Below are 56525 nucleotides of genomic sequence, written 5' to 3' on the forward strand. Positions count from 1 at the left end.
GTTAACCCCGGCCCAGATGGCCAACAGCAACGCCGTCAGAAGGGCAGCATGACAATAACAGGGTATAGCTTATTCATCCCCAAAAGCTGTCCGAAAAACGGGGCCACCTCTGATATTCAAACTTAAAAACTTTTTGTTTATTCCACTCTCAAGCGCAACAGACAAAGCTGGAATCCCCGAGGAATTTCTTTCTTGATATTTTATCAATTACCACTAAATACTATTAATATATAATTATCGGCTCATCAAAGAAATTCGCATAGCCCATATGTTGACGCCTGCCATGATCGAAGCGGATACGTCGGTTTCACGAATGGAAGCCTGGCCCATCCACATCGTCAGAGAAGCCAATACCTTAGCGGCGGTCTGGCGTCCGAAATTCGCCTGTGTGCTCTGAAGACAACACTATTAGAATGCCTCCCGAAACATTTCGGACAGGGTTTGACCATGGACATCCAGACGATCGACCAAGCCTACAACCAACTGCAGTCGCAGGCCCAGCAATCCGCCCAGGCGCTTCAGACGCTGGGCAGCAAGCTGCAGGCCGCCATGAACGGCGGCGATTCCCAGGCGCGCGAATGGATGCTGGACCTGCGGGAGGTCGCCCTGTCGTTCCAGGCCGAGCAACAGCAGGTCACAGCCCTGCTCCAGGCGCTGCACGCCGCCGTGGCGAACGAAGCCGCACCGCCGCCCCAGCCGCAGGCGGCCCCCCAGCCCCAGCAATCGGGCGGCTTCCTCGGCAACCTGCTGGGTTCCGGCTTCGGACAGGCCATGGCAGCCGGTGCCGGGTTCGGAATCGGCGATGACCTGATCAAGGACATCTTCTGACCGGCAAGCGTCTGGCCATCGGTCACGCCGATGGCCACGCCCTCAGAATCCGCAGGACACCCGCCCACCGATGAAACGCGGCGAGCCGGGAATATAGAGATAGGTCGTCGTCGCCTGCCCGCCGGAGGTGAAATACTGCCGGTTCAGGATGTTCGACGCATAGACCGTGACCTGCCAGCGGTCCGACGCGGGCCGGAACGTGACATGCGCGCCCAGCAGGAAATAAGGCGGCAGGCGATAGAATCCCGTCCCGCCCGGCGTCATGGCCTGCGCACCGCGATAGACCCAGTTGGGCCCGAACTCGACCGCATAATGGGGGCTGACCGCCTGCCGCCAGTCGAGCTGCCCGTTCAGCGTCAGTTTCGGCTGCCCGTTATCCACGCCCGAGAAATTGTCGGTGATCGCCTTCCACACGCCATTCTGCGCGTAATAGGCGTTCGTCTTCGCGCGGTTGACGGTCGGGAAATTCTGGAAAATGCCGCGCTGCCAGCCGAAATTCTGGGTGAGGAACAGATGGCGGAACGGGTGCAGGTCGATCGTGCCCTCGAACCCCCAGCTTTCGGATTTCGGCACATTGGTCAGCTGGCTCAGCGGCCCGTAATTCGGGATCAGGATCGTGCCGAGAATCTGCTGGTTGTGAAAATCATTGTAGAATGCGGCAGCATTGATCCGCAGCACGTTGGGGATCGGGTCGCTCTTCAGCCCCAGCTCGTAGGTCAGCACGGTTTCGGGCTGGAAGGGATCGAGCTGCGCCTGGACCTGCGTATTGTTGGCGGTAAACCCGCCGGGTTTGAACCCCTTGCTCATCTTGTAATAGAGCAGGACATTGCGCGTCGCCTGCCACGACACGCCCACCTGCCCCGCGAACTGCGCCGCCGCCGTGCTCTCGCCGTGAAAATTCAGCGTGCGCCCACCATAGATCCGCGACGTCAGCCCGGTGATCGCCCGGTCGTCGATCTCATGCAGCAGCCCCACGAACAGTGTCACATTGCGCGGCAGGCGATAGCTGACATGGCCGAACTGCGACGTGGCCTCCTGATTCAGGCCGAAGGTGGAGACCTGCATATAGCCACGGGCCGGCAGGTAATCCGTATAGTCGAACGGAAAGGCCTGATTCATGCGCGAGCGCTGGTAGTACGCGCCGACCACCCATTGTAGCCTGTCTTCGGCGTGCGTGTTGGCCAGCCGCACCTCCTGCGTAAAACTGTTGGCCGCCACGGTGCGATAGGCATCCGCCTGGGCCGCGGCCGTCGCGTCCTGATCGGTGAATTCGGCCTCGCGCTCGGTCTCGAAGGCGCTGATCGCGGTCAGGGCAACGGGGCCGAAATCATGGGCAATATGCAGGTCCGCACCCCAGAACCAGTTATTCTCGCTGGGCTTCAACCCGTTCTGGCGCCCGATCACGTTGGTAAACGCGTCCTTCGCCGACCATTCCGTCTGCGTCCAGCCCAGATGCGGGATCGGCGCCGAGCCGATCAGGCGCGCAATGGGCACGCCCCCCACCACCTCGCTCTGGTCGCGCACCACATGGCCCGACAGCATCACCGTCGTCCGCTCGTCCGGCGTCCATTTCAGCTTCGCCCGCAGCGCCCAGCTATCGGCATCGCCCAAATGGGCGCCATTCAGCGGATTGCTCTGCCAGCCGCCCCCCTGCCGCACCTGCCCGGCAAGGCGGAAGCTCAGCCCATGGGCGATCGGCCCCGAGACATAGGCATCGCTGCGGCTGCGCGCGTAGGAGGCAATATCCTCGCTGGCGCCATAATGGAAACTGTCGGTCGGGTCGTTCGTCCGCAGCATTACCTCGCCGCCGGTGGCCGACTGGCCATGCTGGGTGCCGACCGGGCCGGGGGTAACGGTCACGTCCGCCATGTCGAACATCAGCCCGGAGGCCATGGTCGAATAGGGATAGGCCACGTCGTCCACATAGGTCACGACCGGCCCCATATTGTTCTGGGTAAAATCGTTGAAGCCCAGGCCGCGCAGATAGAAATTGGTCGAGGCAGTACCGTTGATCGTCTGTACCGTCAGGTTCGGCGCCACATATTCCAACCCGCGCAGATCCACGACGTCCCGTTCGGTCAAACGTTCGGCCGTCACGCGCGTATCGGCATCGGGCAGATGCTGGGCGGCTTCATGGGTAAAGGCACGACGGATACCGCTGACCTCGACCGTCTCGGGTGCCGGGCTGGCCGGATGCGGCACCGACTTCACAGCCGCCGGCCGGCGCGGCGCGGCCTGCGCCGCCTGACCCGTCGATTCAGCCCGCGCAGGGCCGGCCGCCAACAGGGCCACACTCATGCAAACCCCGGCGGAACCGGCCGCCATCAGCCGCGTGCCCGTGTTCCGCTGTGTCTTACGGTCCATGGTCATGCGGCCTTCCATCGGGCGTCGTTCACGATTGTTCATAGCGGCAGGGCTATGACGCATCACGCACGCGAGAGCAACACGCTTCGATCGCCTTCCGTATCTTCTCCGAATATCGGCTGCTGAACACACGCAGCGGGTCTCCCACGCAACGGGGTCTTTCGCCTCCAAATCGCTCCGACAACTCTCAACGCAGGCCACGCCGGAAAAAGACGACCCGTTCGGTTTCACAAAATCCGAATGCCTCGGGCATCGCGTGGCTGTCCATATTACCGGCATCAGCATCAGACGCCCCAACCGGCCATTCCGTCCGGAGGCCGATCGGCATGGTCGCCGCACATAATGTTATTGATAGTTATTCGCATCAAGACTAAAGGAGGCCCATCAACGCCGACGGTGGACCATGCCCCCTTCCCTTCCCCACGCCAGACAGCCCCTTTTTCTCGCCTCCGCCCTGCTGCTGTTCGTGGGTTCCACTGCCTCCGCATCCACCATCGCTGACCCACCCGCCCCTCACGACAAGCCGCGCCATCACCCTCATGACGCGAAGCCCGCCCCCCATGGCAGGCATGACGCGACGACCGAGGAAATCGAGGTCTCCGGCGCACGCCGCGCGCTGCTGGCCCGCAACGGAACCGCCGCCACCAAGACCGCAACGCCCATCGAGCAGACCCCCCAGAACATCACGGTCATCACCCAGGAACGCATGGCCGTGCTGAATTCCCGCTCGGTCTCCGAAGCCGTGCGCTATGCGGCGGGCGTTTCCGATTACGGTTCGAAGGACGATCCGCGCGGCTATTTCGGCACCATCCGCGGTTTCGCGCCCGACATCTATCTCGACGGCACCCGCACGCCGGATGCCGCATCCTCCCAATCCTTCAGCATCGAGCCCTGGGGGCTGGAGGAAATGGACCTGCTGCGCGGCGCGACCTCGGCCCTGTACGGCTCCGGACAGCTCGGCGGCATCATCAACGCCGTCAGCAAACGGCCACGCGCAGACCAGAAGGACGAAATCGCTTTCCAGACCGGTTCCTACGGCCGCGTGCAGGGCGCGGCCGACCTGGGCGGCGCGCTCAACGCATCGAAAACATTGCTCTGGCGCTTCAACGGGCTGATCCGCAAATCCGATACCTACGCGAAGAACATCAAGAACAACGAAATCTATGTCGCCCCGTCACTGGGCTGGAAACCCGACAACAGGACCGACCTCACGCTGCTGGCCAGTTTCGAACAGCTCGACGCGGGCTCGACGGCACAGTTCCTGCCCGCCGCAGGCACCCTCACCGCCACGCAATATGGCCGCATCGCCCGCGATTTCCTCAGCAGCGATGCCGATTACGACGTCTATTCCAAACGGCAGGCGGCCATCGGCTACAGCTTCACGCGCCACCTCACACCCAACTGGACCATCACACAGAACATGCGCTACGCGCATCTCGATCTGGCCTATCGGTTCGTGACCACCTCGGTCCTGCAAAGCGACCAGCGCACCATCACGCGACAGGCGTTGCTACAATCGGCCAACTACAACAATGTCACCCTCGACACCCGATCCGACCTGAAATTCCGGACAGGAGCAATCACGCACGAACTGCTCACCGGCATCGATTTCCGCAGCGATTTCCTGGCCAATCGCCGGGGGCAACGCGCCGCCCCCTCGCTGGATCTCTACGCCCCCGTCTACCGCGCCATCACTTGGCCGACCTATGCCACAACCACGAACACCAACGAGACGGAAAGCCAGACCGGCCTCTACGCGCAGGAACAGGCCAACTGGCACGATTTCCACCTGACCCTGTCCGGACGCGGCGACTTCACGGAAAGCCTGACCGTCGACAATCTGACGAAGCTGCACACCCCGCAGGCGAACAACGCCTTCACCGGCCGCGCCGGGCTGCTCTACTCTTCCCCGATCGGCCTCGCGCCCTACGCCGCCTACTCCACCTCATTCCAGCCGCAGGTCGGCACGACACGGCTCAACACACCGTTCCTGCCGACACGCGGGCGGCAGGTCGAAGCCGGCCTGAAATACAAGCCGCCCCACGGCACACCATGGGGCGAGGATTTCATGCTGACGGCCGATTTCTTCGATCTGGTCGAAACCAATATCCTCACCACCGATCCGCTCGATTCAACCTACCAGATCCAGGCCGGCGAACAGCGCACCAGGGGGTTCGAGGCCGAAGGCGTCGGCCGCCTGCCGGGCAAGATCGATTTCCTCGCCTCCTTCACCTACCAGGACCCGAGAATCACCAAATCGACCACGACCGCGCAGGTCGGGCAGCGCCCCGTCGCCGTGCCGTCGCACATGGCCTCGCTGTTCCTGAAGCGCGATTTCCACCTCACCACCGACCTCGTCACCGGCATCGGCGGCGGCGTGCGCTATACCGGCAACACGGCCGGCGCCTTGCCCGAGACCTTCGCGGTGCCAAGCCAGGTGGTCTGGGACCTCGTCGCCCATGTCGATTACCGGCGCACGTCCATCCAGTTCAACGGCACCAACATCGCCGATCGTCATTATGTCGCGATCTGCACCCGCTCCGTCGCCTGCTCCTGGGCCCCCGGCCGCGCGGTGTTCGTCACACTCGCCTATCGCTGGTAGAGGCACGCAAAAGCCATTCGTTGATCCATTGCAGCAGACAGCGTACAGATGTTCGTAATGATTGAACGCTTCGCGAACACCCGGCTCAGGGCCCTGCAGCAGACGGGAAAATCGAGGACCGACGCACGGTTTCATGATCGCTGCCCGATGCATACGGCAGATTTGTTGCGCAAAGAAATCATTCATACCGCAAAACGAACAAGGGCCGATCGCGCCCGGATCTTTGAAATCCCCATCCAGTAGGAGAAAAGCCCCTTGTCGAAAGCCGATGGTTCGTCCGGTCTTGCGCTGTTGTCCCTGGCCTGCGGGGCTTTCGCAATCGGGGTGACCGAATTCACCCCCATGGGGCTGCTGCCCGTCCTGGCGGACGGGGTCCATGTCAGCGTGCCCAAGGCAGGCAGCCTGATCAGCGCCTATGCCTTCGGCGTGATGGGTGGCGCGCCGTTCGTCACCCTGTTTCTGGCGCGCTATCCCCGCAAATATGCGCTGATCGGGCTGATGATCCTGTATGCGATCGGCAACCTGACCTCCTCCATCAGCGGCGACTACATGCAATTGCTGCTGTCGCGCGTCCTGACCAGCATGGCACACGGGGCGTTCTTCGGGCTGGGGGCGGTGGAGGCGGCAAGCCTGGTTGCGGCCAACCGCCGGGCCAGTGCGGTCGCCAGCATGTTCATGGGCCTGACCGTCGCCAATATCTTCGGCGTGCCGGCGGCAACCTGGCTGGGTGACACGCTGGGCTGGCGCAGCGCATTCGCCGCCATTTCAGTGTTGGGGTTAGTCGCGGCGGCGGCGCTGTCCCTCGCCCTGCCATTGGCCGAGGCCGGGCCCAGGCCGGACGCGGCGGCCGAGATGAAGGCCATCATGCGCCCGAACGTGCTGATGGCGCTGGGCGTCACGGTGATCGGCGCCGGGGCGATGTTCGAGCTCTATACCTATATCGTGCCGATGCTGGAGCATATCACCCGGGCGGGGCCGACCCTGACGACGATCGCCCTGATGCTGATCGGCGTCGGCTTCAGTATCGGCAATGCCATCGGCGGCCGGGCGGCAGACCGGTCGCTGGCCGGCACGCTGCTGGTGTTCTTCCCGATCCTCGGCCTGATCATGCTGGCCTTTCCCTTCGCGGCGCAGACGCCGGCCGGCGCGCTGGTCGGGGTCCTGCTGTGGGGCGTCGCCAGTTTCTCCCTGATGCCGGCCTTGCAGATGCGCACCATGCAGGCCGCGCACGATGCGCCGGGCCTGGCCTCGTCGGTCAATATCGGCGCCTTCAATCTGGGCAACGCCCTGGGCGCGGCCCTGGGCGGGGCCGTCCTGTCCCTGGGGTTCGGATATCCGATGGTCTCCGCCGCGGGCCTGGGAATCAGCCTGCTGGGCGTGGTGCTGGTCCTGCTGTCCCGTACGGGGCGCCTGTCACCGCAGGCCGAGTGACGCGCTTCCCGCCCCTCTACTCCCACAGATCGGCCAGCGTCTCCTCGGCGATGCCGAACGAGGTGCTGGCCCCCGTGCCGCTGCTGACGATCACCAGCCGCACACTGTCCGATATCCGCTCCATCAGCATGGTTTCGGGACCACTGGCATAGGTGCCGGTCCAGCGCGACACCACGGGCGGGGTCGCCCGATGGACGGAAGCATGCTCGGACAGGATCAGATCATCGACCCGTTCGTCCGAAAACGGGTCCGGCTGGTCGGCATAGACATGGGAATCCCCCACGATCTGGCTGCCATCGGCGGCCCGCACCGCAATCAGGTGAATCCCCGCCGCCAGATAATCCGGCTGCTCCGCCTCCAGCCGCGCCATCAACGCCGCATGGCCCGCCAGATGGTGGTAGCCGCGATACCGCCCCACGCCGAGGTCGGACATCACCGCCGGCTGCGCGGCATCGATGCCGCCGGGCGCCAGGCGCATCATCTGCAGCTTGCAGCGGGTCAGGCCGTGGGGCCGGATACGGTCGGGGAACAGCGTGTGGAAATCGTCGCCGGGGCAGACAATGGCCGCATCGGCATGGATCGTGCCCCGACTGGTCTCCAGGCGCGGAGGCGCCACGGAAAAGACGCTTGCCCCGCGCAGGAACGTCACCCCGTGCCGTTCCTGCAGCCAGCGCGCCAGACGCGGAATGGCCTCATGCGATTCCACCCGCAATTCATGGGGTGAATAGAGGGCGCCCAGCATGGCCTCGCCGCGCAGCCCCGGCCATGCCGACAGCGCCTCGCGGCTCAGCAGCGTACAGCCCGCGCCCATCTCGTCCTGACGAAAGGCTTCCAGCACCGCCATGGTCTCCGGCCGGCGCCCCAGCACCAGCAAGCCCCGCTGATGCACCGCAATTCCGGCATCGGGCGCGATCTCGGCCCAGATGTCGCGGCTGCGCCGCGCATGCCCCCAGGAACGGCCGCGTTCCTGCCCGGTGACGGTAATAAACCCGAAATTACGGATCGAGGCCCCATTGGCGGCCAGGTCCCGATCAATGACGATCACGCGCCGCCCCCGGCGGGCGGCAATCAGCGCATGGGCCAGGCCGCAAATGCCGGCACCGACAATGGCAAGGTCGTATCCGGCGGTCATGGAAAGGTCCGCAACTCGGTATCGGGCCGCTCGCCGGCCGCCAACCGCGCATCCAGCCGCTCCACCACGGCGGGCAGGCCGGCCACGCTGTCGATCACCTCATGCGCCCCGGCTTCCAGCAACACGGCGCGGGCGCGCTCGCGCCGGACGGCGAATTCATCGGGCGACATGGCCGCGATCTGCGCCTCGGTGCAGCCGAACACATTGCCCGAGACCGCAACCCCGACGCTCCACGCCCCGGCATTCCGCCCTTCGGCAACACCGACGATCGTGTCATCAACCTTCACCGCCCGCCAGGCCGGCCAGACATTCAGCGCGATCATGTTCCTCCACAGCATCAACGGGCCCGGACGGCCGGTTTGCGTCTCACCGGCACAGACCAGACAATCCACCTCAACCCCCTGACTGCGGGTGACGGGCAGGATTTCCTCCATGATCTCGCGCGTGTAGCCGGTGGTCGATCCGATCCGCAGCCCGCGCCGGCGCAGTTCCGCGACACACTCCGCGGCACCGGGGATCAGCACCGCGTGGCGCGCCGCCACCGCGATGTTGCGGGGGACAAACGCCTCGTAAACCCGATCGATCACCACATCGCCCGGCGCATGGCCATACATCTCCGCCCAGGCAGCGGCGATGCGCGGCTGGTTGAGCAGGGCTGCGACATGCGGGCGCTTGGCCAGCCCCATCGGGCGCCGTGCTTCCTCGATGTCGATCAAAAGACCGAATCCGGCAAAGGTTTCGACAAACGCCGCCATGGGCGCGAACGATCCGAAATCGACCAGCGTTCCAGCCCAGTCGAAGATAACCGCCTCGATGGAAAAATGCCCCGCCATGCGCCCTGCTCCGCATTCGACACAGGCACCATAACGCGCTGGCGAGGCTGCAATAAAATCGATAATAACGATCATCCTATCGATTGAATTTATGGATCAGCGACATGCAATACGTGCAGTTGCGGGCGGTGCAGGCGGTCGCGACCCATGGCGGCTTCTCCGCCGCCGCCTCGGCGCTGGGGCTGACCCAGCCCGCGATCTCCGATCAGGTCCGCCGCCTGGAACAGGATTATGGCTGCGTGCTGTTCCACCGGCGCGGACGAACGGTCGAACCGACTGAATTCGGCCGCCGGCTGCTGGCCGTCATCCAGCCGATCTTCGAGGCCGAGCGCCAGGCGGCAGCCCTGCTGTCCCAGGCGGCGGCACTGGAATTCGGCACCCTGTCCATGGTGTCCGACGCGCCGGACCTGGCGGTGTCCCTGATCGCCGCCTTTCGCGCACGCCACCCCAATGTCCGCATCACCCTGGCCATCGCCAACGCCGATACCTGCCTCGAACGGCTGCATACGGCTTCGGTCGATGTCGCGGTCACGGCGGCGGCGGCGGTCGATGCGCGGCTGCACGCGCAGACCCTACGCGCGGACACGCTGATCGCGCTGGTCCACAAACAGTCCGACCTTGCCGCCCGCAAGAGCGTATCGTTTTCGATTCTAGCCGAACGCGGTATGATCTTTCGTGAACCCCGCTCCGCCACCCAACGCCTGCTGGCCGGCGAGCTGCAACGCCACGCGATCAGTTGCACCCCCACCCTGACGGTGGACGGGCGCGAGGCGATGGTGGAAGCCGTCGCGGCCGGGCTGGGCGTGGGCGTGATCGCGGCCAGCGAATATGGCGGGCGGCGCGGCGTGCGCGTGCTGCCGATCAGCGACTGCAGCGTGCGCATGGTCATCTCCCTGCTCGCCCCGCGCGAACAGGCAGCCTCGCGCCTGATCGGCGAACTGTTCACCGTCGCGCGGACACTGGAGCGGGCTCGCGCGGCCGCTTCAGCCCCCAAGGGCGCGGGATAGTTCCTCCGGGTCCATGCCGCTGCTCTGCGCCGCGGTGGGAAAGGCGCCGGACCGCACATCGCCCACATAGGCCCGCAACGCCTCCTCGATCGCCGCGCCGATATCGGCATAACGCTTGGCATGGCGCGGCGACTTGCCGGGAAACAGGCCCAGCAGATCGTGCCAGACCTGCACCTGCCCGTCGCACCCCGCCCCGGCGCCGATGCCGATCACCGGAATGCGCAGCCGCTGCGTCACCGCCGCCGCCAGCGGCCCCGGCACCAGTTCCAGCACCAGGGCAAAGACCCCGGCATCCTGCAACGCCAGCGCGTCCTCCACCAGCCGCCGGGCCGCCTCCGCCTGCCGCGCCTGCACCCGCAGGCCCAGTGTGTGCTGCGCCTGGGGCGTCAGGCCCAGATGGCCCATCACCGGCACGCCCAGTTCGGTCAGACGCCGCACCGTCGCCGCGACGGAAATGCCGCCTTCCAGCTTCAGCGCCTGCACCCCGGCCTCCTGCATCACCCGCCGGGCCGAGGCGATGGCATCGCCCTCCGTCGCATAGGTCAGGAACGGCAGGTCGGCCACCACCAGCGCCCGGCTGCTGCCGCGCACCACGGCCCGCGCATGGCGGATCATGTCGTCCAGCGTAACCGGCAGGGTGGTATCGGCCCCATGGACCACCATCCCCAGCGAATCCCCGACCAACAGCATCGGCACTTCCGCCCGCTCGGCCAGCGCGGCAGACGGATGGTCGTAGGCCGTCAGCATGGCGATCCGCTGCCCGGATTCCTTCATGGCCTGAATGTCGAAAACGGTAATGCGCATGATACGATCCATGAAATGGCCTGGTTGATGAACAGATAATCAGGAAACGGAAGAAACCGGCCGCCGCATGGCGCACCGCCGCGCCGCCGGCAGGCCATGCGCAACCTCGGCGGTCAGCACGCCCGCAGGCGCGGCGTCAAGGCCGCATCAGGCAGGATCGCGAAACCGGCCCGCGCATAGAACGGCGCATTCCACGCCACGTCGCGAAACGTCGTCAGGGTCACGGCCACCATGGCCTCCTTTGCGGCATAGGCAGCCGCATGTTCCAGAAACGCCCGGCCCTGCCCCCTGCCCTGATAGTCCGGCGCCACCGACATCTCCCACACATGCAGCACCGCCCGGCCGGCATCGGTGCCGTCGCCATCCTCCGTCGCCGCACGGGCGGTCAGGAAACCGGCAATATCCGCCCCATCGGCGGCCACCCAGCAGGTTCCGGCTTCAATGGCCGCCAGATGCGCGTCCGCCGGCATCACGCCGTCATCCGCAATCCAGGCCAGATCGGGAATGGTGCGAAACAGCGCGCCCGACGCCTCTTCCACCGCCGACAACAAAGCGGCCTCATCCCGCCGGGCCAGCCGGATCTGCCAGTCACCACCCATCGTCCATTCTCCCGGTTCCGGCATCGTCCTTTTCATGACGCCGTGCATGAAACGGACCCGCCACGCGGTCAATCCACCCAGGACCGGCACAGTCTCACGGCACCACCATGTGATAGGGCACCACCCCCCGCTCCTCGCTGCCCGCGTCGATGCCAAAGCCCGTGGCAGGAATCGCCCGATGCCGGCAATCGGTGCGGATGCAGGCGCGACACCCCGGCCCGATCGGGATCACCATCCGGTCGTCCCGCAGGTCCAGCCCGGCCGAATAGACCAGTTCCGGCGCATGCGACACCGCACAGCCCAGCACGATCGCCACCAGGCGCGGCCGGTCGAAATAAGAAACCGGCGAATGCCCCACCGTCCGCGCAACGCTGATATAGACCGCATCGTCGGTAGTGCGCGACATCTGGACATGCAGCTTGCCGGGCGCCGAAAAACATTCGAACACATTCCATTGCGCGCACAACCCGCCGAACCGCGCACGGCTGAAACGGGTGGCGCTGTAGCTCTTCAGCACATTGCCGGCGATATCGGTCTTGATGAAATAGAACGGAATCCCCTCCGCCCCCGGCCGCTGCATGGTGGACAGCCGATGGCATACCTGTTCGAAACTCACGCCGAACTGCCGCTGCAACAGGTCCAGATCATGCCGCGTCTGCCGCGCCGCCCGCCGGAAACGCTCGTACGGCAACAGCAGCGCCCCGGCGAAATAATTGCTCATCCCCACCGTGGCCAATGCGCGCGCGTCCGCGCTGCCCAGCCCCGACCGGCGCACCGGCCGGGCCAGAACCTGCCCATAATCCAACCGCCCGATCACCTGCGCCAGCCAGAAGGCCGTACTCTCCGGCGGCACGCCCCCGGTGACCGCCAGCCGCCGCGCCCGCCGGTCTAACCGCCACATCACGCCCTGACTATCCAACGCGGCATCGGTCACGATCCGGATATCATGCCGATCGCGCAGATAGCGCCCCAACATTTCGGCCGGCCCGCCCTCATCCAGTCGCGTGGATTCGTACAACCCCTCCGCTGCCCGATCGATTTCGTCGAAATAGTTCCGCTCGGCCTGCACCCAATCGCCCACCGCATCATACGATCCGGTGCCGGGCTGTGGCGCCGGCGTAGCGGCTCCGGCCTGCCCTCTTTCCTCCTGCAACGCCCGAAAGGCGCGATAGAGCGCCACGAACTGATCGCACAGCCACGGCGCGCCCCGCACCGCCTCCTGCACCTGCCGAGGCGAGGGCATGGCGCTGAACAGCGGGTCCCCCAGGATCTCACGCAACACCTGCATGCGCTGGATATCGCCGCTATCGCTGAACCAGGTCGGCTCGACTCCGAATAGCGTGCAAAGTTTTAACAGAATCCCCGGCGTCAACGGCCGCTGATCGTTCTCGATCTGGTTGAGATAACTCGCCGAAAGCCCCAGAGCCGTCGCCAAACCCTGCTGCGATTGGCCATTTCTCGCGCGCAGATCACGAATTCTCGACCCCGCGAAGATCTTCTCGCCCGCCGTCGCCATCTTCGCATCCTTCGCAAAACCGGTGCCGGACCGTGGCACCATTTTGCCCGGATCGCCATTCCCGAATGCGCGAGAATGACAATACTCCGCAGCAAGGCCCCCAAAGAGGAACCAAGCCATGCGCCAGTACGACATCACCGTCCACCCCGAGAGCGACCGTCTGCCGCGCGACGCGCAACTCGCCTGGCAGATCGCCGAGGTCGCCGCCGATCCGGTCGCCATCCTTCCCGACGTTACCGAGATGATCATCAATCGCGTGATCGACAACGCATCGGTCGCCATCGCCTCGGTCAACCGCCACACGGTGGTCAGCGCCCGCGCCGAAGCCCTGGCCCACGCCCGGCCCGGCGGCGCCACCCTGTTCGGCTGCGGGCCGGAGGTGCGCGTCCACGCCGAATGGGCCGCCTGGGCCAACGGCACGGCGGTGCGGGAACTGGATTTCCACGACACGTTCCTGGCCGCCGAATATTCCCATCCGGGCGACAATATCCCCGCCATCCTCGCCGTGGCCCAGCAATGCGGCCGCTCGGGCGCCGAACTGGTACGCGGCATCGCCACCGGCTACGAAATCCAGATCGACCTGGTGCGGGCCATCTGCCTGCACAAGCACAAGATCGACCATGTGGCCCATCTCGGCCCCTCGGTCGCGGCCGGAATCGGGACCCTGCTGGGCCTGCCCACCGAGACCATCTACCAGTCGATCCAGCACGCCCTGCACGTCACCACCGCCACACGGCAAAGCCGCAAGGGCGAAATCTCGTCCTGGAAGGCCTACGCCCCCGCCCATGCCGGCAAGATGGCGGTCGAGGCCGTGGACCGCGCCATGCTGGGCGAAACCTCCCCCAGCCCGATCTATGAAGGCGAAGACGGCGTGATCGCCTGGATGCTGGACGGCAAGGGCGCCCATTACCGCGTCGCCCTGCCCGAGGCCGGCGAGGCCAAACGCGCGATCCTCGACAGCTACACCAAGGAACATTCGGCGGAATATCAAAGCCAGGCCCTGATCGACCTCGCCTTCCGCCTCGGCGCCGACGTCCGCGCCTCCGGCCGCAACTGGGACGACGTGAAGGACATCCTGATCGAAACCAGCCACCACACCCATTACGTGATCGGCACCGGCTCCAACGATCCGCAGAAATTCGACCCCGACGCCTCGCGCGAGACGCTGGATCATTCGATCATGTATATCGTCGCCGTCGCCCTGCAGGACGGCGCCTGGCACCATGTCCGCTCCTACGCGCCCGAACGCGCGCAACGCGCCGACACGGTGCGCCTGTGGCGCAAGATCCACACGGTCGAAGACCCGAAATGGACCGCCCGCTATCACGCCGACAACCCGGCGATCAAAGCCTTCGGCGGCCGCATCACCATCACCTTCACCGACGGCACCCGGCTGGACGGCGAACTGGCGGTCGCCAACGCCCACCCGCTGGGCGCCACCCCCTGGACCCGCCCCGACTATATCCGGAAATTCCGCGTCCTGACCGAAGGCATTCTCCCCCCCACCGAAATCGAACGCTTCCTCGACGCGGCACAGCGCCTGCCCTCCCTGCGCGCGGACCAACTGCGCCAGCTCGAAATCACCCTCCCGCCGGAGGCGCTGAAAGCAACCGACCGAACCGGCATCTTCAATTTCCCCGCATGAAAGACTGACCCCGCCCACCCCTCAACGAACAGGGGTGAAGGGGACGACTGTCCCCTTCCGGGTGCAGGGCAGAGCCCTGCGAAAAGGCACAATAAGGAGACGTGACATGACCCAAGCGTCCAAGCCCAAGAAATCCGTCGCCCTCTCCGGCATCACCGCCGGCGAAACCGCACTCAGCTCCGTCGGCCATGCCGGCAACGAGCTGCATTATCGTGGCTATGACATCAAGGACCTGGCGGAATCCTGCGAATTCGAGGAAGTCGCCCACCTGCTGATCCACGGCCACCTGCCCGACGCCGCCGAACTGGCGGAATACAAGGAGCGACTGCGCTCGCTGCGCGGCCTGCCCGTCCGCCTGCGCCGCCTGCTGGAGGATATTCCAGCCGCTGCCCACCCGATGGACGTGATGCGCACCGGCGTCTCCGCCCTGGGCTGCATCCTGCCCGAACGCCGCGACATGAACCCGGTGGGCGCGCGCGAGATCGCGGACCGCCTGCTGGCTTCGATGGGATCGGTGCTGCTGTACTGGTATCATTTCTCGACCAACGGCAAGCGCATCGATGTCGAGACCGATGACGACACCATCGGCGGCCATTTCCTGCACATGCTGCACGGCCACGCGCCCCCGCCGGAATGGGTCAGCGCCATGCATGCCTCGCTGATCCTGTACGCGGAACATGAATTCAACGCCTCGACCTTCGCCAGCCGCGTGGTGGCGGGCACGGGGTCGGACATGTATTCCGCCGTCACCGCCGGCATCGGCGCCCTGCGCGGCGCGCGCCACGGCGGCGCCAACGAGGTCGCGCTGGAAATCCAGCAGCGCTACCAGACGCCCGACGAAGCCCAGGCCGATATCCTGCGCCGGCTGGAAAACCGCGAAGTCGTCACCGGCTTCGGCCACCCGGTCTACACCATCGCCGATCCGCGCAACGAAGTGATCAAGCAATGGGCGGAACGCCTGTCGGCCCGCAGCGGCGCCATGCGCCTCTACACCGTCGCCGAGCGGATCGAGCGCGTGATGGCCGAACGGCGCAACATGTTCGCCAATCTCGACTGGTTCAGCGCCGTTTCCTACAACATGATGCGCATCCCCACCGCCATGTTCACGCCGATCTTCGTCATCGCGCGCCTGACCGGCTGGAGCGCCCACGTCATCGAACAGCGCGAGAACGGCAAGATCATCCGCCCGTCGGCCGCCTATATCGGCCCCGACAAACGGCCCTTCACCCCCCTGCACCAACGCGGCGGACTGGAGAAAGCAGCATGATCACCCTGACAGGCGGCGCCACCAACGGCGAGGCGGCAGGCCGGCGCTTCCGTGCCCTGCTGCAATCCCCCGATATCCTGCAATTGCCCGGCGCCCATAACGGCCAGGCCGCGCTCCAGGCGAAGGACGCAGGCTTCAACGCGCTCTATCTCTCGGGCGCGGCCATGACGGCCAGCATGGGCCTGCCCGATCTCGGCATCATCACCATCGACCAGGTCACGTTCTTCATCCGCCAGATCGTCAACGCCACCGGCCTGCCCCTGCTGGTCGACGGCGACACCGGCTACGGCGAAGTGCTGAACGTCATGAACATGGTCCGCACTTTCGAGGATGCGGGTGCTGCCGCCGTGCATCTGGAAGACCAGATCCTGCCCAAGAAATGCGGCCACCTGAACAACAAGAAACTCGCCACCCCGCACGACATGGCCCTGAAGGTCGGCGCCGCCCGCAAGGCCGCGCGCGATCTGGTCATCATCGCCCGCACCGACGCGGCAGCCAGCGAGGGCATCGACGGCGCCGTCGCCCGCGCCAAACTCTATATCGAAGCCGGCGCCGACGCGATCTTCCCCGAAGCCCTGACCACGGCCGAGATGTTCCGCGAATTCGCCCGCCGCATGCCCGGCGTCAAGCTGCTCGCCAACATGACCGAATTCGGCCGCACCCCGTTCTTCACCGCCAGGGAATTCGAAGAGATGGGCTACCACATGGTCATCTGGCCCGTCAGTTCACTCCGCGTCGCCAACAAGGCCCAGGAAGACCTCTACACCACCCTCCGCCGCAACGGCAGCACCGAGGCCATGCTGCCCCATATGCAAACCCGCGAAGCCCTCTATCGCACACTACGCTATCACGAATACGAGGCGCTGGATCAGTCGATCGTCGAAACCATCCTCCCCACGATCAGTGAGCCGGCCTGAACTGCCAGATCGCAGGACGCTGCCCTGCACCCGGAAGGGGACAGTCGTCCCCTTCACCCCTGACCGTTATGGGGACAGGTCGATTGAGGATTCGTATCAGGCCCGTGGCGTAATAGTACGGGTGGGAATTGTAGAAAAAGATCGCAGCTTGCGACGTGTCACGTGCCGTCTCGAATCGGACACTGTCCAGAACCTCACCCAGAGGGCGCGTCTGACCGAATGACTCCTTGACGGAGAGCCAAGGATATCATTAGTTAGCCATATGGCTAATCTTGATCGCATCTTTCATTCCCTGTCGGATAGCACCCGTCGCGCGGTCATTGCGCAGCTTGCTCATGGCCCGGCCAGCGTCGGCGATCTGGCGCAACGCCATAGCATGGCGCTGCCCAGCTTCATGAAACATGTCCGCGTGCTGGAAGAGAGCGAGATCGTCGTCTCCCGCAAAATGGGGCGCGTGCGCATGTGCCAACTGCGTCCCGATGCGCTCACGATTGCGCAAGGCTGGCTCGAACGGGAGCGTCGCATTTGGGAATCCCGCCTGGACCGGCTGGATTCTTTCGTCGAAACACTGGCTGAACAGGACAATACCCATGGACGTCAATAATCAGCTCGACCTTGTCCTCGAACGCACGGTCAAGGCCAGCCCGGCCCAATTGTGGCGTGCCTGGACGGAACCGGACCTGCTGAAGCAATGGTTCGCGCCACGGCCATATGGCGTGGCCAAGGCCGAAATCGACCTTGTACCGGGCGGCGCGTTCAATGTGGTGATGCGGTCTCCGGAGGGCGTGGTTTTTCCGGAAAAGCCGGGGTGTATCCTTGTGGTTGAGCCGGAACGGCGTCTGGTCTGGACTGATGGCCTGGGCCCACAATTCCGGCCGAATACCGAGGCCTTCATGACGGCGGAGATCACGATGGAGCCCGTTCCCGGCGGCACACGCTACCGCGCACTCGTGCGCCACAAGAGCACGCAGGATCGGGCGAAGCACGAAGAAATGGGCTTCTTCCACGGATGGGGCACGTGCCTGACTCAATTGGAAGAACTTGCCGCGCGGATCTGAACCTAAGCCGCGAATCAACAGGCCGAGGCGACCGTCCGCTATCAGACAGACTTGCCCCGATAGCGGAAGGTCCCCTCCCTCCGGCCCGCCTTCAAATAGACCTGCCACCCAACCGGCAATGGGGAAGAGCCAGCCATGCGATGAGAGATCAAACTTTATCCGGGAATGCCTGACGCCATCATTCCCGCCCCTTGCGAGCCTGCACCTCGCCGGTCACCCGCTGCCAATACTCATCCGCCCGCTTCTCGAACGTCCCCGCATCGCGCGCATCACTCTGATAAAGCGCGCCCTTCGGGATCGGCGAGTAAACCTGCTCCACCCAGCCGCGCGGGTCATCATGCGGAAACCGATACCCGACATGCCCCAGCGACGCCGCGCCCTTGTAATGCGCATCACGCAGATGCAGCGGCACGGCGGCCGGCGGATTATTCGCCACGAACTGCATCGCCGCCGAAATCCCCCGGCACGCCGAGCCCGATTTCGGCGCCCGCGCCACATGCAGCGCCGCATGCGCCAGCACGATCTGCGCTTCGGGATACCCGATCTTCTCGACTGCCTGCATCGCCGCCACGGCAGTCTGGAGCGCGGCATTATCGGCCAGCCCCACATCCTCCGACGCATGGATCATGATCCGCCGCGCGATATAGCGCGGGTCCTCGCCACCATGAATCAGGCGCGCCAGCCAGTACAGCGTGGCATCGGGATCAGACCCTCGCATGGATTTCACGAACGCCGAAACCACATCGTAATGCGCATCGCCCGACCGGTCATGATTGACGGGCGCCGCCGCATAGGCCTCATCCACCATCGCATCGGTGATCGTGACCCGCTTCGCATCATGCCCGACCGCGAGGCTTTCCAGCGTCGTCAGCGCCCGCCGCGCATCCCCGCCGGAACGACCGGCAATCCGGCGGATCTGCGCGCCCGTCAGCGAGACCTCGATCCCCTCCCCCCGCAGATGGTCGACGCCACGCCGCACCACCTGCTCCATCTCTTCGAGCGTCAGCGGCTCGAGCTTCAGGATGGTCGAGCGCGAGACCAGCGCCGGTGTCAGCACATGATAAGGATTGCCGGTCGTGGCCCCGATAAAATCGGCCGTGCCCTCCTCGCAGATGGCCAGCAGATCATCCGCCTGGGTCGCCGAAAAGCGCTGCACCTCATCGACGAAGATCAGCAGCGGCACCATCCGCGCCTCATCCGCCAGCTTGCGAATGTCCGCAACCCCGCTGCGCGTCGCGTGCAGCGGGCGAAAGCTCTTGCCGAGCATGTTTCCCACCGCCCGCGCGATCGAGGTCTTGCCCACCCCCGGCGGCCCATACAGAATCACGCTGCCCAACGCCCCACCGGCAATCCGCCGCCGCAGGATCGAACCGGGCGCGACCGCCGCCGACTGGCCGATCACGTCATCCAGCGTCGCCGGGCGCAACTGCGCGGCAAGCGGCATCCGCCCCAGTGCCGTCCCACTGTCAAACAGGTCGCTCATCCCTCACCCCAGACACGGAATTTTCCAGAACGGCGCAGGCTGCGCCTAATCATCGAACCGCCCGGAACGCCCGCGCTTGATGCCCGACCGGTGCGCCTTGCCGTCCAGCCGGCGCTGGCGGGCCGCACGGCCGGGGCGGGTGGCCACACGAAAAGCGGGACGATGCGCCGCCTCGCGGATCAGCTCGGCCAGCCGTTCAATGGCATCCTCGCGGTTGCGCACCTGCGTGCGAAAGCGCCGGGCGGTGATGACGATCACCCCATCCCGCGTGGCACGACTGCCCGCCACCTCCAGCAGCCGGGCCCGCACCCGCTCGGGCAACGAGGGCGAGCGCGCGGCATCGAACCGCAATTGCGCCGCCGTGGCCACCTTGTTGACGTTCTGCCCACCGGGGCCGGACGCAAGGATATAGCTGACCTCCAGCTCGGACTCGGCCAGGGACAGTCCGGGAAGGATCGGGATTGCCATGCGCGCGGCATAGCATGTTTTGCGCCGCCGCGCGTGCTATTCCCCGCCTTGGCGCAGGGCGCCGCCCTGCCCCTTCACCCCTTGTCGTGAGAGACAGGATGTTCCGGGTGGCCAGTCATCCGACTGCTTTCAGGCTTGCCGTCCGACTGGTCAGGCAGTTCGAACATATCGATGATTTCGGCTTCATCCTGTCCGGAAGCAAACCACTCCCGCACCAGTGGATGCGCGAGCATCCGCTCCAGATACGTCGCGGCGCCACCCTGCAAGGAAACACCATAGGTCTGAAAGCGAGAGGCCACCGGCGCGAACATGATATCGGCGGCATTGAAGCGCCCGAACAGCCAGGGCCCCTCGGGATGACTCCCCGCCGTCTTCCATATCGCCGCCACGCGCGCAATATCGTCTTCGACAGCCTGCGTCCGCACGGCCCGCCGATTGCGCCCCCTCGCATTGACCGGCATCGCCTCCCGCAGCGCATTCAGGCCCGAATGGACCTCTCCGGCATAGCTGCGTGCCCTCGCCCGCAGGAAGCGGTCGGCCGGCCAGAGGGCAGGACATTGCTCGTAAAGATATTCCACGATCGCAAGCGTGTCCCAGATCGGGAAACCATCGACGCGCAAAACAGGCACAAGGCCGGTCTCGCCGCCACGTTCAATGACGCACGCCCGGGCACCCGTTATATAAAGCGACTGGATCGTCTCGTCGAAAGGCACGCCAGCCAGACGCAGCAGCATCCACGCCCGCATCGACCATGACGAATAATTCCTGTTCCCCAGGATGATCTCCAACGCCATCGATTCATCCTCCAGAAGATCAGATCCAGGGCATCGGCAGGAAGCCGGGCAGAGCCTCGACACGCAGGAGCCATGCCCGCACGTTCGGATAGGGCTCCAGCGACACATGGCCTTCCGGAGCGTGGGCGACATAGCCATAGCAGGCAAGATCCGCGATCGTCGGATGGCACGCGGCCAGGAACGTCCGGTCGTCGAGATGCGCGTCCATGAACGCCAGCAATCGCTCGGCGCGCACGCACGCATCGGCGGGCTCGCCCGGGCGTTGCCACAGCGCCACCATACGGGCGGCAGCCGGCCCTTGCCTCAACTCCCCCGCCGCAATCGAAAGCCAGCGCTGAACGCGCGCCGCGCCCACCGGATCGTCCGGCAGCCACAAGGTGCCCGCGCCGTAGGCCTTGGCCAGATAGACCAGAATGGCATTGCTGTCGGCCAGCACCAGATCACCATCACACAGGATCGGAATCTGTCCGAGCGGGTTCAGACGCAGCAATTCCGGCGTCGGAGCGGAAACGATCTCGAACCTGTAATCGATGCCGAGCATCGACAGAAGCAATTGTACGCGATGCACATGGCCTGAAAGAGGCATGCCGTAGAGAATCATCATCGGTGCGATCTTTCGCTATGGTCGCTCCAGGGTCATTGTTTTGTCCGAACATGGCGATACGCTATCCTGGCACGACAGTCTTTCGGATAATGGAAGAATAGCGTTGGATCGCCTGGATGAACTGGCAGTGTTCGTTGCCGTGCTCGACTCAGGAAGCATGGCGGCGGCGGCGCGACGCCTGTATCGCTCTCCTCCCAGCATCAGCCGTATCCTGGCGGGGCTGGAGCAACGACTGGGCGCACGCCTGATCGATCGCACGACGCGACGCCTGGCCCCGACCGAATTCGGCCGTCACTTCGCCATGCAGGCGCGGGATCTCATCGCGCAATACGAAGCGCTGACCAGGGCAGCCACGCATGAGGCAGATCAACCCGCCGGCATGCTTCGGATCACGGCCCCAGCGACATTCGGGCGCCGCCACGTGGCGCCCATGCTTTCGGATTTCCTGCTACGGTTTGAAAGGGTTCGGGCCACATTGGTGTTGTCGGACCGCAATCTCGATCTGATCGAAGACGGTCTGGATGTCGCCATCCGCATTGGCGCGTTGACCGATTCGACCCTCGTGGCCCGCAAAGTTGGCAGCGTCGGGCGCATTCTGGTCGCCAGCCCCGCCTATCTGGAAAAACGGGGCACGCCGCGATCCGTCCGTGACCTGGCGAACCATGACAGTATCCTCATCGAAAGCCGACCTGTCGCGCGGGAATGGCGCTTCGCCTCAGGCCCACACGACTGTGGGCAGCGTCAGGTCATACGATTGACACCACGCGTCCTGGCCAATGACGTCGAAGGCGCCATCGCAATGGCACGCGCAGGATTGGGCATCGTGCAGGTTCTGTCATACCAGGTGACGGAGGAACTCTCGGCGGGCCACCTCGTCCGGCTCCTGCCGGAGGCGGAACTTCCCCCCACCACGGTACATCTGATCAGCACCTGCACCTCCCATCGGCCCGCGAAAACGACCGCCTTTCTCGATTTCGCGGCGAACGCGCTGGAACAGCGTCTCCGGGTCATATCCCGCTCATCGAACCCGCCTGCCCCGACCATGTCGCCACCCGGCAATCACGAGATCGAAACAAGACAATAACGCATGAAAATATGATCATTATATAAATGTGAATGATAAAGATGCCTCTCGCATCTCACGAATAGCACACTCTATTGCGCGATCCGACGCAGCCGCCAGCATGAAACATCCTTCATATTGGTATGCGCAATTTGCATAAATGACATACGCCCCGTTAGGGTGTCCGCCGAATGAACCAGAGGAGGTGAGCAATGCATAACATTACGGCGCTGATAGGCGACGCCGCGATCTTCGTGCTGCTACCCTGGCTGCTGTGGCGCCTGACGCGACGCGCCCTGCCCATCGCGGTACTGCCGATCCTGATCGGCATCCTGCTGGCGGTCTGGCACGTTCCCGTCGGCAAACTGGGCGTCCCGTCGCTCTATGGCGACGATATCGGCTGGGTGGCCGTGCTGATCCTGGCCTTCACCGCCGGGCTGGAGATGTGGCAGCACCCTGGCGAAGACGCCAATGCGGCCCATCGGCTTCCGCCCCAGCCTCTTGGCCGGCTCCTCGCCAGCGCGCTGGTCGCCCTGGGCGGCCCGTTCCTGGTCGGTTCCTTCCTGGCCTATGAATTCTTCCTGCCCCTGCAGGGCTGGCACGCGCCGCATGCCGCGCCATGGATCGCGGCGGCCTCGATCGGGCTCTGCATGGCCGTCAGCGCGCTGCCGGTGCTCATCGGCGTGGTGCGCGAACTGGAGCCCGCCCAGCGCCCGCTGGGCCAACTGGCGCTCAAGCTCGCCGTGGTCGATGACGCCGCCCTCTGGATCGGCCTGGCCGCCCTCCAGTTCGCCGCCAGGGGCAGTGCCGCACTCCACGGATGGACCAGCCTGGAATTCCTGGCGGTCGCGCTCCTCGTGGGGCTGGCGGCCACAGGCAACTGGGCCTCACGGCATTTCAGGCATCCGCCGGCCTGGGTCATCTGGACCGCCGTGCCGATTTATCTCGCCGCCGGCTCCTGGGCCAGCAAGCAACTGGGGCTCCACGAACTGATCGGCGCCTATTTCGCAGGCGCGATCATGCCGCCCAGCTGGGTGCGCCGCCTCCCCATCGAGTGGGCCGGGACCTTCGCCCTGATCTGGCTGACGCCGATGTTCTTCGGGCATAGCGGCCTGCGCATCGATGGCGATGCCCTCACCTGGCCGTCCGTCCTCGCCTCGCTGGCTCTGGTGGCCATCTCGATCGTGACCAAGATCGCCGCCATCTATATCTGCCCCCCGGCGGCGGGCCTGACACGCCGGCAGACCTTGAGCGTCGGCGCCCTGCTGCAATGCAAGGGGCTGATGGAAATCGTCGCCGCGACCATCCTGCACCAGCAGGGCATGCTCTCCGAATTCGCCTTTGCCGCGCTGGTGGTCCTGGCCGTGATCTCCACCACGCTGACCGGGCCGATGTTCCGCGCCCTGGCCCCGAAACCGGGCGCCAGGAAACCCGCAACGCTGCCGGCGGGAGTGATCACGGCCAATTCCTGATCCCAGCCGCGTCTCTTACGACCCGTGCGCCGCCGTCACGACATCGGCGGCGGCGCCGTGTCGGCCGAAGGCAGGGGGATGAACTCGTCATGGTCCGCATCGGGCAGTTTCATCCGCCCTTCCTTCCAGTCCTCGGCCGCCTGCGCCAGCCGCTCCTTCGAGGAACTGACGAAATTCCAGAACAGGAACCGCTCGCCAACGGGCTCGCCCCCCAGCACCATCGCGGTCGTGGGCGCCAGGGCCCGGAAGGATGAAACATCGGGACCGAGCACGAGCATCCGTCCCGCCGCGTATTGCTCTCCATCGATCTCGATCGCACCCTGGGCGATATAGACAGCCCGCTCCGGGTGACCCATGGGAATTTCCGCCCGCGCCCCGGCATCCAGCTCCAGATGCACATAGAAGAGCGGCGAATGCGTCCGCGCGGCGGCGGTCAGGCCGTAAGCGTGGCCTGCAATCACCTGCCCCCGCACACCGCCCGCATCCCATTGCGGCAGATCCGCCCCCTCGTGATGCGAGAAGGACGGTGCCGCTTCCTCATCTCCCTTCGGCAGCGCGACCCACGCCTGGATACCGTGCAGATGATCGCCGACCGCCCGCGCCTTCTCGAACCGCTCGCTATGCGTGATCCCTCGGCCGGCCGTCATCCAGTTGACCTCCTGCGGCCGGATCGCCTGTTCCGACCCCAGACTGTCGCGATGCATGACCTCGCCCGAGAACAGATAGGTGACGGTCGACAGGCCGATATGCGGATGCGGCCGCACATCCACGCTGCGATCGACCCCGGCCGCCAGATCCAGCGGCCCCATATGGTCGAAGAAGATGAACGGCCCGACCATCCGCCGCCGCGCGAACGGCAGGATGCGCCCCACTTCCAGACCACCGCCCAGACTGCGGCGACGCTGCTCGATCATCATCTCGATCATCGCACTTCTCCCTTCCAGCCTCACATGATCGAACCGCCCCGCGACAGGCGGCGGGGGCAATCGCCCCCGCCACCGTCATGGCGATCCGGGCGCGCTCAGGCAGCGATCCCGCCAAAACGCCCATTATTGAAATCCTCGATCGCCTGACGGATCTCCTCCTGCGTGTTCATGACGAAAGGCCCATATCCGGCAATCGGTTCATTCAGAGGCTGACCCGTCAGGACCAGGAAACTGGCTTCTTCCGCCGCCTGAAGCGTCACCTCCGTTCCCTCCCGACTCAGCAGAGCGAACTGCGCACTGCCCAGTTCCGTACCGCCATTCACAATCAGGCGTCCCTCCAGCGAGACAATCGCCGTACTGTGCCCGACGGGCAAGTCGAGCGTGACCTGCGCACCGGCCCGCAGCGTGCCGTCCCACACATTCAGCGGCGAGAAGATGCGCGCCGGTCCATGCACCGCCCGATACTCGCCGGCGATGATACGCAGCCGCCCGGCATCGTCGGCAAAGCGCACCACCGGAATATCGGCCGCATGCAGCGTCTGATAGGCCGGCGGCGCGGCCTTGTCCTTCGCCGGCAGATTCACCCACAACTGCACCATCCGGAACGCACCGCCCTGCCTTGCATAGGAAGGCGAATGGAATTCCTCATGCTGGATGCCATTCCCCGCCGTCATCCACTGCACGTCGCCCGGCCCGATGACGCCACCGCCACCAGCGGAATCGCGATGCTCCACCTCGCCGTCATAGACGATCGTCACCGTCTCGAACCCCTTGTGCGGATGCTCGCCCACACCGCGCCGGCTTTCCGTGGGGCCGAACGCATAGGGCCCGGCATAGTCCAGCAGCAGGAACGGGCTCAGATGCTCGCCGAAATTGCTGTAGGAAAACAGGGAACGGACCGGAAACCCGTCCCCCACCCAATGGCCACGATCATTGCCGTAGCGGCCGAGAATCGTCTTCTGCATTGCCCATACTCCCAATCGACAGTGCCCCGATGGAGGGCGCCCTTGCATGACAAGGACAATGGGGCGTTCCCCCCCGCCGCATGAAGATTGCCGTATCGAACGGTGCGTCCTATTCATGAGACGATGAAGGTCCTCAACGACCTTATATTACTTCGTGCAGGTCGTCCGCCACGGCGGCTTCGCCAGCGCCGCGCGCGCCACCGGGCTGCAGAAATCCCTTCTCAGCCGCCGGGTGCGCCTGCTGGAAGAACGGCTGGACACGTTGCTGCTCCAGCGCTCCTCCCGCCATTTCTCGGTCACCGATGCCGGGCGCGCCTTCTACGAACGCTGCGCGGTGGTCCTGGAAGACGCCGAGGCGGCAGAACAGTCGGTCGCGCAGCACCATGCCGAACCGTGCGGCATCATCCGCCTCAGTTGCCCGGTAGCCCTCCTGACCTTCCAGTTCGGAGCGCTGCTCGCCAAATTCATCATGCGCTACCCCGCCGTCACCCTCAGCCTCGAGAGCACGAACCGGCGGGTGGAGGTGCTGGAGGAACGGTTCGATCTCGCCATCCGCGTGCGTTTCCCGCCGCTGGAATCGGAAAATCTCATCATGCGCGTGCTCGACACCAGCACACAGTGCCCGATTGCCGCACCTGGCCTGGTCGCAGCCCCCCTCACCTCGCCCGCGGACCTGAATACGCTGCCCAGCCTCGATTTCAACACCGCCCCCACCAGCCATTCCTGGCTTCTCGAAAGCAGGGACGGTCAGACGGCAACGATCTTCCACACGCCGCGCCTGGCAACCGACGACATGGCCGTGCTGCGCGAGGCGGCGCTTGCCGGCGCAGGCATCGTCCAGCTCCCGACCATGATGGTCTGGCCAGACATCGCGGAAGGCCGCCTGATCCAGCTTCTCCCCGACTGGCGGCCCCGCGCCGGAATCGTCCACGCCGTCTTCCCCTCCCGCCGGGGGCTTACCCCCGCCGTGCGCACACTGATCGACCTCCTCGCCGCCGAATGCGCGGCCCAGCGGCACGATGCATCACGGGTGGTGGAACCATGACGGACATTGTCACGAATGCGCCGGGGACCATTGGTAGCGGACAACCATGATCGGCAAATGATCATGCGGGGATTCGCCACTCTTGCGCAGACCGTGCCTTTCATAGAAGCGCCGCGCCGCGACATTGCCGGAACCGGTCCGGAGCCAGAATCCCTCGGGCATGTCACGTTTAGCCACATCGAGCAGGATGGACCCGATGCCCGAGCGCTTTTTCGCCGGGGCGACGAAAAGCTGCCTGAGCCAGGACTCCCCAGGCTCGAACGCCAGAAATCCGACGATTTCAGCCCCGTCACGCGCGACATAAACGCGCCACGCCCGCGTCCATTCGGCCTCGAGACGCTCACGATATTCCGCCACAGCCGACACGGTATGGGCGTCGAGACCCGTAGACAGCGCACTCGCATGCCAGAGCCGCGCAACCGTATCGAGGTCGGACGCGCGCAATTCGCGCATCTGAACGTCCTTCATATCTTGCCCCTATGTTCCAATCCCGACAGACATGTCTCCCGAGCGGAGGCTGCGCCCGAAAAATGGACGAATATCCTGAAGACACGCATGATCAGGCGGATATCACCCTGTGATACCATTCTTTTTCCAGACATGCTCCCAGGAGATTGCCGACATGAGGCGCCTGCCTGCCCTTGCCTTCCTCTGCGCCCTGTCGGCAGGCTGTGCGGACGATCAGGGCAAGGGCGATCTGCACGCGGCCGTTTCCCGCTGTTTCGCAACCTATCCGTTCCGCAAGGGCACCGCATACGACCGGTTCAATTGCATCGCCGACGCCCATCTCCACTACGGCCCGAACGCGCTCGGTCCCCAATACGATCTGATTTCACAGATCGACACGGCCTCCCTGCGCATTGGCCTGGATGTCGACGCCGGCACATTGAGCGTGCCGGAAGCCGAGAAAGAACTGCACTGGGTCACCACCAAGGCCCAGAACCAGGCCATTCAGCGATCGAACAGCCAACCGGTCACAACAGCGCCCCGCATGGACGATAAAAGACCGGCCAGTTGATCGGCCGGGAAACCCTTATTGCGTCCGGGGAATAACGGCCGGATCGGAAGATTTCGCATCGGGATTGAGCACGACCGTTCCGGATTGCGAGGAATAGGTGCCGGACGTCGACTGGTTCGGCGTGATGGGCGGATGGAACGCCGAAACCGGACCGAAGATGCCGCCGGCAGAACGCTTCATCGTGCCTTCCGGCTGGCGCGCACATCCACGGGTGATAATGGAACAGATCCCGTCCGTTCCGACCAGTTCGTCATTATCGCCCGTATAGTGCACGTCCGACACCCGGTCATGGTCCAGACGGATCACGGCCGTGCAGGTCGTCCCGCCCCCCCCGCCGAACTGCGAGATCGTCGTGACGATGTCGCCAACCGGAATCAGCGTCGAGCCTCCATAGTTCGGCTGCGCATGCGTACCGGTATAGACGAAGATCTGGGTCGTATCATTCAGCTGCTTGGTGGCTGCCGGAATCCCGGCACACGCCTGAAGATCGTAGGATGTCATCCCGATCATGGTGATCTGCGCCTTGTGAGCCGCCCGTGAATCCAGATATCCGCACCCACCCAGACCAAAAGAGAGTGAAGACATAGCGAGCAGACACAGAGTGCGACAGTTCATTCCTGGATTATCCCCACATCTCGATCGAACCACGCCCGGCACGGCGCATTTGTCCGACGACCCTAGTGCGCTCTTTCCGGTCGATGCAAGGCCAGGCCGGGCACAAAATGCCCCTTTTCCCAATGAAACGGACCGTTACAGGAATTATGGCCACATCTTGACGGGCCGATCTTCAAATATCTTAATAAAGGTCTTACGCCTATACTTCACCATTGCCTTCCGGGCCCCGCACTATCATCATGATGCCTATCGCCAGTACGGAGGGCGTCCATGACGGATCGAAAAGACCGGGCACGCCACGCCATCCGGCACCACGGGCCGCCATGCGGAACCGCATCGGAAATCCAGGGAGAATCCGCCACTCATGTCGCTTCTGTCTCGCCACACATCGCTTGCCCTGCCCGCTCTTGTGGCAAGCCTGCTCGCACTCGGCGCCTGCACGGCCGGCCATCCTCCCGCACCCCCCTTGCCGGCCCTGCAAAAAGCCCCCGACCTGACGACCGCCGACGCGGCTTTCGTGCAGAAACTCAACGACATGAACGTAACGCAGATCGCCCTGGCCAAGGCGGCCCAGACCCACGCGGCCCGCAGCGACATCGCAACCCTCGGCGCGACCATTGAAAAGGACCTGACAGGCAACCAGGACAAGCTGGCGAAACTGGTGGCCCCCCACGCCATTACCCTGGCAACCAAGCATTCCCCCGAAGACCAGAAAATCATCGACCGGATGCAGCATCTTTATGGCGCCGCATTCGACCGAAGCTATATCCGCTATCTTTCGCGCAACCAGACCGGAATGAAGCCCGTCATCGAAACCGAGATCGCCACCTCGAAGAACACCGACCTGGCCAAACTCGCAACCGACACCAAGACCATGCTCGCCGCCTACACGGCCCAGCTCAGATAACCCCCTTCCGGAACGCGACGTAGGCAACACACAGCCTGAAGAGAGGTGCCGGTGGATATCAGGATTGCCGAACTGGATAACGAGGCTCTCGTCAACGACCTCGATGACTTGTCGGGGATTCTTGTCGACAGTGTCACGGCTGGAGCCGCCATCGGCTTCATGCTGCCCCTGTCAAAGGAAGAGGCACGTCGTTTCTGGTCGCAAGATATCGGGAATGCACTATCGCGGGGAGAGCGCATCCTCTTTGGCGCCAGGCTGGGGCCGCGCCTCGTCGGCACTGTGCAGCTTGTCGCAGCCTGTCCACGAAATCAGCCGCATCGCTGTGAAATAGCCAAGATGATGGTGCATCCCGAAATGCGCCGGCGCGGCATCGGACGGATGCTGATGCATGCCGCGCTCGAGCGCGCCCGCGACATCGGCAAGACCCTTGTGACATTGGATACGCGCAGCCGCGATGTCGCCCTGGGACTGTATTCGTCACTGGGTTTCGAAATTGCCGGTGAAATCCCCGATTACGCATGGGATTCCGATGGTCAGGCGATGCATGCCACGACCTACATGTTTCGACGCCTGTAGGCATATCCTCTGCAATTTCCATTTTCCCGTGCGCGCACAGACGCCCCGGATGTCACTCCCTGCCGAACAACCGAATCTGCGATGAACGATCCGACAGCCGCCATAACGCTCAAGGCGGGGCGGAAGGCGAGCTTCCTGAAATACGGGGCAGCGCCCCGCTCGCACCCTTGTCCTCCCCGGCCTCGGCCTGCTCCGAAGGCAGTGAAATCAATTCCACACTCTGCGCGGGCCGCGCCAGCCGAATACCCTCGCCGGCGAAGCGCTGGACCAGAAGCCGATTGAACGCACGCTGCACCGGCCACCGGGCCGCATCGGTGCAGACGATCTGCCCCAGCAGCGTGACGGCCTGGGATGAAACCGCATTCACCCCCCAATATTGCAGGTCGCTCAACATGCCGGGGGCAAGTTCCGGGTCCTGGCGCATGTCCTCTACAATCTCCGCCAGCAGGGCGGCGGCACGGTCGATATCCTGGTCCGGCGCGATATCGACGCTGACGGCGGCATTGCCCACACCGCGATTGGTGTTGGTGACGGTGGAAACCGCGCTGAAGGGAATGATATGCACCGACCCGTCGCTCGCCCGCAGGCGCAGCGTGCGGATCGACAATGTTTCCACCACGCCGGACAGGCCGCCGGCAGTCACCGTGTCCCCCACCTCCATCGCGTTTTCCAGCAGCAGGAAAATGCCGGTAATGAAATCCTGCACCAGCTTCTGCGACCCGAACCCGACGGCAACACCGATGATCCCCGCCCCGGCCAGCAGCGGCGCGATATTCAGCCCGATCTGGCTGAGCACGGTCATGACCACCACAATGCTCAGACACACCAGCAGCACGGTGCGCAGGATCGGTGAGAGCGTGCGCAGCCGCATCGCCCGCCCGGGCTGTGCGCTGCTGGCATAATGGCCGATCTGCCGATCCAGCGCGGCATTGACATATTCCCAGACGACGATGCCGATCGCCAGCGCCACCAGCACCGTGGCCGCGGCCGAAACCAGCCGGCGCCCCACCTTGCCGTTATCGAACCACGCGAAGGCCGGCACCCCCCAGGCCTGCAACAGCGTGACGGCACCCGCGATTCCCAGTATCCACGCCAGCATCTGGCGGACATACGGGTAATAGCGCACGCCACGCCGAACCAGGCCCGATGCCGCCATGTCCGCATCCTGATCAGGGCGGAACGCACGGTCCAGCAACCCGAACAGCAGGATCGCCAGCGCCCGGAACACGATCAGAACGCCGAGGGCAATGGCACACAGGCGCCACACTCTCGTATAGCCCCCCGGAATGTCGGCCGCCGACACCAGCCACAACGCCCCGTCGAGGACCAGCGCGAAGATCCACCACCGCTCGGCCAACCCGTCGAACAGACCATGGCCCAGCCGCCAGCGCAGCATGCCCGGCGGCTGCAACATGCGCGCAACCGGGCGCCGCACCTGCACGATCAGCCCCGCCACCAGCAGATGTTCCTCCAGCAGGATCACCAGCCCGATCGCATCCTGCCCCGGTTCGGACAGCCCCAGCAGCCCGCCTGCATCGGCCAGGCACAGCGCCGCGACAGGCAGCGCGATCAGCGCGGTCGTCCATCCTGTGAGAATCCGCGCCATACCATCACTCAGCGGCACCGGCCGCAGATGCGGCAGCCGGGGCGACAGCAGGGCACCCAGCCCGATGATCGCCGCACGACCGATCGCATAGGCATTGATGACCATCACCATGATCTGCGCCGTCGGCAACGCGTCATCCTCGCCGGCCAGAACATTGGCCATCAGCGTGGTGACGCCCAGGAACGCGGCGAGCGGCGTCAGTTCCAGCACCAGACGCAGCACGATCCAGGGCAGCAGACGCAATTGCCGCAGCAGGCGCGCGGCACGCCAGCGGGTCGCGGCCTCCTGCACGCGCACCCGTTCCGCAGAGGCACCGTTATCTTCAGCAGCGACGGCCGCACCGGGCGGCGGCCCCACCGCTTCATGATCCGGCTCGCGGGCCGGCAGCGGCAGGCGCATCGCCAGCATCGTGTCGATCCGGACCAGATACCGGCGCAGCAGCATGGCCACTCCGCGTTCGAGGGCGAGCCCGATCAGCATCACCAGCCCCAGCCGCCACCCCAGCGCGACCAGCCCATCGCGTCGGGCACCGGGCGCCGTGATCCGCCGCCCCCAGATGCCCACACTGCGCAGGTCCGTAAACAGGGCACCGAAATGGCGCACATGCTGGGTCACCGTGCCCGCAATCCCCCCCAGCCCATGCAGGGCCACAGCCCCCAGACTGCCCGGGACCAGGGCGATCGGCGCTGGCGCCGCTGCCGGAGCCGCCGCCTTGGCCGCGTCCGCCGCAGGCGGTGGGGCGGCGGCCGCCTTGCCCGCCGCACCGGCAGGTGTTGTCCGGCCCGCCGCATTCGGCGGCAGTCCCTGCAACGCGCGTAGATCCTGCAGAAAGGCCGCGCGCCGCTGCGGATCGTCCAGCGTATTCAGCAGATGCTGCAACTGCGCCTGGTCCGGCGTCGCCCCCGGCCCCCCAGGCACGGCACGATCCTGCGCCCGCGCCACCGCGAACAGGCCAGAACGCGGCGCGATCAATGCGGACAGAAGCATGACCGTCATCAGCGCAAGCGCAACGCGCAGACAGGCGGAAGACGGGCGATGGCGAGGCATGACAGAGGCGTCGACGGGCATGAGTCCTCCGGCTGAGCGATCTGGCGGACAGATATGGACCGACGGCGGCATATGCGTTTGCGCCGGACGCGCGTGCCTAAACGCATGAGACAACAGGAGAGTTTGCGCGCACCCCGGCTGGCATGCGGTCACACCGACGAGGACCGGTCTGGAAACGTGGGCGGGCAAGCGGGAACGGCCCCGGAGCCGACCCCATCATGTGCCTGCAAACCGGCCGCCACGGCCGCACGCCGCCCGGGCGCACGACCAGCCAGGCCCAACGAAAAACCGGGGCCAGAGGCCCCGGTTTCCCACATGATTCGGAGTGCAGGCTCAGCCTGTTCCACCAGCAGAATGGCGCGAATGCCGCGCCAATGGTTTGATCTGGATCAAGCCGGCGCGTCAGGAATCGCTTCCGGCACAGGCGGCCCCTTGCCCACCTGGAACGTATTCAGGAACATCCGCGTCACCGCCCGCGCGATCATCGCGATATGGGCCGGGTCGGAATCGACCGGCAACTGCAGGCGCTTGCGCCAGGTAATGCGCGTCTGGCACAGGGCATAGAACAGTTCGGCCGCCAGTTCCGGGTCCGGCACATCCAGAATACCGTCGCTGGTGCGCGCCCGCAGCCACGCGGACAGGATGCCGATCGCCTTGCACGGCCCGACCTGCCAGAAAATCTCAGCCAGATGCGGAAAGGTCGCCGCTTCCGACACCACGATGCGGTTCAGCATCAGCGACAGCGGCGAGGTCGTCAGCCGGATCATCGCGGTGGCGATTCCCTCCAGCGTGGCCTCGGGGCTCTGGGCCTCACCGATCGTCTCGAACAGCTTGGGCAGCTTCTCGCAGGCACATTCCTCGATGAAGGCCGCGAACAGGCTCGCCTTGCTGTCATAGTAATTATACAGCGTGCCCTTCGAGACCCCGGCATCGCGCGCGATCTGCGACATGCTGGCGCCCTCGTACCCGTGCTCGGCAAAGACCCGGGCCGCCCCATCCATGATCTGCCGCCGCTTCGCGCTGGAAATCCCCGGCAGATCCGGCACGTGGGGCGACTGAACGGCTGACATGGCGCTTACTACCTCCGGCGACCATTGCTTTCCAGCCCGGACGGATTGACCGGGCGGGGAAAGCCGATAGGGTATCGGCAATGACCGAACCGGTCGGTCATTGTTCATCATGATGTCATATTGCCTCCCGTCATGTCGATAGGACCGCTGGCGGGACCGGAGGAAGCAGGGGACCGTCTGGTGTATAAGGGATATTCTTGGCGGGCCGCCATCATCGGATTGTCCGCCCTGGCCGGTGGATGCGCGGTCGGGCCCGATTTTCACACGCCCGCAAGCTGGACGCCCCCGCACTGGGCCGGCCCGGGCTCGTCTCCGCCGACCGGCCCGGTAACGGGCCCGGTCACCAGCGACATTTCCGACGCGGCACCCGACCCGGCCTGGTGGGACGTGTTCCACGATGCCGAGCTGTCGGCGCTGGAACGCCGCGTGGCCTCGCAGAACCTGTCGGTCGGCATCGCCACCGCCCGCCTGGCGCAAAGCCGCGCCCAGCTCCGCATTGCCGGGGCCGAACGCTATCCAGGCCTCAGCGCCGCCGGGTCGTATTCGCGCGCGCAGTACAGCACCAAGATGCTGCAACGCATCGTCAGCGACGTGGGCCAGTCCCCGCAGGTACAGCAGGCCATCCGCCAGTCCGGGCAACTGGGCAACGCCACCCTGGCCGACGAATCGGGCCACCTGACGATTCCCCTGTTCGACCAGTGGAAAGACAGTATCGACGCGACGTGGGAGGTCGATCTGTGGGGCCGCGTGCGCCGGCAGTACGAAGCCGCCGGCGCCGACCTGCAAGCCTCGAACGAGGAACGGCGTGGCGTGCTGACGGCCCGGATGGCCGAACTGGCCCGCGACTACATGGCCCTGCGCGAGGCCCAGACCCTGCTGCACATCCTGCTGGACAATCGCGACACCGCCGCCCGCACGCTGGAGCTCAGCCGCCAGCGCAACCAGGCCGGACTGGTCAGCGAGCTGGACGTGCAGAGCGCCCAATCCCAGCTCGACGCCACCACCGCCCGCATCCCGCAGACCGAGCAGCAGATCGCCGTGCAGGTCAACGCGCTCAGCCTGCTGCTGGGCGAACCGCCGGCCGCCCTGGCCGGCGAACTGCTCAAGGCCGAGGCCATTCCGCCGGTGCCGCCGCGCGTCCCGGCCGGCGTGCCGTCCGAGCTGGCCCGCCGCCGCCCCGACATCCGCCAGGCGGAAGCGCAACTGCACGCCGCCACCGCGCAGGTCGGCGAGGCAGTGGCCGAATTCTACCCCCGCGTCACCATCGACGCCGGATTCGGCTTCCAGTCGCTCTCGTTCCGCGACCTGGGGTTCTGGAACGCACGGGCGTGGAATGTCGGCCCCTCGATCACATTGCCCGTCTTCCAGGGCGGCAGGCTGCGCGGCCAGCTCGAACTGCGCAAATCGGCCCAGCAGGAAGCCGCGATTTCCTACCGCCAGACCGTGCTGGGCGCGTGGCACGAGGTCGATAACGCACTGACCGCCTATCGCGACGAACAGATGCGCCGCGACAGCCTGGCGCGCGAGGTCGCGGCCGACCAGCGCGGGCTGGACCTGGCCCGCGACCAGTATCGCCACGGTATGGTGACGTTCCTGACGGTGCTGGACGCCGAACGCCGCCTGCTGGCCGCGCAGACCGACCTCACCGGCAGCACAGCCACCCTGTCGACCGACCTGGTGCAGCTTTATTCCGCCCTCGGCGGCGGCTGGGAGACCAGCTTCCCCGATTCCATTCCCGCCGGCTCCGCCCCGCATACGGTCGCGCAAGCGTCTCCCCATGACCCGGCCTGAAGGGAACGTCGAGTCGAAACCTGCTTTTCCGAACGGCTCAAGCCGGCTTCAGGCTTGGCGGATGGCGGGCGGCAGCGTATAAGCCGCCCGTTTCGCGGCGGGTCCCTGTCGGGCGATGATCTCGTCCCGGGGGGCAATATTCAAGGACGCGCATCATGATCACACTGCCCCCCGATTACCACCCCTCGGAAGACGAGGAGTTCATGAACCCGCTTCAGGTGGAATATTTCCGCCAGAAGCTCCTGAAATGGCGCGCCGACCTGCTGAAAGAGGCGGACGAGACCCTGGCCAGCCTCTCCGAAGGCGGCATCCACGAAGCCGACATCACCGACCGCGCCAGCGTCGAGACCGATCGCGCGCTGGAACTGCGCACCCGCGACCGGGCCCGCAAGCTGATTTCCAAGATCAACCAGGCCCTCCTGCGAGTCGAGAACGGATCGTACGGATTCTGCGAGGAAACCGGCGAGCCGATCGGCCTGAAGCGCCTGGAAGCCCGCCCGATCGCCACCCTGTCGATCGAGGCGCAGGAGCGGCACGAGCGCATGGAAAAGATCCACCGCGACGACTGACCGCACTCCGGCGGGGGCATGACCGGCTATCATACGGCCCGATCATGTTTTCTCGCCAAAGGGGGTTGCAACGCTCCCTGGGAGGCGGTAGGAACCGCCCACCCGTTGCTGCTGTAGCTCAGTGGTAGAGCACTCCCTTGGTAAGGGAGAGGTCGACAGTTCAATCCTGTCCAGCAGCACCATGATTTCCCTAAATTTTATCGATAGAGCGTCTGGCTCTAGTCTGATCCATGTGGACCAGAGAACGCGGCTAACACGTCCGTAGCGCGCACCAGAGGTCCCCGCGCAGCCTCTCGCTGGGTGCGATGCCACCGGACCTGCGCCAGCCCTCGAACCGGCCATTTTACGGGCCGGCACATTGGCGCACCGGCCCACGCCGTCCATCATGGGGTTATCGAAGTCACCATGAAGAAGCGGGTCTGTTAATGCCGACCAGACTCACCACTTGCGAGGCACGAATCGACGCCTCATGCATCGCCTTCAATGATGCATCAACGCGCGCCCTGATCGTCTCCGGGGGACCTGAAACGCCTCTAGCGACAGAAACGCGAGTCTATGGCAGCGGTCGACGTTCGATGCCTCTCCGGCCTCGCCGACGGCGCATCGATCTTTTCTGTCTCGTCGACCATGGACAAAAATTGTCGGTCTGTAATTCTGCGGCAGCAGCGCAACAAATGCACCAGCGGAAGCAATATCGGCAGGCGTCCCGATGACTGTATTTCTATAAGTGTTTCAATTGCGGCTACCCGTGCCAATTTCGTCATGGGACGAAGAACCAATAGAACGTTCAGGAACTGCAACTGCAAATCCGGTGCAAGTGTTCGCACGACTTCTTGGACCGTAAATCGAGGCATCAGCACATTATCCCCTGCTCCATGTTCGCAATTAAAAATTAATTTCATTTCGTTAATAAACTGTGATACAGAATAGAAGAATTCTTATGCGGCCAAGTTTCCTTCTCTCTCTTTTATTTCTAAAATTCTATGAATACGCGGGGGCCGACTGTCCGAATGGCCGCTCCCGCATCCGCGCGGCGAACGTCTGATGAGGACTGCCGACGCGCGGACCAGGCGCATCACCGGGCTCTGACGTAGGAGAAAATTCCGTATCATGGACATATTGACGATGGCCCGCGCCATGGGCGCCGCACGCGCGGAACTGAGCCGTCAGAGTGCTGAAGGACCAGATGCGCCAACGATCGGATTTGACGGTTGGCCAACCGACGTGACGCTGGAGGGCCATTTCGATATCGAGGCCCTGGTGAAGGCCATCCTGTCCGGGGTAGCTGCCCACCCGTAAGAACCTGTCTGGACCTGCGCGCGGACAGCGTGTCCTCCGCGCGTTTCCACGCCGGGCGCGGCCCTCCGGACCGTTCTCGGAGACTGCCCGCTCCACGCGCCCGAGCAGCCTCCCTCACAGGGTCCGCACGGCACCCCTACCAAAGCGTCACACCAGGGACGCCCCCGCCCGGCGCGCCGACAGCCGCCCATGCAGCAGCACCAGCACCGCCAGCCACGCCGCATCCAGCAGGAACGGCACATACAGATGCCCGCCCCAGACGATATCCAGCCCGATCGCCAGCAGGAACATGATGGCCAGCCAGTTGCTGACCGGCGCCCCCGGCAGCGCCGCCACCTGCCCCCGCGCGCCGTCCATGCTGCGCCGATAGGCCAGATGCGCCACCATGATCGACGCCCAGACGAAGATCAGCAGAAACGCCACACCCTGGATCGCGTAGCCGAACAGCCGATCGGGCAGGAAATAATTCAGCACCACGCCGGCCAGCACGGTGGCGAACGAAGCCGCGAAAGCCATCGCGGGCACCCCCGCTGCCGAACGTTCGCGCAGCCGCGCCGAAGCCATGCCGCTTTCGGCCAGCGACGCCAGCGTGCGGCTGGTGGCATACAGCCCGGCATTGCATGACGACAGCGCCGCCAGCGCCATGACGGCATTGATCGCCTCGCCCGCGGTCGGCAGCCCCATATGCTGGAAGGCCAGCACGAACGGGCTGTGCGTCGCATCCGCCTCGCCCCACGGCACGATCGCCATGATCACGGCCAGGCTGCCCACATAAAAGACGATGATACGTCCGACGATACCGTTGATCACACGCGGCAGCACCCGCACGGCATTATCGGTCTCGGCCGCCGTCAGCGCGATGATCTCGGTGCCGCCGAAGGCGAACAGCGCCATCGGCAGGATGGCGGCAAAGCCCGCCATCCCATGCGGCAGCACCCCCCCCGCATCCCACAGATGGCCAAAGGAGGCACGCGGCCCCGCCGGCCCGACATGCCCCAGGATCGTGACCAGCCCGCAGCCGATCAGTGCAACGATGGCCCAGATCTTGATGATGGCCAGCCAGAATTCCATCTCGCCGAAGGTCGCCACGGCACGCGACCCCACGGCCAGCAGCACGCCCCCCAGCACGGCGGCGACCGCCCATTGCGGCACCTCCGGAATCCAGTGGCGCACGAAGATCCCGGCGGCGGTGATCTCGGAAATGCACACCAGCGTCCAGATCAGCCAGTAGCTCCAGCCGACCAGGAATTCCATGCGCGCGCCCAGATACCGCCCGACGAACGCGTTCAGCGTCCGCCCTTCCGGGTCCGACAGCGCCAGTTCCGCCGCCGCCCGGCCGATCAGGAACACGACGATTCCACACAGCACATAGGCCAGCAGCACCGACGTCCCCGCCTGCTGGATCGCCCCGCCGGACCCGAGGAACAACCCGGCCCCGACCGACCCACCCAATGCCATGAACAGAATATGGCGCTGCTTCAGACCCAAGAACCGTCCCCCCGAAACCAACAGGGGCGGCGCCATGCCGCGCCGCCCGGGCCCTCACCATAGACACGGCCCATGCCGGCGCAAAGCCGGATCGCAGGGGAAACGACCGGGCGACCGGCGCGACTATTTGGTCGTATACCCCCCATTGATCAGGATGGTCTGGCCGGTGATCCACCAACCTTCCGACACCAGGAAGCGGATGAAGGGCGCCACATCCCCGATCTCCGTCAGGCCGGTGGGGCTGAAGGCCGACAGCGCCGCCGCCTGCCTGTGATAGGCCACGGCCTCCGGCGCCTCCTGCCCATAGAAGAACGGGGTATCCATCGGGCCGGGCCCCACCGCGTTGACCGAAATCCCCCGCGCGCCGAACTCCTTCGAGGCCGCGCGGGTATAATGCTCCACCGGCGCCTTGGCCCCGGCATAGGTCGAATAGAACGGCGTATAGGCCCCCAGCAGCGAGGTCACGAGCGTCACCAGCTTGCCGTTATCCTTCAGGTAAAGCCCGGCCTCCTTGATGAAGAAATAGGCCGCCTTGGAACTGATCGCCGTCATCGCGTCGAATTCCGCCTCCGTGGTTTCCACGATCGGCTTCTTCAGCACCTTTCCCACGGTATTGATCGCGATATCCGGCCGGCCGATCGCCCCCACCGTGTCCGCGAACAGCGCGCCACAGGCCCCGGCACGGGTCAGATCGGCCTGAAAGGCCACCGCCTCGGCCCCCGCCGCGCGGATGTCGGCCAGGGTCTTCTCGGCCTCGGGCCGCGAGGAATCGCTGTTGTAATGGATCGCGATTGCCTTCGCCCCGGCCGCCGCCAGGTCGCGCGCGATCAGCCCGCCCAGATTCTTCGCCCCGCCGGCAATCAGGACCGTCTTTCCACGAATGCTGTGATCGGCCATCTCGATGGCTCCTTCCCGTGCCCCCGCCGGATGCGGGAGATCATGCGCCGCACGATATCATTCCAAAAACGCGGATAAATTTGCGTTTCCGAACAACACATGTCGTAGAATCCGAACAAACACCCCCATGCCGGGAGGGTTCCGAGGCCAATAATGGACCGCATCGACCTGTTCCGCATCTTCGCCCGCGTGGTCGAAAGCGCCAGCTTCACCCGGGCCGCCGCCACGCTGGACCTGCCGCGCTCCACGGTCTCGACCGCAATCCAGGATCTGGAGGCCAGACTGGGCACCCGCCTGCTGGCCCGCACCACCCGCCGCGTCGCCCCCACCCCGGACGGCGCGGCCTTCTACGAACAATGCCTGCGCCTGGTGGCGGATGTGGAGGAAGCGGAAGGCCAGTTCCGCCGCGAACCAGGCGGCCCGCACGGTGTGCTGCGGGTGGACATGCCCGGCCGCATCGGCCGGCTGGTCGTCGCCCCCGCCCTGCCCGACTTCCTGGCCCGCCACCCCGGCATCAGCATCGAACTGGGCGTGACCGACCGTGCCGTGAACCTGATCGAGGACGGAACCGACTGCGCGCTGCGCGTCGGCCCGGTGCACGATTCCACGCTGATCGCCCGCCATATGGGCGAATTCCGCCTGCTCAACGTGGCCAGCCCGGCCTATCTGGCCCGCCACAGCACGCCGCACCACCCGGACGACCTGCCCAACCACCTGGCCGTCCGCTACGCCTCCCCCGCCACCGGGCGCGTCGAGCCCTGGGAATGGGTCCAGGACGGCACAATCCGTACGCTCCCCCTGCCCGGCCGCGTCACCGTCAACAGCGCCGAAGCCCTGATCGCCTGCTGCCTGGCCGGACTGGGCATGATCCAGGTCCCCGCCTACGATGTCCAGGACCATCTGCGCTCCGGCGCGCTGGTCGACCTGCTGCCCGACTGGCGCGCCGAGCCCATGAAACTCACCCTGCTGCATCCCCACCGCCGACACGCCGCACGCCGCGTGCGCGTCTTCGCCGACTGGCTGGCCGGGCTGCTGGCCCCCTTGTTGCGGGCCTGAGAGACTAAATTTTCAAACAGTCTTTAACTTTAACGTGCCATGACCGGCTGGTGATGGTGAGATGGACACCGGAAAGCCTCTTCCTGTTCTTTTTTGAAAAAAGAACCAAAAAACTTCTGGACGTTTTAAACAAAACCCTGCCAGCCCGCGCGGAGGCCAATGAGACAAAAGTCTTTTTGCTTCTTTTTCTTCAGAAAAAGAAGAACCCTCCTCCCGCTCCTCGCCCTGAGCGGCTGCACGCTGCGCGGCGCGCCCTCCTTCCCCATCGTCGGCGCCTATTTCCCGGCCTGGATGCTATGCGTGCTCACGGGCGTCGCAGTGGCGGTCGGATTGCGCGTGGTGTTCCTGCAAACCGGGATCGACGCCCTGCTCAGCTTCCGCCTGTTCACCTATGTCGCCCTCGGCACGCTGGCCGCCCTCGCCCTGTGGGCGCTGGCATTCGGGCCCTGAGCATGGAGCGGATACGCATGGGCGGCAGAAGCCGCATCGGCATCCTGATCGCCCTGGCCTGCATCGGCGCGGCCATCCTGGCCGGGCTCTCTGTCGCCCATTGGGACGATGCCTACCCCTCGACCGACAGCGCCACCATCGATGCCGAACTGGTCCATGTCGCCTCGGTCGTCGGCGGCCGGCTGGTGGACCTGCCGGTACGCGAGAACCAGCATGTCCACAAGGGCGACCTGCTCTACCGCATCGACCCGGAACCCTACGCGCTGACGGTGCACCAGGCCGAAGCCAATCTTGCCCTGGCCACGGCGGAACTGGCCAATCAGCGCCGCCTGCTGGCTGTCCGCACGGCGCAGGCCGCCACCGCCCGCGACCAGGTCACACGGGCGCAGACCAACCGCGACCTGGCCGACCGCACCGTGACGCGGCTGGAGCCATTGGCCAACCGCTCCTACGTCCCGTGGCAGCAATACGACCAGGCGCGCGTGGCGCGGAACGATGCCGAGATCTCACTGGCCCAGGCCCGCCAGCAATCGGCGGCTTCCGAGGTCGCAATCGGCGACCTGGCCAGCGCAACGGCCGCACAGGCCGCCAGCCAGGCGGCACTCGACCGCGCCCGCTACGAACTGCGCCAGACGGCGGTGACAGCCCCGACCGACGGCTACGTCACCAGCCTGCACGTCAAGGCAGGCGAAGTCCTGGCCCCCTCACAGGTCCTGTTCACCCTGATCGCCGACGAGGCATGGTACGCCGTCGCCAATCTGCGCGAAATCACCCTCCCGGCCGTCCACCCCGGCGACTGCGCCACGATCTATTCGATGATCGACCGCCGCACCCCGATCCAGGGCCGGGTGGAGAGCATCGGCTGGGGCGTGCTGTCGGCGGATTCGGCCGGCCCGGCACGCACGCTGCCCCTGGTGCCGCGCCAGATGGACTGGGTGCATGTCGCCCAGCGCTTCCCGGTGCGGGTGCATCTGCAAGGGGCCGCCCCCACCCTGCTGCGCATGGGTGCCACAGCCACGGTCGAGATCCGGCATGGCGCCGCCTGTCCCTGACCCCGGCATGGCCGACGCCCCCCTCACGCCGCCCCGCCTGTGGCGCCTGGTCCGCGACCCCACACCCGGCCGGCTGGGTCACGCGCTGCGCATGGCGGCCGGCTGCACGACCACGGTGCTGGTGGGCGAAATCTGGCAGGTGCCCGATCTGGCGGTGCCGGCCCTGGTCACCCTGGCGCTCTGGCAGAAGGACCGCGTGACCAACGCCGTGGCCGGCGTGGCGGTCAATCTGCTGATCGTCATCCTGCTGGTGCTGATCTACGGGCTGATCGCGCTGACGCTGGACCACCCGGTGGCGCTGGTGCTGGTCATCACCCTGCTGTCCTTCGGCTTCTTCTTCCTCGGCTCGGCCAGCAAGCTGAAGCCGGTGGCCTATATGCTGGGGCTGATCGTGGTCTACGGGCTGGTCGCCATCGATCAGGCCCCGATCGGCGAAATCGTCACCCGCGCGCTGCTCTATACCGATCTGTTCCTGGCCGTTCCCGGCGCGGTCATGCTGGTGCTGGGCCTGCTCATCTGCCCCTCGCCGCGCCGGGTACTGACCGACGACATCGCCGCCCGCCTGCGCCTCAGCGCCGCCCTGCTGCGCGGCACCGACGCCGAGGCCCGCGCGCACGCCACCGGCCTGCTGCGCGAAGGCGCCACCGGAATGACGAAGGCCCTGCGCATGGCCGGCCTGGAACGGCTGTGGCGCCCGGCCGACCTGGCCTGCCTGCGCCAGGCGGCCGATTGCGCCGTCGCCGTGCTGGCCCTGGCGGACTCCGAGGCCGCGCACCAGCACGACACACGGCCCCAGGCGCTGCCCCAGGCACTGATCAACACGCTGGAGGAAATGGCCGCCATCTTCGCCGACGGCGACTACCCGACCGCCATCGCCGCCCCCACCACACCGCCCGACCGGCCGGCCTGCGCGGCCATGGCCGCATTGCTGGCGGTCTTCACCACCCCCGACCCGACGCCCGGACGGCAGGACGCGCCGGCGAAAAAGAAAGGCGGCTTCTTCGCCCCCGATGCCTTCACCAACCCCGTCCATGTCCGCTTCGCGGTAAAGGGCACCGCCGCCGTCATGACCAGCTATCTCCTGTTCCGGCTGATCGACTGGCCGGGCATCCATACCTGCATCATCACCTGCTTCATCGTCGCCCTGCCGACGATGGGCGAAATGATCGCCAAGCTGACGCTGCGGATCAGCGGCGCGCTGATCGGCGGCGCCATCGGCATCGCCGCCATCATCTTCGTCCAGCCGCATCTCCAGGACATCACCGGCTTCCTGGTCCTGGTCTTCGCGGTCTCGCTGCTGGCAGCATGGGTCAAGACCGGCGACGAGCGGATCGCCTATGCCGGGCTCCAGATCGGGCTGGCCTTCTACCTGACCGACCTCAAGGGCTACGGCCCCACCAGCGACATGGCGACAGCCCGCGACCGCATCGTGGGCATCATGCTGGGCAACGCCATCACCTACGCCATGTTCACCAGCTTCTGGCCCACCAGCGCCTATGACGGCATCGCCCAGCGCCTGCACGCGGTCGCCGCCCTGCTGCGCCGCCAGCGCGCGGCCACCACCAGGCAGGAGCAGGCCGCCTGCGTCGCCGCCCTGCAATCCGCCGTCTCGCAGGGCGAACGGCAGGTGGAATACGCCCTCGCCGAGCCCATCCACATACGCGCGGAAATGGACCGGATCACCGCCTTCCAGACCGGCTTCGCCGACGCCGGCCGCCTCGGGGCCGACATGCTCGACGGCACGGCAGTCGACCCCGGCGCCCGCATCGCAGCCCTGGAGGCGCCGGCATCATGAAAGGCCGCTTCAAGACTGCCGGCACACCGCCCCGCATGCGCCGCGCGTCCCTGCCCATACTGGCCGCCACAACATTGCTGCTCGCCGGATGCGCCACCGCCGAACTGGCCACCGCCCCACCGCGTCCCGACCGGCCCTGGACCCCGGACGTGACGGCGGCAGGCACCATCGTGCCGCCCGGCCACGGACAGCGCGGCCTGACGCTGCCGCCCGGGTACACCCTGCCCGCCGACCCGGCGGTGGTGACACGCAGCGCCTCCCCCACCCTGCCGGCACAAACGGCACATCCCTACACACTGGCGGACCTCATCGACGCTGCGCAATCCGCCAACCCCCAAACCCGCCGCGCCTGGAATACCGCGCGCGACGCGGCGCTGGCGGTCGGCATCGCCCGCAGCACCTACCTGCCGCACCTGACGGCCACCGTGGTCGGCGGCTGGTCGCACAGCCACGGCCAGACGACCGATGCATCGCTGGACACCAATGGCAACGGCACGCTGCCGCTGGGCAACGGCCCCGGCACCCGCAATTCCGGCGCCGGCGAGGTGCAGACGCTGGGCCTGGAATGGCTGCTGTTCGATTTCGGCCGGCGCGAAGCCACCATCGCGGCCGCGCACCAGGCGCAGATCGCCACCAATATCCTGTTCACGGCGGCCCATCAGAAGGTGATCTATGCCGTCACCACCGCCTTCTACACCCACGCCGCCGCCACCGCCCGCGCCCGGCTGCTGCACACCGCCCTGGACAATGCACGCCGCGTCCAGGCGGCGGCCGAGGCCCGGCTGCACCAGGGCCAGGGCACGATCATCGATGTCACGCAGGCACGGCAGGCCACGGCGCAAGTCGCCCTCCGCCTGGTCCAGGCCGAAGGCGATGACGAAAACACCTATCTGACCCTGCTGGCCGCCACGGGCGTCTCCGCCGAAACCCGGATCGGGCTGGAAGACGTGTCGGGCCGCCCCCTGACCCAGGACGACGCCCGGCTGAGCGAGGACATGGTCAAGCGCGCGGTGGCCCGCCGCCCCGACGTACTGGCGGCCTATGCGGCGGCGCGCGCGGCCCACAGCCGCGTCAGCGCGGCACGCGACGCATTCCTGCCCAGCATCTTCATGACCGGCAACGTCTCCTACGCCACCGGCCGCATGAACCTCACCTCGGTACCCGGCATCGGCAGCGATTCCGCGCCGACGCTGAACCTGTCGGCCAACCGTTTCAGCAGCCTGGTGCTGGGCGGCATCAGCGTGCCGATCTTCGATGGCGGCCTGCGCGCGGCGGTGGTCAAACAGGCGCAGGACCAGTCGGACAGCGCCGAGGCCACGCTACGCGAAACGGTCAACGACGCCATCCAGCAGATCGTGGCGGCGGAAAACGCCCTGCGCACCGGCCTGAACGCCTACGCCGCCGCAACCACGCTACGCACGGCCGCCCAGACCAGCTTCGACGCCGCCCTGACCGCCTATCGCAGCGGCACCGGCTCGATCACCCAGACGCAACTGGCACAGAACGGCCTGCTGGACGCCGATATCAGCCGCTCCGACGCCTATTACGCCACATTGATCGCCGCCGCCGGGCTCGCCTTCGGCACAGGCGCACTCGGCGGGGCGTGAGCGGACAGGCGCGCTGGTGGCGATCCGACGCGCGTTTCCAATCCGGCCCTCCGACCCTGAAGGTCCGCGGACGCATAATCCACGCAAACCCACCCAAGAATAATCATATAACTCATTGTTATATATTTATTTTGTACAATATTATCATGGCACTCAGTGCCATTTTTCACAAGGATGTGACCGCGCTCCCGATTGCCGGGCGTCCTCCCATCTATATAACGCGGGATACAGAAATCCGGACCAACCCGGTTCTGTTTGATGTCCGGCTCCGTTTCCGGCCGCCTGTCGGATAGGGCCGTCGCAGTCCAAGGAGTGTCCGCAATGTCTGTCAACGAACAGCCGCCGTTCAAGGCACGCTACGAGAATTATATCGGTGGAGAGTGGGTGGCCCCGGTCAAGGGCACCTACATGTCCAACATCACCCCCATCGACGGAAGCGTGCTGTGCGAGGTCCCGCAATCCACCGCCGAGGATATCGAACTGGCGCTGGATGCCGCCCACAAGGCGTTCAAGAGCTGGGCCCACACCTCCCCCGCCGACCGCTCGCTGATCCTGCTCAAGGCCGCCGACCGGATGGAGCAGAATCTCGACCTGCTGGCCCGCGCCGAAACCTGGGATAACGGCAAGCCGATCCGCGAGACGCTGAACGCCGACATCCCGCTGGCGATCGACCATTTCCGCTATTTCGCCGGTTGTATCCGCGCCCAGGAAGGCGCGCTGAGCGAGATCACCGACACCACGATCGCCTATCATTTCCACGAGCCGCTGGGCGTGGTCGGCCAGATCATCCCCTGGAACTTCCCGCTGCTGATGGGCTCATGGAAGCTGGCCCCCGCGCTGGCCGCCGGCAATTGCGTGGTCATGAAACCCGCCGAGACCACCCCCGCCAGCATCCTGGTGCTGATGGAACTGATCGGCGACCTGTTCCCGCCCGGCACGCTCAACATCGTCAACGGCCTGGGCCGCGATGTCGGCGCCGCCCTGTCCAACAGCAACCGCATCGCCAAGATCGCCTTCACCGGCTCCACGCCCACCGGCAAGATGATCGCCCACGCGGCCGCCGAGCACCTGATCCCGGCGACGCTGGAACTGGGCGGCAAGTCGCCGAACATCTTCTTCGCCGACGTCATGGACCATGACGACGATTATCTGGACAAGGCCATCGAGGGCTTCGCCCTGTTCGCGCTGAACCAGGGCCAGATCTGCTCCTGCCCCAGCCGCGCGCTGGTGCACGAATCGATCTACGAACGTTTCATCGAGCGCGCCCTTCCCCGCGTGAAGGCGATCAGGCAGGGCAACCCGCTGGACCCCACCACCATGATGGGCGCCCAGAACTCGCTGATGCAGCAGCAGAAGATCCTGGACTATATCGACATCGGCAAAAACGAGGGCGCGCAGCTCCTGACCGGCGGCGGCAAGCCCGATCTCGGCGCCGTGCTCAAGGAAGGTTTCTACGTCCAGCCCACCGTCTTCAAGGGCAACAACAAGATGCGGATCTTCCAGGAAGAGATCTTCGGCCCGGTGCTGGCGGTCACGACCTTCCGCACCGAGGAAGAGGCGCTGGCCATCGCCAACGATACCGAATTCGGCCTCGGTTCGGGCGTCTGGTCCCGCAACGCGAATACCTGCTACCGTATGGGACGCGGTATGGAAGCTGGACGTGTGTGGATCAACTGCTATCACGTCTATCCGGCTCACGCCGCCTTCGGCGGCTACAAGAAGTCGGGGATCGGTCGTGAAACGCACAAGATGGTGCTAGAACATTATCAGCAGACCAAGAATCTCCTGGTCAGCTACAGCGAAAAGAAGCTCGGCTTCTTCTGAGAACCAGACCGGACATGCGCGCCGGTGGCGATCCGGCGCGCGTTTCTGTGCTTCGGTCTGGTTCTAAATCACGGGGGGTGCCGGAAACGGCGCCCCTACCAACCCGGCAGGGCGCCGGGCCACCCGTGGCAACCCCTTGCAGATGGACCCTGAAGACGCGATGGCGACAAAACCGGAAATTCTCATCGTAGGGGGCGGCGTCGCGGGGCTGGCTCTGGCCACCCGGCTGGGCGACACGCTGGGCCGACAGGGACAAGCCCGGATCACACTGATCGACAAGAGCTTCTCCCATGTCTGGAAGCCCATGCTGCATTGTTTCGCGGCCGGCACGGCCCAGAACGAGAATGACCGCATCAGCTTCATGGCGCAGGCCAGCAGCCGCCATTTCGAATTCTGGCCCGGCGAGATCGTGGCCCTGGACCGCGCGAACAAGCGCGCCATCCTCGGCCCGTTCCGCTCCGCCGAGGGTGAGGTGGTGCTGGAAAGCCGCACGGTCGAATATGCCGCACTCGTGCTGGCCATCGGCAGCCGCGCCAATGATTTCGGCACGCAGGGCGTCGCGGAACATTGCCTGTTCATCGACAATCTGGTCGAAGCCAACGGCTTCAACGAAAAATTCCGCATGGAGCTGCTGCGCGCCTACGCGGCCGACAAGCCGCTCGACATCGCCATCGTCGGCGGCGGCGCGACCGGCACGCAGCTCGCGGCCGAACTGCACAAGGCGCTGGACCTGGTCGCCCTGCATTCCTTCGGCGCGGCGCCCCCGCAGCTCAAGATCACGCTGCTCGAAGCCGGCCCCCGCATTCTCCCCGCCTTCCCCGAAGCCGTGTCCACCGCAGCCCAGCGCCAGCTCGAAAGCATCGGCGTCTCGGTCCGCACCTCCGCCATGGTCTCCGGTGCCGATGCCGAAGGGCTGAGCCTGAAAGACGGCACGCACATCCCCGCCACGCTGCGCGTCTGGGCCGCGGGCGTAAAGGCGCCGGACGTCACGTCGGCCTTCGACGGGCTCTCCCTCAGCCGCTCGGGCCAGATCCTGGTCCACCCCAACCTGCAATCGCAGGATGACGAGCATATCTTCGCCATGGGCGACTGCTCGTTCATCTCCGACGACCCCCTGCCGCCCACGGCCCAGGTGGCCCGCCAGCAGGCCCACCACCTCGCCCGCCACCTGCCGGCCTGGCTGCGCAACGGAATTGCCGTTCCCAACTGCGTCTTCCGCAACAAGGGCGCCATCGTGGCGCTGGGCAATTACAATGGCTGGGGCACCCTGCCCGGCGGCACCGTCTTCGGCGGCGGCTTCCTCAACGGCCTCACCGCGCGGCTCGGCCACCTGATGCTCTACCGCCAGCACCAGGTGGAACTGTACGGCCTGTTCCGTGGCCTGATGTCCATCCTGGCCGACCGGATCGATGCGTTCGTGCGCCCATCCGTGCGGCTGGATTAGCGACTAGCCGGGCGGGGCCAGAAGCCCCGCCTGCAATACCAGCACCTTGCGCAGGATCGGCACCAGCGCCGGGCGCCCCTTCAGCCTGATCCACTCATCCAGCGCCGTGCGAAAGGCCGAGATCCCCGACCGCGCGGCCACGCGCGCCGCCAGCGCCTGATCAGGCGACGACGGTAGCCGGCTGGCCAGGGCGGCGGCCAGCGCATCCTCCCACCGCGCATATTTCCGCAGGCTCACCGACAGCAGCGCCGGCGTCCGCTCGATCAGACAGGCAAAGGCGAACGCCTCGGCCCGGTTCTTCGCCATCTGCGGCACCACGGCTTCCAGCGCCGTGCGGATAATATCCTGCGGCATAAAATCCGCCGGGCAGGATTCGACGCTGGCGGTCAGCACATCGGTCATGTTCTGCGCCCAGGCGGTGACGATATCGGCCTTGGTCGGAAAATACCGGAACAGCGTCCGGCGCGAAATGCCCGCGCTGGCCGCAATCTCGTCGACCGTGGTGGTGTCGAACCCCCGGGTCGACAGCAGGCGCATCGCGCCTTCGATCAGCGCGGCATGGGTCTCGCTCCGCCGGGCCTCCCGCCGGGACGGCGCGGAGACGGAGGCGGCGACACGCAGGGAAGAAACCGGGGGCCGGGACACGGGCAAGACAGGATCGCTCTCGAACAGGACGGACCGACGCACCGAACGGATCGGCACACCGAAAAAGGGGAAACCGGCAGGGTATCCGCCCACAAGACCGTCCCTCCCCCACCGATGATAGTCGCGAACGGCAAAAGCCTCCACCCTCGCCACCGCACCCCTTCCCGGCGATGCAGACACACCGGAAAATGGCACTCACCATCCCGGCCCCGCATCGCCACGATGCCAATATCCATGAAATTTCGTTTTCAAATCAACGATGTTTATAAAAAACTCCCATACCGGGTTGCACCGCGCAGGGCCAACGGACGATAATGCGCCGAAAGAAACAGCAGCGAGAGAAAAACGCATGACGGGATATCCGATCCCCACCCACCTGAGTCCATCCGCCTTCCAGGCCGTCAAGGGCGTGATCTTCGACATGGACGGCCTGCTGCTGGACAGCGAAACCCTGGCGATGGACGCACTGGCCGAGGCCGGGACCGACCTGGGTTACGACGTGCCGCTCGCCTTCTGCCGCGGCATGATCGGCATGCCCGCCGACATCTGCCGCCAGATGGTGCACGACACGTACGGCACCGATTTCCCGCTGGAACGCTTCTTCGCGCTGCAGGAAGAGCATCTCCGCCGCTATGTCGACAGCGACCGCCTGGTGCTGAAAAAGGGCGTCATCCCCCTGCTGGACCTGCTCGACCGGCTGGGCCTGCCGCGCGCCATCGCCACCTCGTCCAGCCGCTACCGCACCGACCATCATCTGGAACTGGTCGGGCTCCTGACCCGCTTCGACGCCATCGTGACCCGTGACGACGTCACACGTGGCAAGCCCAATCCCGAACCCTATCTGACGGCCGCGGAAAAAATCGGAATCGCCCCCGAAGCCTGCCTGGCATTGGAAGATTCCCACAACGGCGCCCGCGCCGCCCACGCCGCCGGCATCCCCGTCATCGTGGTGCCCGATCTCCTGACCCCCACCGAGGACATCCGCGAAAAAGCCCTGGCCATCGTCAACGACCTGGACCATGTCCGCCACTGGCTGGAACAGGCCCACGCCTGAACACCGGGCAAAAATGCACGCCGGGAGACATCGGCGCGCATGTCCCGACACATTCCCCCAAAACCGGAGGAAGGGGCAACGCGCCCTTTCCTCCCGCCCACGATGTCCCTCACTTTAGCGATTACGCATCGCCCGACATGGCTGCTTCCGCCTACTTTCCAGACGACAGATGCAAGCACATGCCTTCCCGACAGCGGACGCCCAATCTTACGGCACCATCCCTATCGCTCTACCCCACGGCATTGGTGCCTGATGCATCGCGTAGACAGTCTGCGGCGCGATATGCGCCCGCGCAACCGCTGTTTCCACTTCATGCATCAGTTCAGGATTATACAACGAATTGTCCGGATTCAGTACCAGCGTGTCGCTCGCGTAGAGGAGTTTCGCATCGGGCCAGTAAACCATGTATTGTCGCTCGGTCGAGGGCCCGCAGATCGGGATCAGCATGATCGGATTGTGACGGCTGGGGATCGCAAGCACCTGATTCACCATATGCCATTGCGGCGGCCGGGGATGACGGGCAAGGTCGTCGGGTCGCAGGGTATGGGGAGCAGCGATCAATCGGTCCAGCAACGGACGGTTCAGATCGAGCTGATAAACCGGAATACCCCGCGCCACCGCTTCCCGCAGTCCCGCGACATGCGGCCAGGAGTCCGTCGTCGAGATCACGGCCTTGATTGGCTTGCCCGGCACGAGGTGCGCGGCAGCATCTAGCGCTTGTGCCGTATAGGACGCGGAAATCGGCGCTTCGAGCAGAATCAGGCCGTCATCCTGTTCGATCACGCTGACATTCCATGCCCCCTGGAACAGCCAGACCCCGGGGACGATCGTTTGCGCCTGTGGTGGGAACGGCCGGTCCCATCCCGGCGACCGCAGGCTTTTGGCCGCCGCCGCTGAATCGACGGAGAAGGCGTCGCTTGCCAGGGTCGGATCGAATCGCACGTCCAGATATTGCTCGTGAGCAGTCTCCAAGTCGTTGCGCTGATCGACCCGGCTGGCCGGGAAAAGCACGCCGCCGACATCCTGCCAACTGTCGAGATAGATGCGCTGATTGACGTCGCCCCAGACGTTCCAGAAATCCTCGAACGTCCGGGTCCGCTCGATCGCATCGGGCAGATGGTTTCCGGCATTCAGGACGAGACGAATCGGCTGCCCGTGATCCGTGAATGTCACCACCGTATGCGGTGCCGCGTGCAGCCATTCGGGCGCGGCGTAGCGCAGATCGGGCGCCTTTGCTGCGGCCTGCAGCACCATCATGGGCTCGTCATGCAGGATATCGTCACCTTGTTCGCGGCTTTGCCTAACGGCCGGCCTGTCACCGCCTGGCGTTTTCATGACCGCGCCGGCTGCCGACACCACGACATGGGTTTTGTTGACATTTTCGTCCGGTGCGGTCGAGGGGAAAACGGACTCATGCGCGCGATCGACAGCACCATGCTGATAGTCGACAATTCGAGTCTCCCGACCATATTCGATCTGGAATGGCGCCTGGCGATAGGATTGTTCCGCTTCCTCACGATGGCCGATGATCGCATATCGCGCCGTTCGCACGCCGGCCAGGCGGTTCGCACCCCCCATAGCCTCGAGTGCGATGCCAATGCACGCATGGGGCGCAAGGCCGGCGCAGCCGGGTGCTCCATGCGCTGAAGCGACGGGCGCCCCATCGGGCGGCGGCGCAGCGGCACAGAGGAAAACCGGCACGGTCGCGCAGGTAATTGTCAGGAAGATCCGGTTCGCAGGAGCCATAAGATACCGTCTCAACGAGAGTCGCCAATCTGCATTAGGCATATTGCGGCAATTGCCATGCAGGAGTTACCGCACATTACCTTTCTGCAATTTTATTATGATTCATGTTTGAGAGCGGACAGTTCGTGGTTACCGTCGCCTCCAGAAACGTTACGGCGGCGGCGACATCGCGTCAACGCCTCCAAGGAGACTGGCAACGTCAATGGCACGCCCTTCTTTGTCCGCGCGATGGGGCATCGGACTGGCTCTTCTCGCAGGTATGACGCAGACTGCGCTCGCCAAGGAGATTCCTCCGGTTTCCCCCGCTGGGTTTGGCGTCTTTCAGCCGTTTTCCAGCGACCCGGGCTTTACCCTGAACGCCGCATTCAAGCCGGACGGCAACACCGTCTACTTCTCCAAAAGCCAGCCGACCTGGGATGGCTTGACCATTTTCGCAGCGACGCAACAGCACGGCATATGGTCCGCCCCTCAAGTCGCTCCGTTTTCCGGCGTGGACAAGGACACCGACCCGGCCGTCTCTCCTGACGGGACGTCGATCGTGTTCGCCTCGATCCGTCCCGCCACCGGGGCGGTCTATCGCTTGTATCGCTACGATTTCAAGGTCGGCCTGACCACGCCGGCCCTGCCCGAGCCAGCTTCGGCGACCGACAATGACCTTTACCCGAGCTTTACCCGAACCGGCGTCCTGTATTTCATGAAGATGGGCACAACCGGAACGGCGATCTATCGCGCCGCGCCAGCCGGTCATGGGTTTGCAACGCCGTCGCCTATCGTCATCCCTGGCGCGGATAAAACGACCCACGACATGGATCCGACCATCGCGCCGGACGAGAGCTTCATCGTCTTCGCCAGCAACCGTGCGGGCACGCTGGGCGCGAAGGATCTGTTCATCGCGTTCCGCACCACAACCGGCTGGTGTACGCCGTTGCATTTTGGTGCCCCGATCAACAGTACCGGCAACGAGGTCGCGACCGGTCTATCGCCGGATGGGCAGACATTATATTTCTCCACTGCCCGCTCAAGTGTCACGACACCGCGCACAAAACCAGCCAACAGCGTGGCTTTCCGCGTGGAACAGGCCAATTATGCCAACGGACTCCTGCGGCCCTACAAGGTGTCGATCGGCGCATTCGTTGCGACGCACCGGCCAATCGGCGGTGTGTGCAGTCATCCATGATGAAGCTGGTTCCCACCAAAGGCGCGCAAGGTGTCAGTCCCGCGAGGAAAAAGCGCATGGAGAGGTGCCTTTTGCCGACGCATGCGCATTATCGGCTGTTGCAACTTTCCTCAGGAAGCCTCGCCTGCTTATGCAGCGCCGTCCTGTGGTGCAGCGGCGCTCTTGCGACGCCGGACCCTTCATTCGAACCGAGCCTGAAATCGGGAGACTTGTTCAGCAACGCTTTCTCGATCCAGCGTTCCGTAACGGCCCCTGGTTATCAGGAGTTCGTTTGGCGCAATGGCGGCACTGCCGATTACCGGGTGACCAAGGCGACCACCCACGGCATCGAGTTCGATATGCAGGCGCGGTACGATGGGCGACCGATCGCCTGGCACCATATCTCGATGACACCGGGTGGCGATCGCTTCTGCATCTTTAATGCGACCAAGGTTGCATGCGAGTCCGATCGCGATGCCAGTGGGTTATTGTTCAACCAAGCTGTATGGGGCAGACCGCTTGGCGGTCTGAAAAGCGGCAGTCATTGGCACGAGAGCCATCTGCCTGCCTGGGAATTCGGGGGGGCGGGTGGCTCGCAGGACGTCATTGTGACCGGCTATGACGTCACCACAGGCGCAATGACCTTATCAAGAGCCGGATCGGCGGAGGGTTTCTATTCCGAGAACGATCCGGGAACAATCACCCTTCTGAAAGATGGTCATCAGAAGGAGTTTCATCTACGGCCGGGCCATACCTCATGGCGCGGTGTGACGATCATTAAGGCTGGCATCGTCCTCAGCGACGAGATTATTGTCGAGCGTGATGACGTTCTTGTCGACGACGCGAACCAGACGGTCATCGCGCATGAACGTCGGATCATGCTGGAGAATGCGGCACCGTTTCCGACAATCGGTGTGTTGTGACCATGTAGAGGAAACTGCTGCGCTATCAAACCCGGGACTAAACACCTTGTTGAGGTATCGTCATGGCCTGCTCATGCTGGCCCGATATCGCGGTCGCCGCGGTCATGGGCGCTCTCGGCCCGCATGGCGGCGGACAGATCATCCGTCATGCCCGGCGTGAAAGGAAGGGAGTTTCACGTCGGGGCTGCGCGCTTATTATCCCCTGCAGGGCTGCTTGAACGGGAGTGCGCAGGGGGCGTGTCGTCTTTCGCCTACACACGCGACCTGCCGATTTGTCTTTTAACGTGTCCATAAAGCAGACACGATATCTTCCGCAGGAGCATCCCCGATTGCGCAGAACATGGAAAAATGCAGGAGTTAGAGACGTTCAAAATGGTTCGGTAGGCAATTGCCAGAACGCAACTTTATGCTCGAAAGATCGATCCCAATATGAAACTTGCTGTCTTTTGTGGCTCAGCACCGGGAGATATTCCTATTTACAAGGAGGCGGCCTATGCGTTCGGGAAACTTGCAGCCCGACGTGGGATCGGGCTTGTCTATGGTGGAGGCCATGTCGGCCTGATGGGTGCAGTGGCAGACGGAGCCCTCGCGGCAGGTGGGGAGGTGACGGGTATCATGCCGACAGCGTTGGCAGAGAAGGAGATAGCCCATACCGGCCTGACACACCTAGAGGTTGTTCCAGATATGCACACGCGAAAGACCCGAATGGCGGAGTTAGCTTCAGGATTTGTGACTTTGCCAGGTGGCGCGGGAACACTGGAGGAAATTTTCGAGCAATGGACTTGGGCGCAACTAGGGATTCACCAGAAGCCATGTGGCTTTCTGAATGTCGCTGGCTACTTTGATCCTCTTTTTGAAATGATCGAACGAACCGTGTCAGCCGGCTTCATGAAACGGGATTATGCGGAAATGCTGGTGTGTACGGTTGACCCGGATACGCTTTTTGAACGATTTGCCCGTTATCGGCCTCCTGCTCAGAAGTGGCAGTCAAAAAGCGCAGAAATCAAAGCCCAATGTATGCTCGAGAATCAAAACAACGGTTCTTGATAGTCTCTTGGCGCAAGACAGATGGATTTCAATCCGACACCAGACATTCGACTTTTTCTGTCCATGTCTGCCTGTCTGCTTCAGGATACGAGTAGACAGACGGGATACGCCTCATGTCAATCGTTCTGAATAGATAGATGCATGTGGAAAAGCGGCTATTTATTATTCTGTGGATGTTGCTCGCCTATAGCATGACCAAAAATCGACCAGTTGAGGCGGTTCACTCTGCATTCCAGGGAATAATCGTCAGATAGGGCCAGCGTTTCAGCCATTTCTCTACTTTCGCCTCATAAATATCAGCCGTAATCTGACGTTTATTTGGTCTGACAATGCCATTGAGTAGGTCTGACAAACCGAATGGTGCGTATACTTCACTGCCATGTTTTCCCGGCTTGATGCCAATTGCTGTGGCGGTCGTCGGGAACGTATCAATAGCGTCTTCTACAGAGCGATAGGGTGAAATCGGATAGCCAAATTTTTCTTTGTACCAAAGATGCACACGCGCTTCGTTCTTTACGTCTATCCATACTGCTATGTGCGACAACATTGTCCGGATACGCTCGGCATTTCGTTGCTCACTTAATGCAGAGGTATCATCTGCATCGAAATACACAATATCCAGATCCGAAATGCCGTGATTTACGGGTAAGCCGAAATGGTTATTCCATATGGTTTGTGCCAAACAACCAGCCACCAACCAGCAGTTATCCAGTTCTATTTGTTCCCAGATATACGACAGATCACGTATGAACGGATTCTGTAAAACAGTATCGGAAAATTGAATCGCGAGCGCAGTCTGCATGCTTGCTTTCTATATGCCTGCGTGAAAATCGAAACTTACATGCCTAAAGCATATAGGATCAAGTGTCGGCTTTTCCACGGTTTATTCTGATAGCAGACCTTCTGGATTCCTGAAGAGTTTCGGGCGCCGTGAGGCGTACGAAAGTCGGGGAGGACCGAACCCGCGACACCGGGACTCAGTTATGGGGAATTTGCAACTGGCGCTGCCCTGAGGCGCCC

General features: G+C 64.7%; 50 protein-coding genes, 1 tRNA gene and 1 pseudogene. 31 read left to right on the forward strand and 21 right to left on the reverse strand.

What is annotated here, in order from left to right:
- Positions 1-447: 447 nt before the first annotated feature.
- A complete protein-coding gene (locus HLH29_RS15140; RefSeq protein ID WP_182968218.1) occupies positions 448-828 on the forward strand; it encodes a hypothetical protein in 381 nt (126 codons plus the stop codon).
- Positions 829-870: 42 nt separating this feature from the next.
- On the opposite strand, the gene HLH29_RS15145 is transcribed toward HLH29_RS15140, so the two are convergent.
- Positions 871-3198 carry a TonB-dependent receptor gene (locus HLH29_RS15145; protein WP_246374292.1) on the reverse strand — a complete coding sequence of 776 codons (2328 nt, stop codon included), beginning with the start codon at positions 3196-3198 and terminating at the stop codon, positions 871-873.
- Positions 3199-3595: 397 nt separating this feature from the next.
- Between HLH29_RS15145 and HLH29_RS15150 the strand changes: the two genes are divergently transcribed.
- Together HLH29_RS15150 and HLH29_RS15155 are read left to right on the forward strand one after the other, a co-directional pair.
- Complete coding sequence (locus HLH29_RS15150) at positions 3596-5794, forward strand: TonB-dependent siderophore receptor (RefSeq protein WP_182968219.1); 2199 nt, start codon at positions 3596-3598, stop codon at positions 5792-5794.
- 255 nt (positions 5795-6049) lie between these two features.
- Entirely contained in the window at positions 6050-7225 is a 1176-nt protein-coding gene (locus HLH29_RS15155) for an MFS transporter (protein WP_182968220.1), read from the forward strand.
- 16 nt (positions 7226-7241) lie between these two features.
- Here HLH29_RS15155 and HLH29_RS15160 read toward each other — a convergent pair whose 3' ends face one another.
- Positions 7242-8357, reverse strand: coding sequence for a TIGR03364 family FAD-dependent oxidoreductase (locus HLH29_RS15160; RefSeq protein WP_182968221.1), 1116 nt, complete (start codon positions 8355-8357; stop codon positions 7242-7244).
- Positions 8354-9190 (reverse strand): phosphonoacetaldehyde hydrolase, encoded by an 837-nt coding sequence (gene phnX / locus HLH29_RS15165; RefSeq protein WP_182968222.1) that lies wholly within the window; start codon positions 9188-9190, stop codon positions 8354-8356. Before phnX ends, HLH29_RS15160 begins: the two co-directional genes overlap by 4 nt.
- 104 nt (positions 9191-9294) lie before the next feature.
- Here phnX and HLH29_RS15170 point away from each other — a divergent pair, with 104 nt between their 5' ends.
- Complete coding sequence (locus tag HLH29_RS15170) at positions 9295-10197, forward strand: LysR substrate-binding domain-containing protein (RefSeq protein WP_182968223.1); 903 nt, start codon at positions 9295-9297, stop codon at positions 10195-10197.
- Here HLH29_RS15170 and panB read toward each other — a convergent pair.
- From panB to HLH29_RS15185, 3 genes are all read right to left on the reverse strand, one after another.
- A complete protein-coding gene (gene panB / locus HLH29_RS15175) occupies positions 10174-11001 on the reverse strand; it encodes a 3-methyl-2-oxobutanoate hydroxymethyltransferase (RefSeq protein ID WP_182968224.1) in 828 nt (275 codons plus the stop codon). The genes HLH29_RS15170 and panB overlap by 24 nt on opposite strands.
- A 113-nt stretch (positions 11002-11114) precedes the next feature.
- A complete protein-coding gene (locus HLH29_RS15180) occupies positions 11115-11624 on the reverse strand; it encodes a GNAT family N-acetyltransferase (RefSeq protein ID WP_246374293.1) in 510 nt (169 codons plus the stop codon).
- 70 nt (positions 11625-11694) lie between these two features.
- Positions 11695-13116: a helix-turn-helix domain-containing protein gene (locus HLH29_RS15185; protein ID WP_182968225.1), complete on the reverse strand. Its 1422-nt coding sequence runs from the start codon at positions 13114-13116 to the stop codon at positions 11695-11697.
- Positions 13117-13234: 118 nt separating this feature from the next.
- Between HLH29_RS15185 and HLH29_RS15190 the strand changes: the two genes are divergently transcribed.
- The 5 genes from HLH29_RS15190 (at position 13235) to HLH29_RS15210 (ending at position 18003) form a co-directional block, all read left to right on the forward strand.
- Complete coding sequence (locus HLH29_RS15190; protein ID WP_182968226.1) at positions 13235-14761, forward strand: MmgE/PrpD family protein; 1527 nt, start codon at positions 13235-13237, stop codon at positions 14759-14761.
- Between the two features lie 106 nt (positions 14762-14867).
- Positions 14868-16028 (forward strand): bifunctional 2-methylcitrate synthase/citrate synthase, encoded by a 1161-nt coding sequence (gene prpC / locus HLH29_RS15195; RefSeq protein ID WP_182968227.1) that lies wholly within the window; start codon positions 14868-14870, stop codon positions 16026-16028.
- Positions 16025-16945: a methylisocitrate lyase gene (gene prpB, locus HLH29_RS15200; protein ID WP_182968228.1), complete on the forward strand. Its 921-nt coding sequence runs from the start codon at positions 16025-16027 to the stop codon at positions 16943-16945. The genes prpC and prpB overlap by 4 nt, the downstream gene beginning before the upstream one ends.
- 262 nt (positions 16946-17207) lie before the next feature.
- The gene (locus HLH29_RS15205) at positions 17208-17549 is read left to right on the forward strand and encodes an ArsR/SmtB family transcription factor (RefSeq protein WP_182968229.1); all 342 of its coding nucleotides are present in this window, start codon (positions 17208-17210) and stop codon (positions 17547-17549) included.
- A complete protein-coding gene (locus HLH29_RS15210; RefSeq protein ID WP_182968230.1) occupies positions 17536-18003 on the forward strand; it encodes an SRPBCC family protein in 468 nt (155 codons plus the stop codon). The genes HLH29_RS15205 and HLH29_RS15210 overlap by 14 nt, the downstream gene beginning before the upstream one ends.
- 178 nt (positions 18004-18181) lie before the next feature.
- On the opposite strand, the gene HLH29_RS15215 is transcribed toward HLH29_RS15210, so the two are convergent.
- From HLH29_RS15215 to HLH29_RS15230, 4 genes are all read right to left on the reverse strand, one after another.
- Positions 18182-19486, reverse strand: a complete 1305-nt coding sequence (locus HLH29_RS15215) for a replication-associated recombination protein A (protein ID WP_182968231.1) — start codon at positions 19484-19486, stop codon at positions 18182-18184.
- A 45-nt stretch (positions 19487-19531) separates the two neighbouring features.
- Complete coding sequence (gene arfB, locus HLH29_RS15220; protein ID WP_182968232.1) at positions 19532-19954, reverse strand: alternative ribosome rescue aminoacyl-tRNA hydrolase ArfB; 423 nt, start codon at positions 19952-19954, stop codon at positions 19532-19534.
- A gap of 74 nt (positions 19955-20028) precedes the next feature.
- Positions 20029-20748, reverse strand: coding sequence for a glutathione S-transferase (locus HLH29_RS15225; RefSeq protein ID WP_182968233.1), 720 nt, complete (start codon positions 20746-20748; stop codon positions 20029-20031).
- Positions 20749-20767: 19 nt separating this feature from the next.
- Positions 20768-21352: a glutathione S-transferase family protein gene (locus HLH29_RS15230; protein WP_182968234.1), complete on the reverse strand. Its 585-nt coding sequence runs from the start codon at positions 21350-21352 to the stop codon at positions 20768-20770.
- Between the two features lie 103 nt (positions 21353-21455).
- Between HLH29_RS15230 and HLH29_RS15235 the strand changes: the two genes are divergently transcribed.
- Together HLH29_RS15235 and HLH29_RS15240 are read left to right on the forward strand one after the other, a co-directional pair.
- Positions 21456-22436, forward strand: a complete 981-nt coding sequence (locus HLH29_RS15235) for a LysR family transcriptional regulator (RefSeq protein WP_182968235.1) — start codon at positions 21456-21458, stop codon at positions 22434-22436.
- A 191-nt stretch (positions 22437-22627) separates the two neighbouring features.
- Positions 22628-23887, forward strand: coding sequence for a cation:proton antiporter (locus tag HLH29_RS15240; RefSeq protein ID WP_182968236.1), 1260 nt, complete (start codon positions 22628-22630; stop codon positions 23885-23887).
- Positions 23888-23922: 35 nt separating this feature from the next.
- On the opposite strand, the gene HLH29_RS15245 is transcribed toward HLH29_RS15240, so the two are convergent.
- Both HLH29_RS15245 and HLH29_RS15250 read right to left on the reverse strand, forming a co-directional pair.
- On the reverse strand, positions 23923-24813 hold the full coding sequence (locus HLH29_RS15245; RefSeq protein WP_182968237.1) for a pirin family protein: 891 nt from the start codon (positions 24811-24813) through the stop codon (positions 23923-23925).
- Positions 24814-24908: 95 nt separating this feature from the next.
- Positions 24909-25778, reverse strand: a complete 870-nt coding sequence (locus HLH29_RS15250; RefSeq protein ID WP_182968238.1) for a pirin family protein — start codon at positions 25776-25778, stop codon at positions 24909-24911.
- Between the two features lie 151 nt (positions 25779-25929).
- Here HLH29_RS15250 and HLH29_RS20100 point away from each other — a divergent pair.
- Both HLH29_RS20100 and HLH29_RS15255 read left to right on the forward strand, forming a co-directional pair.
- A pseudogene (locus tag HLH29_RS20100) lies at positions 25930-26079 on the forward strand (LysR family transcriptional regulator); the annotation flags it as partial.
- Between the two features lie 33 nt (positions 26080-26112).
- A complete protein-coding gene (locus HLH29_RS15255) occupies positions 26113-26823 on the forward strand; it encodes a LysR substrate-binding domain-containing protein (RefSeq protein WP_456305431.1) in 711 nt (236 codons plus the stop codon).
- 9 nt (positions 26824-26832) lie between these two features.
- Here the strand turns inward: HLH29_RS15255 and HLH29_RS15260 are convergent, their stop codons facing one another.
- Positions 26833-27276, reverse strand: coding sequence for a GNAT family N-acetyltransferase (locus tag HLH29_RS15260; protein WP_182968240.1), 444 nt, complete (start codon positions 27274-27276; stop codon positions 26833-26835).
- A gap of 169 nt (positions 27277-27445) precedes the next feature.
- Here HLH29_RS15260 and HLH29_RS15265 point away from each other — a divergent pair, with 169 nt between their 5' ends.
- On the forward strand, positions 27446-27841 hold the full coding sequence (locus HLH29_RS15265; protein ID WP_182968241.1) for a hypothetical protein: 396 nt from the start codon (positions 27446-27448) through the stop codon (positions 27839-27841).
- A gap of 15 nt (positions 27842-27856) precedes the next feature.
- Here HLH29_RS15265 and HLH29_RS15270 read toward each other — a convergent pair whose 3' ends face one another.
- Positions 27857-28351 carry a hypothetical protein gene (locus tag HLH29_RS15270; protein WP_182968242.1) on the reverse strand — a complete coding sequence of 165 codons (495 nt, stop codon included), beginning with the start codon at positions 28349-28351 and terminating at the stop codon, positions 27857-27859.
- Positions 28352-28820: 469 nt separating this feature from the next.
- Between HLH29_RS15270 and HLH29_RS15275 the strand changes: the two genes are divergently transcribed.
- Together HLH29_RS15275 and HLH29_RS15280 are read left to right on the forward strand one after the other, a co-directional pair.
- On the forward strand, positions 28821-29363 hold the full coding sequence (locus HLH29_RS15275) for a DUF4142 domain-containing protein (protein WP_182968243.1): 543 nt from the start codon (positions 28821-28823) through the stop codon (positions 29361-29363).
- Positions 29364-29408: 45 nt separating this feature from the next.
- A complete protein-coding gene (locus HLH29_RS15280; protein WP_220791538.1) occupies positions 29409-29939 on the forward strand; it encodes a GNAT family N-acetyltransferase in 531 nt (176 codons plus the stop codon).
- A gap of 109 nt (positions 29940-30048) precedes the next feature.
- On the opposite strand, the gene HLH29_RS15285 is transcribed toward HLH29_RS15280, so the two are convergent.
- Both HLH29_RS15285 and HLH29_RS15290 read right to left on the reverse strand, forming a co-directional pair.
- Positions 30049-32613 carry a mechanosensitive ion channel domain-containing protein gene (locus HLH29_RS15285; protein ID WP_246374294.1) on the reverse strand — a complete coding sequence of 855 codons (2565 nt, stop codon included), beginning with the start codon at positions 32611-32613 and terminating at the stop codon, positions 30049-30051.
- Between the two features lie 368 nt (positions 32614-32981).
- On the reverse strand, positions 32982-33662 hold the full coding sequence (locus HLH29_RS15290; protein ID WP_182968244.1) for a TetR/AcrR family transcriptional regulator: 681 nt from the start codon (positions 33660-33662) through the stop codon (positions 32982-32984).
- A gap of 132 nt (positions 33663-33794) precedes the next feature.
- Here HLH29_RS15290 and HLH29_RS15295 point away from each other — a divergent pair, with 132 nt between their 5' ends.
- From HLH29_RS15295 to HLH29_RS15310, 4 genes are all read left to right on the forward strand, one after another.
- Complete coding sequence (locus HLH29_RS15295; RefSeq protein WP_182968245.1) at positions 33795-35453, forward strand: efflux transporter outer membrane subunit; 1659 nt, start codon at positions 33795-33797, stop codon at positions 35451-35453.
- 155 nt (positions 35454-35608) lie between these two features.
- The gene (gene dksA / locus HLH29_RS15300) at positions 35609-36022 is read left to right on the forward strand and encodes an RNA polymerase-binding protein DksA (protein WP_182968246.1); all 414 of its coding nucleotides are present in this window, start codon (positions 35609-35611) and stop codon (positions 36020-36022) included.
- 107 nt (positions 36023-36129) lie between these two features.
- Positions 36130-36204, forward strand: a tRNA-Thr gene (locus HLH29_RS15305).
- Between the two features lie 928 nt (positions 36205-37132).
- The gene (locus tag HLH29_RS15310) at positions 37133-37321 is read left to right on the forward strand and encodes a hypothetical protein (RefSeq protein ID WP_182968247.1); all 189 of its coding nucleotides are present in this window, start codon (positions 37133-37135) and stop codon (positions 37319-37321) included.
- A gap of 147 nt (positions 37322-37468) precedes the next feature.
- Here the strand turns inward: HLH29_RS15310 and HLH29_RS15315 are convergent, their stop codons facing one another.
- Positions 37469-38809 carry an amino acid permease gene (locus HLH29_RS15315; protein ID WP_246374295.1) on the reverse strand — a complete coding sequence of 447 codons (1341 nt, stop codon included), beginning with the start codon at positions 38807-38809 and terminating at the stop codon, positions 37469-37471.
- A gap of 123 nt (positions 38810-38932) precedes the next feature.
- A complete protein-coding gene (locus HLH29_RS15320; RefSeq protein ID WP_182968249.1) occupies positions 38933-39706 on the reverse strand; it encodes an SDR family oxidoreductase in 774 nt (257 codons plus the stop codon).
- A gap of 153 nt (positions 39707-39859) precedes the next feature.
- On the opposite strand from HLH29_RS15320, the gene HLH29_RS15325 reads away from it, so the two are divergent.
- The 7 genes from HLH29_RS15325 (at position 39860) to HLH29_RS15355 (ending at position 48934) form a co-directional block, all read left to right on the forward strand.
- Positions 39860-40762 (forward strand): LysR family transcriptional regulator, encoded by a 903-nt coding sequence (locus HLH29_RS15325; protein WP_182968250.1) that lies wholly within the window; start codon positions 39860-39862, stop codon positions 40760-40762.
- 291 nt (positions 40763-41053) lie between these two features.
- On the forward strand, positions 41054-41212 hold the full coding sequence (locus HLH29_RS19710) for a hypothetical protein (protein WP_246374296.1): 159 nt from the start codon (positions 41054-41056) through the stop codon (positions 41210-41212).
- A 17-nt stretch (positions 41213-41229) separates the two neighbouring features.
- A complete protein-coding gene (gene mdtN / locus HLH29_RS15335; RefSeq protein ID WP_408871983.1) occupies positions 41230-42264 on the forward strand; it encodes a multidrug transporter subunit MdtN in 1035 nt (344 codons plus the stop codon).
- Entirely contained in the window at positions 42245-44059 is a 1815-nt protein-coding gene (locus HLH29_RS15340; RefSeq protein WP_182968254.1) for an FUSC family protein, read from the forward strand. The genes mdtN and HLH29_RS15340 overlap by 20 nt, the downstream gene beginning before the upstream one ends.
- 35 nt (positions 44060-44094) lie before the next feature.
- The gene (locus HLH29_RS15345) at positions 44095-45666 is read left to right on the forward strand and encodes a TolC family protein (protein WP_182968265.1); all 1572 of its coding nucleotides are present in this window, start codon (positions 44095-44097) and stop codon (positions 45664-45666) included.
- A 321-nt stretch (positions 45667-45987) separates the two neighbouring features.
- Positions 45988-47490, forward strand: a complete 1503-nt coding sequence (gene exaC, locus HLH29_RS15350; RefSeq protein WP_182968255.1) for an acetaldehyde dehydrogenase ExaC — start codon at positions 45988-45990, stop codon at positions 47488-47490.
- Positions 47491-47650: 160 nt separating this feature from the next.
- Positions 47651-48934, forward strand: a complete 1284-nt coding sequence (locus tag HLH29_RS15355; RefSeq protein WP_182968256.1) for an NAD(P)/FAD-dependent oxidoreductase — start codon at positions 47651-47653, stop codon at positions 48932-48934.
- 3 nt (positions 48935-48937) lie between these two features.
- Here HLH29_RS15355 and HLH29_RS15360 read toward each other — a convergent pair whose 3' ends face one another.
- Positions 48938-49579 (reverse strand): TetR family transcriptional regulator, encoded by a 642-nt coding sequence (locus HLH29_RS15360; RefSeq protein WP_338030258.1) that lies wholly within the window; start codon positions 49577-49579, stop codon positions 48938-48940.
- A 349-nt stretch (positions 49580-49928) separates the two neighbouring features.
- On the opposite strand from HLH29_RS15360, the gene HLH29_RS15365 reads away from it, so the two are divergent.
- Positions 49929-50633, forward strand: coding sequence for an HAD family hydrolase (locus HLH29_RS15365; protein WP_246374299.1), 705 nt, complete (start codon positions 49929-49931; stop codon positions 50631-50633).
- Positions 50634-50840: 207 nt separating this feature from the next.
- Here HLH29_RS15365 and HLH29_RS15370 read toward each other — a convergent pair whose 3' ends face one another.
- Entirely contained in the window at positions 50841-52379 is a 1539-nt protein-coding gene (locus tag HLH29_RS15370) for an MBL fold metallo-hydrolase (RefSeq protein ID WP_182968257.1), read from the reverse strand.
- Between the two features lie 259 nt (positions 52380-52638).
- Here HLH29_RS15370 and HLH29_RS15375 point away from each other — a divergent pair, with 259 nt between their 5' ends.
- The 3 genes from HLH29_RS15375 (at position 52639) to HLH29_RS15385 (ending at position 55505) form a co-directional block, all read left to right on the forward strand.
- Positions 52639-53556 carry a TolB family protein gene (locus tag HLH29_RS15375; RefSeq protein WP_182968258.1) on the forward strand — a complete coding sequence of 306 codons (918 nt, stop codon included), beginning with the start codon at positions 52639-52641 and terminating at the stop codon, positions 53554-53556.
- Positions 53553-54458 (forward strand): hypothetical protein, encoded by a 906-nt coding sequence (locus HLH29_RS15380; protein ID WP_182968259.1) that lies wholly within the window; start codon positions 53553-53555, stop codon positions 54456-54458. Before HLH29_RS15375 ends, HLH29_RS15380 begins: the two co-directional genes overlap by 4 nt.
- A gap of 429 nt (positions 54459-54887) precedes the next feature.
- Positions 54888-55505 carry an LOG family protein gene (locus tag HLH29_RS15385; RefSeq protein WP_182968260.1) on the forward strand — a complete coding sequence of 206 codons (618 nt, stop codon included), beginning with the start codon at positions 54888-54890 and terminating at the stop codon, positions 55503-55505.
- Positions 55506-55725: 220 nt separating this feature from the next.
- Here HLH29_RS15385 and HLH29_RS15390 read toward each other — a convergent pair whose 3' ends face one another.
- Positions 55726-56307 carry a nucleotidyltransferase family protein gene (locus tag HLH29_RS15390; protein ID WP_182968261.1) on the reverse strand — a complete coding sequence of 194 codons (582 nt, stop codon included), beginning with the start codon at positions 56305-56307 and terminating at the stop codon, positions 55726-55728.
- Positions 56308-56525 lie beyond the last annotated feature (218 nt).

Source organism: Gluconacetobacter tumulicola, from assembly GCF_014174215.1.
In the GTDB taxonomy this organism is placed as follows: domain Bacteria; phylum Pseudomonadota; class Alphaproteobacteria; order Acetobacterales; family Acetobacteraceae; genus Gluconacetobacter; species Gluconacetobacter tumulicola.

Coding starts and splice junctions, on each gene's coding strand:
- HLH29_RS15240 (WP_182968236.1), top strand. CDS start 22,628: ATGCATAACATTACGGCGCTGATAGGCGACGCCGCGATCTTCGTGCTG.
- HLH29_RS15355 (WP_182968256.1), top strand. CDS start 47,651: ATGGCGACAAAACCGGAAATTCTCATCGTAGGGGGCGGCGTCGCGGGG.
- HLH29_RS15260 (WP_182968240.1), bottom strand. CDS start 27,276: ATGCGCGAATTGCGCGCGTCCGACCTCGATACGGTTGCGCGGCTCTGG.
- HLH29_RS15310 (WP_182968247.1), top strand. CDS start 37,133: ATGGACATATTGACGATGGCCCGCGCCATGGGCGCCGCACGCGCGGAA.
- HLH29_RS15275 (WP_182968243.1), top strand. CDS start 28,821: ATGTCGCTTCTGTCTCGCCACACATCGCTTGCCCTGCCCGCTCTTGTG.
- HLH29_RS15160 (WP_182968221.1), bottom strand. CDS start 8,357: ATGACCGCCGGATACGACCTTGCCATTGTCGGTGCCGGCATTTGCGGC.
- HLH29_RS15180 (WP_246374293.1), bottom strand. CDS start 11,624: ATGCCGGAACCGGGAGAATGGACGATGGGTGGTGACTGGCAGATCCGG.
- phnX (WP_182968222.1), bottom strand. CDS start 9,190: ATGGCGGGGCATTTTTCCATCGAGGCGGTTATCTTCGACTGGGCTGGA.
- HLH29_RS19710 (WP_246374296.1), top strand. CDS start 41,054: ATGCTATGCGTGCTCACGGGCGTCGCAGTGGCGGTCGGATTGCGCGTG.
- HLH29_RS15370 (WP_182968257.1), bottom strand. CDS start 52,379: ATGGCTCCTGCGAACCGGATCTTCCTGACAATTACCTGCGCGACCGTG.
- HLH29_RS15145 (WP_246374292.1), bottom strand. CDS start 3,198: ATGACCATGGACCGTAAGACACAGCGGAACACGGGCACGCGGCTGATG.
- exaC (WP_182968255.1), top strand. CDS start 45,988: ATGTCTGTCAACGAACAGCCGCCGTTCAAGGCACGCTACGAGAATTAT.
- HLH29_RS15390 (WP_182968261.1), bottom strand. CDS start 56,307: ATGCAGACTGCGCTCGCGATTCAATTTTCCGATACTGTTTTACAGAAT.
- HLH29_RS15170 (WP_182968223.1), top strand. CDS start 9,295: ATGCAATACGTGCAGTTGCGGGCGGTGCAGGCGGTCGCGACCCATGGC.
- dksA (WP_182968246.1), top strand. CDS start 35,609: ATGATCACACTGCCCCCCGATTACCACCCCTCGGAAGACGAGGAGTTC.
- arfB (WP_182968232.1), bottom strand. CDS start 19,954: ATGGCAATCCCGATCCTTCCCGGACTGTCCCTGGCCGAGTCCGAGCTG.
- HLH29_RS15185 (WP_182968225.1), bottom strand. CDS start 13,116: ATGGCGACGGCGGGCGAGAAGATCTTCGCGGGGTCGAGAATTCGTGAT.
- HLH29_RS15320 (WP_182968249.1), bottom strand. CDS start 39,706: ATGGCCGATCACAGCATTCGTGGAAAGACGGTCCTGATTGCCGGCGGG.
- HLH29_RS15225 (WP_182968233.1), bottom strand. CDS start 20,748: ATGGCGTTGGAGATCATCCTGGGGAACAGGAATTATTCGTCATGGTCG.
- HLH29_RS15375 (WP_182968258.1), top strand. CDS start 52,639: ATGACGCAGACTGCGCTCGCCAAGGAGATTCCTCCGGTTTCCCCCGCT.
- prpB (WP_182968228.1), top strand. CDS start 16,025: ATGATCACCCTGACAGGCGGCGCCACCAACGGCGAGGCGGCAGGCCGG.
- HLH29_RS15230 (WP_182968234.1), bottom strand. CDS start 21,352: ATGATGATTCTCTACGGCATGCCTCTTTCAGGCCATGTGCATCGCGTA.
- HLH29_RS15285 (WP_246374294.1), bottom strand. CDS start 32,613: ATGCCCGTCGACGCCTCTGTCATGCCTCGCCATCGCCCGTCTTCCGCC.
- HLH29_RS15210 (WP_182968230.1), top strand. CDS start 17,536: ATGGACGTCAATAATCAGCTCGACCTTGTCCTCGAACGCACGGTCAAG.
- prpC (WP_182968227.1), top strand. CDS start 14,868: ATGACCCAAGCGTCCAAGCCCAAGAAATCCGTCGCCCTCTCCGGCATC.
- HLH29_RS15270 (WP_182968242.1), bottom strand. CDS start 28,351: ATGATCGGGATGACATCCTACGATCTTCAGGCGTGTGCCGGGATTCCG.
- HLH29_RS15290 (WP_182968244.1), bottom strand. CDS start 33,662: ATGTCAGCCGTTCAGTCGCCCCACGTGCCGGATCTGCCGGGGATTTCC.
- HLH29_RS15215 (WP_182968231.1), bottom strand. CDS start 19,486: ATGAGCGACCTGTTTGACAGTGGGACGGCACTGGGGCGGATGCCGCTT.
- HLH29_RS15190 (WP_182968226.1), top strand. CDS start 13,235: ATGCGCCAGTACGACATCACCGTCCACCCCGAGAGCGACCGTCTGCCG.
- panB (WP_182968224.1), bottom strand. CDS start 11,001: ATGCGCATTACCGTTTTCGACATTCAGGCCATGAAGGAATCCGGGCAG.
- HLH29_RS15205 (WP_182968229.1), top strand. CDS start 17,208: ATGGCTAATCTTGATCGCATCTTTCATTCCCTGTCGGATAGCACCCGT.
- HLH29_RS15250 (WP_182968238.1), bottom strand. CDS start 25,778: ATGCAGAAGACGATTCTCGGCCGCTACGGCAATGATCGTGGCCATTGG.
- HLH29_RS15365 (WP_246374299.1), top strand. CDS start 49,929: ATGACGGGATATCCGATCCCCACCCACCTGAGTCCATCCGCCTTCCAG.
- HLH29_RS15345 (WP_182968265.1), top strand. CDS start 44,095: ATGCGCCGCGCGTCCCTGCCCATACTGGCCGCCACAACATTGCTGCTC.
- HLH29_RS15245 (WP_182968237.1), bottom strand. CDS start 24,813: ATGATCGAGATGATGATCGAGCAGCGTCGCCGCAGTCTGGGCGGTGGT.
- HLH29_RS15295 (WP_182968245.1), top strand. CDS start 33,795: ATGTCGATAGGACCGCTGGCGGGACCGGAGGAAGCAGGGGACCGTCTG.
- HLH29_RS15265 (WP_182968241.1), top strand. CDS start 27,446: ATGAGGCGCCTGCCTGCCCTTGCCTTCCTCTGCGCCCTGTCGGCAGGC.
- HLH29_RS15385 (WP_182968260.1), top strand. CDS start 54,888: ATGAAACTTGCTGTCTTTTGTGGCTCAGCACCGGGAGATATTCCTATT.
- HLH29_RS15325 (WP_182968250.1), top strand. CDS start 39,860: ATGGACCGCATCGACCTGTTCCGCATCTTCGCCCGCGTGGTCGAAAGC.
- HLH29_RS15150 (WP_182968219.1), top strand. CDS start 3,596: ATGCCCCCTTCCCTTCCCCACGCCAGACAGCCCCTTTTTCTCGCCTCC.
- mdtN (WP_408871983.1), top strand. CDS start 41,230: ATGGGCGGCAGAAGCCGCATCGGCATCCTGATCGCCCTGGCCTGCATC.
- HLH29_RS15340 (WP_182968254.1), top strand. CDS start 42,245: ATGGCGCCGCCTGTCCCTGACCCCGGCATGGCCGACGCCCCCCTCACG.
- HLH29_RS15380 (WP_182968259.1), top strand. CDS start 53,553: ATGATGAAGCTGGTTCCCACCAAAGGCGCGCAAGGTGTCAGTCCCGCG.
- HLH29_RS15140 (WP_182968218.1), top strand. CDS start 448: ATGGACATCCAGACGATCGACCAAGCCTACAACCAACTGCAGTCGCAG.